Source organism: Methylobacterium sp. WL12 (genome assembly GCF_008039475.1).
In the GTDB taxonomy this organism is placed as follows: domain Bacteria; phylum Pseudomonadota; class Alphaproteobacteria; order Rhizobiales; family Beijerinckiaceae; genus Methylobacterium; species Methylobacterium cerastii.
Genome location: NZ_VRUW01000023.1, coordinates 1 through 57,163, shown reverse-complemented (window position 1 = coordinate 57,163; position 57,163 = coordinate 1). Strand labels below are relative to the sequence as shown.

The window sequence follows — 57,163 nt, the reverse complement described above, 5'->3', positions numbered from 1 at the left end:
ACTTGCGGCATGCGGAGGGCCCTTTGGACAAGGAACTTGGGGTATCCGAACCCAGCTCACGTGGGCGCGTCATTAAACCGATATCGGTTGCGGGGTCGGTCCGGGGCTAGCTCGGTTCCGGAGATCCCTCCGCCGTACCGGGCCCAATCCTCAATGGAGCGTACTGTCACGCCCGCATTGCCGTGGACGGGACCTCCCGGTGGCGGGACGATGCCAGGCCGTCGCCGTAGCGAGCGGACCAGGCGCGCCGTTCGATACATCGTTTCCCTCATCGCACGCCCTGCTGTTTGCCCGAGGAGGCATCGGCTCGCGCCATCGCGGAATGACGGCCCAGGCGCCCGGCCCACACCCTCGACCTCGGATGCCTCCGCGTCGAACGCAAGCCACGCTTGGAGGCGGCCCAGGCGGGCGTCAGGTTTATCCCGACGGGGCTGCGGGCTTCTCTGACTGAAAGGTGGCGCTCGGCGACCCAGATGACGTTCCGAGCCGGTGAGGTGGCACCAGATCCGTCCAGGCGCGCTCGCCCTGGCCGGATGTCGGTCGAACCTTTCCTCATGTCGCGCGGCCATCAATGGTCATCTGGGAGCAGCTCCATGAAACGCATTACCCTCGCCCTCGCGGCGGTATCGAGCCTCGTCATGTTCGCCCCGTCGAGCGAGGCGCGGCCCTTCGGCCGGGGACACGGGTTTCACGGTCATCACGGCGCCTTCGGTGGCTTCCGGGGACATCACGGCCACCGCGGCTTCGGCTTCCGCTCTCATCGCTACGAGTTCGGTGGCTACCGTGGCTTCGGCCATCCCCGTCATGGGTTCGGACGTCACTACGGACGGTACGGCTACCGTCGCGGCTACAACGGGATCGGCATCGCTGCCGGACTCGGTCCCGGGCTGGCCGCCGCGGCCATCAGGCCGGCTTACTACGGCGGCTACGGTCGACCCTACGGATACGGCTATGCCCCGGTACGCTACGGCTATGCCCCGGCCGGATACGGATACGGTCAACCGTACTGCGGCTACTGAGTCGCGTGGGCGAGAGGTTCTGACGAATCGAGGGCCCGTCAGTGGACGCGGCCCTCGGCTCGTGGCTCGTGTTTCTCCCTTCCGGGGGAGCGGTGCCGCCCCTTCGCCACGGTCAAGCGCATTCCGCTGCCCGGCCTGTCGGGATTGCCCCGACACGCGTCGGTGAGACCGGTAGGAGCGGCTGGAAAAGCTTGTCGGTCGAAGCGATCCGGGCGCAACTCGACGGCGTCGAATACGCTTCGGAACAGCGAAAGGTCAGGCGCCGATGATCATGGAAGTCATTCGACAGGGATCTAGGGCCCGAACCACCGGCCGACCGAGGGATGCCTGTCCCTATCCCGCGGATTCGCGCGAGCGGCGGGCGTGGTTCGAGGGTTTCGACGGATCGGCGTGGAACCCCGGCACGAGGGTTCCCCATCCGGCCGTGGCGATCCGAAGCGTCGCCATGGCACGGGACGCCGCTGGGGCCCCGAGCCATGCATCGGCTTTCGCCTGAGTACCCAGGCACCGAACCATGGGGGTAAACGTGCGCCATCGCTCCGGAGCCGAAGCCTCGGACGCTTGGAACGGGTGGTGACGGCCTTGGTCGAGGCAGGGCTCGCCGAGGGGGACGCCGTCCCGCCGAACCTTGTCGGACGCCTTCGGGACCTGGAGCGGTTCGTGATCGAGGCCGGGGGCGACCGTCAGAGCCTGCAGGTCATCGCATCCGGGCGCCGCCTGCTGGAGATCCGTTCCATGTCGAACCCTCCACCTTCGTCCACCATTACCCCTCCGACCGACAGGTCTTCTTGAGACCCGCGTCCGCGAAAGCCCGCATCTCGGCGACGGGGACGGAAAGCGCTAACGACATGGAGAGCCTTCCGTCCGAGAGCTTTAAATACGACGGACCGGTCGAAGTGCCTGCCGCATGACCACCCGGGAAGAAGCCGCCGAACGCACCCGCCGGCCTCGACGGAGCCGCGGGAACGGTCGCACATTCGTCGCGCTCGCCCTTGCGGCGGCCATCCCCGTGCTGCTTCTTAGCGGCTGGGTCGCCACCCTCATGGCCCAGCAGCAGCGCGACCTGACCCGCGGCGCGGCCGTGGCCAGCGCGACCCGCGTCGCCGAACGGGTCGCCTCCGACATCGCGGCACAGATCGCCGTCCTCGAAGCCGAGGCCGCATCCGCCACCCTCGACAAGCCGGACCTCGCGGCCTTCTACGCCGAGGCCGTGCGGCTAAAGCGGGCGCGCCCCCTATGGGAGACCGTCGAGCTCGCGAGGCCCGATGGCGTCCAGATCGTCAACCTGCTCCGCACTCTCGACGACGAGCTCGGACCGACCGCGGACCGACGCAGCTTCGACGCCGTCGTCAGGACGCGCCGGCCCGTGGTCGGCGGCATCGGCCCGGTCGGACCGATCTCCGGCAAGCGCCTAGTCGCCCTCCGGGTACCGGTCATTCGGGACGGCGAGCTCCACTATGTCCTCTCCGTCGGTCTCGCCAACGACGCGGTCAGCTCGATCCTAAGGGACGCGGGCGCTCCGGAAGGCTGGGTCGGTACCATCGTCGACGCCGACGGAAACACCATCGCCCGCACCCAAGCCGAGGCCGAGGAACTGGGGCAGCCGGCCGACGCCGCCCTCCGAGCGGCGATCCGGCACGCCCCGAACGGGTTCTACACGGGTTCCACCCTGGAGGGCTCGAACGTCGAAGTCGTCTATCGCACGCTGAAGGAAACCGGCGGCTGGTCGGTGCACTTCGGGATGCCGGCTGCGACGTTGAACGCTCCCGTCCTTCGCTCGTACCTCGTCCTGGGCGGCGGCAGCGTGTTGAGCATCGGCCTCGCCCTGGCGCTTGTCGGGCTGGTGGGGCGCGACATGGCGCAACGACGTGCCGGCGAAAGGGCCCGGTTCGCCTTGGCGCTGAGGTCGAGCGAGGAGCAGGGCGCCGTCGCCACCGAGGCCGCGGAGCTCGGCACGCTGCGATGGGACACGGTCCGATACAAGGTGACCGGGTCGCCGCGCGCCGCCCATCTCCTGGGTTGGGGCACCGTCGTCCCAACGGACGGCGAGATGGAGACCGATGCCGGCACGGTGATCGGGAAGGTGCACCCGGACGACCGAGCCCGGCTCATCGACGACCTGCGCTGGAGCCTCGCGGACGGCGGGGCGCTCGACGTGGAGTTCCGCGTCGATGGCTCGGCCCCAGAGCCGCGCTGGGTCCGCCTGACCGGCCGTGCGCCCCGCCTGCAGGACCCAGCCTCGGCCGGTCTGGTCTACGGCGTGGTGTCCGACATCGAGCCGCGCAAGCGGGCCGAGGCGGAACGCCTCGAACTCCTGCGCCGGCTCGGCGAGGCGCAGGAGAACGAGCAGCGCCGGATCGCGCGCGAACTCCACGATCAGGTCGGACAGACCGTGACGGGTCTCTCGCTCGGCCTGAAAGGGCTGGAGCGGCTTCTCGAAGCCGACGATACCTCGACGGAAGCGGGCCGCCAGATACGCTGGTTGCAAACCCTCGCCGGCGAGATTGGGCGCGACATCCACCGCGCCGCCGTCGACCTCCGCCCGACAGCCCTCGACGACCTGGGCCTCCACGAGGCCTTGGCCACCCTGCTGCGCGAATGGGGTCAGCGTCACGGCGTCCGCGCGGACCTGGAGTTCCTCGGCGAGCCCGTGCGCCTGCCCGCCGCCGCCGAGAGCGCGGTCTATCGGATCGTCCAGGAGGCGCTCACCAACGTCCTGAAGCACGCCCGGGCCGATACCGTGAGCGTTTCGGTCGAGCACCGCCCGGAAGAGGTGCGCGTCATCATCGAGGACGACGGCGTCGGCTTCGATCCGGAGGCGGTTCCCCCGCCCCCTGCGGACGGGTCGCCGCCCAAGCCGCGCCTCGGTCTGTCCGGCATCCGCGAGCGCCTGTCCCTCCTCGATGGCGCCCTCACGTTGGAAGCCTCCCCGAGCGTCGGCACGACGTTGTTCATCCGCATTCCCGTTCCGCAGGCCGCCTGCGCATGAAGGACCTGACCATGGGCCGCATCCGCGTCGTGCTCGCCGACGACCATCCCATCGTCCTTGCCGGCATCCGGTCGCTCCTCAACGCCGACCCCGGAGTGGACGTGGTCGGCGAGGCCACGAACGGCGGCGAGGCGCTGCCGCTGATCCGCTCCGTCGGGCCCGACGTCGCCGTCCTCGACGTCTCGATGCCCGGCCTCAACGGGCTCGATCTGACAGAGCGCGTGACCGTCGAGTGCCCAGGCACCAAGGTCCTGGTACTCACGGTCCACGAGGACGCCGCCTACGTCCAGCCGCTGCTGAAGGCCGGCGCCAGGGGCTACCTCCTGAAACGCTCGGCGGCCGAGGACCTCCTACGGGCGGTCCATGCCGTCGCGACGGGCGGCGTCTACCTCGACCCATCCGTCGCCGGACACGCCCTTGGGGACGGTTCCGCGACGGCGGCAGGCTCCAAGCCGGCCGAGACCGGCGAGGCGCTCAGCCCACGGGAGACGGAGACGCTGCGGCTCATCGCCCAGGGCCTCAGCAACAAGGAGATCGCGCGGCGCATCGACGTCAGCGTGAAGTCGGTTGAGACCTACAAGGCCCGGGCCGCCGAGAAGCTCGGATTGAGGTCGCGCGCCGAGATCATCCGCTACGCTGCCTCCCACGGATGGCTGGACGCGCTCACCCTTCGATAGTGCGGCCTGCATCCGCGGCGTCGCTGGGTCGGTACGGTTGCCGCGTTTGCCTGGTGGGAGCCGCACCTCGTTCAGGAACCTGACGCCGCCCGCAGTCTTGTTTGCAAGAATCAAAAAACTTGAGGAAACGCTTATGAGATCGTTCGCCATCGCCGCCGCGGCCACCTTCGCCCTGGCGGTGCCGGCCTTTGCCGCCCCCTGCAACACCGGCACGACCAAGGCCAAGGACCCCACTCCCGGGCAGGTCATGCCGAAGAGCTCGGACGTCGACAAGTCGAGCCAGAACCTGGCCGGTGGCCAGCAGCCCGCCTCGCCCGGCACCATCGGCGCGATGAACAACGCCGGCGCCAACCAGATGGTCGGGCAGAAGCCCGGTTCCGAGGCGAAGAACGACCAGGGCGCCGGGGTGGGCACCTCTAGCAAGAACCTCGCGGGCGGCCAGCAGCCGGCCTCGCCGGGCACGGTCGGCGCCATGAACAACGCTGGCGCCAACCAAAAGCTCGGCGATCAGGCTACCAAGGACGATGGCTGCTGAGGTTAGCCGGACTTGTAAGCAAGGCGTCACAGGGCTCGCTTCGGATCACCGTAGCGGGCCCTTCCCATTTTCGGTCCGTCCCTCGTTGGACGCATGATGCGGTGCGAGGACCGAACTCAAGTCATGAGTATCCGCATTCTCGTCGCTCCCTCCGGCTTCAAGGGATGCCTCGACCCCGAGCATGTTGCGAGTTCGATAGCGACTGGCCTTCGTCGAGCATCGAACGGTGTCGATATCCGCGAACTGGCCCTTGCGGACGGTGGCGAGGGCACTGCCGTGACGCTTGCCCGGATGACGGGCGGTTTACTCCGGCCGACACGTGTCACGGGGCCGCTCGGCGAAACGATGGACGCGTCGTTCGCCGTGCTCGGAGGTCTCCACCGCGGAACCGCCGTCGTCGAACTCGCCGCCGCGGCAGGTTTGAGCCATGTGCCCCGTGACCGCCGCGACCCGATGCGGACGACTACCCGCGGCGTCGGAGAACTCATCCTGGCAGCAATCGACGCCGGGGCAATGAGGGTCATTGTCGGGTGTGGGGATTCCGGGGTTAACGACGGCGGCGCCGGTCTAGCGCGCGCGCTTGGCGTGCGTCTTCTTGACCGAACCGGGCGGGACATCCCAGAGGGCGGCCTTGGTCTCGCCGAGCTCGACCGCATCGACCTCGGCGGCCGGGACCTGCGTCTCGCCCAAGTCAGGGTCGATGTTGCCTGCAATATCGAGAACGTTCTGACCGGCCCCCATGGCGTCGCCCGCGTCTACGGCCCGCAGAAGGGGGCGAGCAATGAGGACGTCGAGGCCATGAGCGCGGCGCTCGACCGCCTAGCCGAGGTCGTCGAGCGCGACTGCGGCGTCGATGTCCGCCTCATGCCCGGGGGCGGCGCGTCCGGGGGCGCGGGAGCCGGGCTCCACGCCCTGCTCGGCGCCCGGCTGACATCGCGCTTCGAGATCCTGTTCCCGTTCGTCGACGCGGCGGTCGGTTGGGCGGACCTTATCGTCACCGCTGAGGGTGGCCTCGACTACAAGAGCGCCCGCGGCAAGATCCCGGCGGAGATGGGCCGGCGCGGCGCGGCCGCAGGCAAGGCGGTGATCGTGTTGGCCGGCACCCTGGGCGAGCGGTCCGGCGAGGTCTTGGAGGAAGGCGTATGCGCCTACTTCTCCGCCATCGGACGTCCGCAGTCGCTCCAGGAAGCGATGCGAGATGTCGAAAGCCAGCTTGAGCGAACCGCCGAGCAGATGATGCGGACTTTCCTGGCCGGCGCCGCTCTTGGACGTCTCCAGATCGATGCCGGTCGGGAATGATCAGGATGTCCTCCAAGCGGACCTTGCTGGTCGCCTGCGCGCTCGCAGCGCTATGCGTCGCCGTGTCCCTTCCGGAAAGTCTCGATTGGCCGGCCAGGGCCGCGCTGTTGGCCTTCGGCGGGGCCGCCATCTTCTGGACCCTGACCGAACTGAACGGCGCCTACGTCGCCGTGGCCGCCGCCCTGTCGCTCGTCGCGACGCGCGCCGTCGAGCAACAGGCGCTGATCGATGGGCTGGGTTCGAAGGTCGTGTGGCTCGTGATTGGCACCTTCGTCCTGGGCGCTGCGGTGGCGAAGAGCGGGCTCGCCGGTCGGCTAACGGCGCTGATCACTGGAGGCGGCACGACAGTCGGCGGCCTGATGTGGCGCATGACCTTCGGCATCGTCCCGCTCGCGTTCCTGATCCCGTCGACTTCCGGACGCGCCGCGATCCTCCTGCCGCTGTATCGCAGCCTGATCGAGGCCGACGACGACGAGCGCCTTGCGCGCGCCGTCGGCCTGCTGATCCCCTCCGTCATCGTCATCTCGACGATCTGCAGCCTGACCGGCGCCGGGTCGCACCTCGTTGCGGTCGATTTGCTGGAGCGTCTGTCCGACAAGACCATCGGCTTCGGGCAATGGATGCTCTGGGGACTGCCGTTCGGCCTACTCGCTTGCCTGGTTACGGCCTTCGTGATCGGTCGCCTGTTCCTCGATCGCGAGACGCGGGAGCGGCGGGTGGCTAGAGTCGAGGCCGAGGCCGGTCCCTTATCCGCCGCCGAGTGGAGAACGGGGGTGGTCGTGGCGGCCATGCTGGGCCTCTGGTTGACCGAGGGATACCACCCGTTCGGCATCGCTACCGTGGCGGTCGCTGGCGCAGTGCTGCTCACGATGCCGGTGGTCGGCGTGCTCGACTGGGACGAAGGCGTCGAGGCGGTGAACTGGTCTCTGATCCTGTTCATCGCAGCTTCGCTTGTGCTTGGGCGCGCCCTGATCTCGACCGGCGCCGCCAAGTGGCTGATAGGCTCGGCTTTGACGACGAGTGGGATCACCGATGACAGCCCGACCCTTGTGGTGCTGCTGGCCCTATCGGCGCTGGGTATGTCGGCCCACCTTTACATGGTGTCTCACACCGCGCGGGTGGCTGCGCTCCTGCCTCCCCTACTTCTCTTAGCGCAGGCGCTCCACCTCAACCCGGTCGCGGTCGCGTTCCTGGCCAATGCCGGCATGGATTACTGCCTGACGCTGCCAATCAGCTCGAAGGCGCTTCTGGTCTTCCAGGGCGGGGAGCGACAAGCTTGGACCTCGACCGACCTGCTGAAGCTTAGCGCTCTTCTGGCGCCCGCCTACGCGGCGCTGATAGTAGCCGCCTACTACCTATTATGGTCGCGAACTGGCTTGGCCCTGTGACGTCGAGAGACCGGTCCCATCGCTTTTGCGCCAAAGAAACTTGGATTTTGACCGGGCCACCGGATCGAGCAGTGGCCTGACTGATCGAGGAACGATGGTCACCGACCGTATTCCCGTTCGCGGAACGCCAACCGTTCGGCCTCCGGCCGCTGGAGCTAATTCATGTCCAAGTATCGGATCTACGAACCCGGTGAACGCCAGGCTGCTTTGGAGCGCCGGCGACTGCGCAAGATGGCGCGCACCGCCCACGGCTACGTTCGTGGCAACACGCGGCATTTCTACGAATGGCTCGGACAGATGCCCGACCTCGCCCTGCCTGAGACGCCCCCGATCTGGATCTGCGGCGACTGCCACATCGAGAACCTGGGCGCGCTCGCCGGATCGGATGGGAGCATCGCGGTCCAGATCCGGGATTTTGACCAATCCGTGATCGGCCATCCGGGACACGACCTGATCCGGCTGTGCCTATCCCTTGCGTCGGCCGCGCGCTCGTCGGACCTGTCCGGAACCGTGACCGCGCGCATGGTCGAGGAGGTCGTTCGGAACTATGCCCTGGCACTCGCTCGGGGACGCCGCGATGAGGTCCCGAAGGCGCCGGAACTCGTCGAAGCGACGCAGCGCTGCGCGTTCGACCGAAGCTGGAAGCACCTCGCCAAGGACCGCTTGAAGCACAAGACGCCTTCCATCGAGCCCGGCAAGAAGTTCTGGCCGATGGCGGCGGAGGAGCGCACGGCGGTCGTCGCGCTGTTCGCCCAGCCGGCGATCCGCGACCTAGTGCTCAAGCTCCACCGTCGCGAAGCCGAGACGCGGATCGAGGTTGTCGACGCAGCCTACTGGGTGAAGGGCTGCAGCTCGCTCGAACTGCTGCGCTATGCCGCCATCATCGAGATCCGGGACGGCGGCAAAGCCCCGAGCTACGCGCTGTTCGACATCAAGGAGGCCGAGGCTCCCATTGCACCGGCAGCCCGGCCCGAGGCGATGCCCAACGATCCGGCCAAGCGCGTGGTCGCGGGTGCGCGGGCCCTCTCGCCGATCCTCGGCGAACGCATGGCTACCGGCCGGGTCATGGATCGGCCCATGTTCGTCCGCGAGTTGCTGCCCCAGGACCTGAAGATCGAGGTCGATCAGTTCGCCTCGAAGTCCGCGCTCGGCGTGGCGGGCTATCTCGCCTACGTGGTCGGCGACAGCCACGGCCGGCTGATGGACGCGGAGGCGCGCAAGGATTGGCGGCGCACGGTGCGCCAACGCGGCACCGCGGAAATCGACGCACCGGATTGGCTCTGGAAGTCCGTTGTGGCGATGTCGGGGCGTCACGAGGCGGCCTACCTCGACCATTGCTGCGCGCACGACCTAATCTACCGGCACTGAGCTCATCGGTGCTGTCGCGGCTATGAACGCGACCAAGGGAAGGGACACGGCGCCCGCCCGGCGCATGTTCAGGCAGGGCGATGGACCGCGTCGGGATAGCTCGGTCGACCGAAGGGACGGCCGCCGTGGCGACCATCGGGTCACGCGAGTGGAACGCGATCTGTCCGTACGTGCCGGCGACCTACGGGATCGGCATGGCCCGGCCGGTTGGCCGATCACGTTAGGGCCGAGGCGTCGGCGAAGTTCGATTACCCCTGTCGATCCGGATCGTTCGCGGACCGGTCATCGACTGACCCGCCTCCGTAGAGGCTGGTCTCGCTGCCGATGGCCGCGTCGAGTTCCGCCCCGCACAGCACGATGACGAATGACAGCCACAGCCAGAGCAGGAAGGCCACGACCGTGCTGAGGGAGCCGTAGGTCACGGCGAAGCTGGCGAACCGGCCCGTGAACCAAGAGAACAGGCCGCAGGTCAGCAGCAGCAGGAGCGCGGCGACGGCGCCCCCGACGGTGACGAACGGCCACCCCTCGCGCCCGTTCGAGGGGGCGAGCCGGTACAGCGTCGCCAGCGCCAGCGCGAGCACCGCGAAGAGGACCGGCCAACGCAGGGGAGAGAACGCGGCGTAGAGGCCCTCCTGCGGCAGCACGTGGGGCACGAGGACCGCCAGCGTCATCGCGCAGACCAGAACGACCAGGGTCCCCAACGTGCACAGCAGGGTGACGATGGTGAAGCGCAGCCAGCCGCGGCCTTCCTCCTCGTCGAAGATCAGGTTGAGGGCCTTGAACAGCGCACGCATGCCGCTGTTGGCGCTCCACAGGGTGAAGGCCAGGCCGAGAAGCGGTGCGGCCGGGCCGAGGAGGTCGCTTCCGCGATCCGCCGGATTCTTCGCCATCGAGGCGCCCACGGCTTGCTGCACGATCTCGCGCGTGCTGTCCGGCACGGCCTGCATCGCGCCCTGAAGGAAGTTGCGGACCTCGTCCGCGCCGAGCAACCGGCTTCCTAGCCAGACCACCAGTGCCACTGCAGGGAATACCGCCAACGCGACCCGGAAGGCGACCCCCGAGGCCACGAAGCTGACCTGGTCCGCCGAAGCCTCGCGTGCGGCATGCCGGGCAATCCGGACCGCGGTTCCGCTCATGATTCCTCGCACGCCGACATGAAGGGTAGAAGACGACGGATGTCCGTGGCCGGCGACGATGCGACTGCACGCGGGCCAACGGCCGCAGCCGATCAGCGTGGCTTGGCGGCTCCCTCGCCGGTCGATCCGACCGCCCCGGCCTTGGCGCCAGGCTTCCCTTCCCCGGCGCCCGACCCTGCGGTCGTCATGTCCGTGCCCGGTCGCGTGACCTCACCGGTGGGGCGGGTCCCGACGCCCATCCCACCGGTCCGGACGCCGTCATCCTTGGGTGGCTCGGCGACGGGTGCGGCAATCGCCAGCGTGGGAAATGCCGCGACGAGGAGTGAGAGGGCGAAGCGGGTCATTCGGTCGTCCTTCGATGGATTGGAAACCAAGATGTGGCACCGGAGAATGTCGTGCGCCCTCACGCGGGCTGGTGGCCTTCGCGCATCTTCACGAAGCGGACATGCCGTGCCTCCAGATCGGAAAGGTCGTGCGGATCGGCGACGTCACGTCTGGCCGCGGCGATGACGAGATCCGCATGGCGGGCGAGCTCTGCGGTCCGGTTCGTCAGCCGCTCAACCTCGGCGATGCGGGTGAGCACGTCGAGCATCCGGGCGAGCACATGCACCGAGCCGGCGGCGTTCTGGCGGATCATGTGGAACATCGAATCGCACAGGCCGTCGTAGTCGGTCACCGGCACGACGACCACGACCTCGCCTTCGCGCGCGACCGCTCCGGTCGGCAGATGCCGCGACGCCACGCGGCTCAGGGCGTCGCCGAGGTGGTCGACGACGCTGCCGGCGGTAAACGGGTCATTGATGCCCGGCGAGAGCGCCCGGACCGCGATCTCGACGAGCTGCCGGATCGAGTATTCCAGGTCCTGAAGGGCGGCGGGGCGTCGCCCGAACGTCAGTGCCCGGCGAATGGCCGGCTCCGCGCCCTCGACCCCGGCGGAGAGGAACGCGACCGGAAACCCGCTCGGCACGTAATCGCCCGGTCGCACCCGCAGGGCGACGGTGACGCGGTGCTCGTGAGCCCAGCCAGCCAACCCATCCTCGTCGACGGCTTGAAGGTAACCGCTGCCATCGGTGGAGACCCCACCACCGGTCGGTAGCACGGCCGGGAGCGTCATGCCTGCGCCGTCGCGGGTGCGCGCCTCGACGGCGGAGAGGAGGTCGCGATGGACCGCGTCGACCACCGTCTCGACGTTGATGCTGGCGGCGATGTGGTGGACGAACCAGACCAGGGTGGCGAGCGAGAGCAGCGCCAGCACCATCGCCCCGGTGATCGCCAGATGTGGGACGAACGGGCTCTCCTGCACGGTACGCACGGTGCGCAGGACCATCAGCGCGTAGGCGAATGTGCCGAGGAAGATGCCCAGGACAATCTGGTTGCGGGCGTCGCGGGTGAAGTTGCGAAGGAGCCTCGGGCCCATCTGGCCTGAAGCCAGCGTCAGGGCCGCGATGGTGATGGAGAAGGTCGTTCCGGCGACCCCGATGGTCGAAGACGCCACCGCGCTGAGTAGGGCCCGGGCCCCCTCGGCCCCACCGGAATAGCCCCAGTTCTGGTTCGGCGAGGAGGCGTCGTAACCGGCGATGTGGGCCGTCTCCAGCCAAATCCCGAGTTGCGCCAGCGCGATGCAGCCGAGAACGATCAGGGCCGGCCGGAGCCAGAATAGGTCCCCTAGCCACTCTATCCAGGCCTGGATGCGCGCCTTCATGCCGGGTCTCCCTTCCCTTCGGAGTCCCTGCCCTCGCGCTTTCCGCGTTCGAAGTCGGCACGAGCCTCACGGAGCACTTCCCAGCGGGCGCGGGGTGGGCTCTTGCCGGCGGGCCAGCCTTCGCGCTGCCGGGTGCGGTCGCCATCCGACGCCTCGGTCTGGTCGTGCAGCAGCACCTGGCTCGTGGGATACGGAAGGTCGATGCCGGCGGCGGTGAGCGCGTCCTTCACGTTCGAGATGGCATGATCGAACGCATCCACCGCGTCGCGGCGCCGTGGCGGGTCGATCCAGAACCGCGCCGACATGTCGACGCCGGCCGCCCCGAGGCCGGTCACGAGCGCCTCCGGTGGCGGGTCGGCGAGCACGCCTTCGGTCCCGCGCAGGGCTTCGACGATGACGCGGCGGGCCTCCCTCATGTCGTCGTCGTTGCCGATGGTGAGCGGGAAGGCGAGCCGGCGCGTATCGTGCGCAGTCATGATCGTGATCTTGTCGACGAACAGCGTCGCATTCGGGATCAGGATGCGCTGGTTGTCGTAGGTCCGCAGCACCGTCGCCCGAACCCAGACGTCCTCGACCGTGCCCTCGTGCGAACCAGCGCGGATCTGGTCGCCGATGACGAAAGGGCGGGTCAGCAGGATGAGGATGCCCGCCAGCAGGTTCTGCAACACGTCCCGGAAGGCGAAGCCGATGGCGACGCCGCCAATGCCGAGGAGGTTGAACAGGTCCGCGGCCGAGACGGAGGGGAAAGCCACCGAGGCCGCGACCAGGAACGACACCAGGATGGTCATGCCGCCGGCGATGCGCCCGAGCACCGCGGCCGAGCCGGGCGAGGCCTCCCGAAGTTCCGCCGCCCTGCGAACGGCGGCCCGGACGCCGCGTGCGACCAGCAATCCGACGCCGAACAGGACGAGCGCGATGACGAGCCCCGGCACGAGGGCGGCGGCCGAGCGGCCAAGCCCTTCCAGACGTCCCAGCGCTTCCGAGAAGATCATGCGGAGTCCCGTTTCATGCGAAAGCCGCCGGTGGCGGATGAGCCAGCCGGCGGCGCTTCATCGTTTGCCCGCGAGGACACTTGATCCACGCGGGCGATGTCGGACCGTCTCAGCGACGCGGGCCGCCCGTGGTCTGGCCGTACTGCTTCGCACCGGGTCGGCGCGACGGCATGTTGGCGTTGCCGCCGCTGCTGCGGTGGCGCCGCATCTGCCGGCGGGACATGCGCACCTGAACAAGGTCGGAGCCGGTCGAGGTGCCGATGCCGGCCGCGTTCACGGGCAGCGCCGAGGACGGCAGGGTCGAGGCGCCAAGGCCGAGGCCGGCCAGAAGCGCCGAGGCGAGGAGGGTGTGCTTCATAGTCGTCGCTCCTTTCGTGTGGCGGATCACTTCTTCATCTTCGAGTAGGTGAACTTCGGCGCGTTCTTCAGGGTGTCCTTGTCGGTGTCGGCGTGGACCATCCACTTGCCGTCCTTATCGCTGATGGCGAGCGTCGACGGGTCAAGCACGACGTAGCTCTCGCCCATGCCGAGGAACCCGCCGACGCTGACCACGACGCCGGTCAGGGTCTTGCCGTTCTCGATCACCAGGTCCTCGACCTCGCCGACGGTCTCGTTCTTGTTGTTGTAGACGGTCGTGCCGACGAGCTTGGACGACATCACGTCGGCCGGCTTCACGGTGACGTACTTGAGCTTCACCGTCGCGGTGTCGGCCATCTTCATCCCCATGTCGGAGGACGAGCTCATGCCCGTGGTCGGGGTTGCGGGCGCCGTCTGTGCGAGCGCCGGGACTGAGAGGCAAGCGAGCGCGATGGCGGCGGTGATGGTGCGATAGGACAAGACGTTCTCCGGGTGAGGGCTTCGAAGGTGCAGATCGGGATGCCGGACCACGGGGCCAGGCATGTGCCCTTCAAGGCTGCACGGTTCGGGGCCACAACGTCCTCGTTCAGGAAACGTTCAGAAAAATCGTCGCCCGCCCCATGAACATTTCGTAAGTTACCGCCACGAAACGGATCGACAAACGGACTTGGCAACGTCTCTCATAACAAGCGACTCGCAGTACACCGGCGCGATGCGTGGCATGAACGAAAATTAATCCTTGGTCATAGTCAGCTTGAGGATGACTTTCTTGTGATGATTGCGGCGAAACCGGAAGCCACATCGATCCGTAACGTCGTCATGAGCCTCGATGATCGAGCCTCGATGACATCAACAGGATTTTCGATGATGCGTACGACCCTGACCGCCGCCTTCCTCGCCTCCGGCCTGGCCTTCGCGGCGCCGGCCTTCGCCGAGACCGCCCCCATGGTTGGCGGGGCGCCGATGATGGCCGACAAGACCATCGTCGAGAACGCCTCCAAGGCCAGCAACCTCACGACCCTGGTCGCCGCCGTGAAGGCCGCCGGGCTCGCCGACACCCTGAGTGGCAAGGGTCCGTTCACGGTGTTCGCCCCGACCAACGCGGCCTTCGCGAAGCTGCCGGCCGGCACCGTCGACACCCTGCTGAAGCCCGACATGAAGAAGACGCTGACGGGCGTGCTCACCTACCATGTCGTCCCGGGCAAGCTTGACGCGAAGGAACTCATGGCCAAGGCGAAGATGGGCGGTACTGAGGCCAACCTGAAGACGGTCGAGGGCCAGGTGCTGACCGTGAAGATGGACGGCGACCGGCTGGCGCTGATCGACCAGAAGGGCGGCGGCGCCTTCGTCGAGCAGGCCGACGTGTTCCAGTCGAACGGCGTCGTGCACGTCATCGACAGCGTCCTGATGCCGAAGTAACCCGACACCACGGCCGGCCTACCCCTTTCATGGGTGGGCCGGCCCGCCGTGGCATCGTCGCTCCATGCCTCGCCGGCCGCGGCGATGACATGGAAGGTCGGACGGACCACCTGCAAGCGGATCGTCCCGCATCATGGGTTTCGCGTCAGGAACAGGAACCAACGGGTTCGGCGGGGTTTCAGATCGGGACCCCCGATGACCGCCGAACCGACAGGACGTTTCGCATGAGCTCGCCCAACTTCACCCTGCTGGCGTCCGGTCCCGTTGTCAGGCGCATCGTCGGAACCGTCATGCTCGCCTCCGGCGTGGCGCTTGCAGGCCCCGCGGTCGCCCAGTCGGCAGCCAGCTCCATCGACCAGCCGACCCCCGGGACGCTGCCCTCCGGAACCTCGACGACGAAGGGCGCCGGAAACGCGCGCCACGAGGGCAACGGTCAGGTCGCGCCGCCGAGCGCGATCCAATCCTCGACCGACGTCATGCAGTCCGAGGGTTCGGTCCAGGGCAAGAGCCAGGGCGGCAGGACGGACCCGATCAAGCACCTGCCGAAGGACATGCGATGACCGGCGATTGATCGGAACGTCCGCGGACCTCCCCGACGGGAAGCCCGCATGTCGATGCCCATCCCTCCGGGGAACACACCCGGAGGCCGCCTTCCATGTTCTTCGACACTTGGTCCGGCCTGCTCAGGGTCATCGTGGTCGGGCCCTTGGCCTACGTCGCGCTGATCCTGTTCCTCAGGATCTCGGGCAAGCGCACCCTGACCAAGCTGAACGCCTTCGACCTCGTTGTGACCGTGGCGCTCGGCTCGACGCTGTCGTCCATCGTCCTGACGAAGTCGGTCGCGCTGCTGGAAGGGGTGCTCGCCCTGGCGACCCTCATCGGCCTGCAGTACCTGATCACCTGGTCGAGCGTCCGCTCGGCGTGGGTCCGGTCGCTGGTCAAGGCCGAGCCGACGTTGCTCGCCCACAAGGGACAGCTGGTCGAGGGTGCGATGCGCCGCCAGCGGCTGACACGGGACGACGTGCTCTCCGCCCTGCGCACGGAAGGGCTCGACGACCTATCGCAGGCCTCCGCGGTCGTGCTTGAGACAGACGGCTCGATCAGCGTGCTCAAGACGCTGTCCGACCGCGGGGACGGCCTGACCGGCGTAGCCCGCCCGGAGACGGGCCAACCTGCCGAGCGCCGTTCGTGAAGGCCCTCGTCCGCAATACGCTCATCCTGCTCGCAACCGTCCTGGCCGCCGCGAGCCTGATCCCGCTGATCCCGACCGAATGGTGGGCGGTCCGGCTGCTCGACTTCCCGCGCCTGCCCTTCGCTGTCGGCTCGTTGGTCGTCGGTCTGGCCTTGTTCCCCTTCCTCAAGGGATCTCCGAGGTCGACCCTTCCGGCTCTTGCGCTCGCAACCCTCGCACTGGCGGTCAACGCCTGGATCCTGTGGCCTTATCGGCCCACGGGTGGGATGCGGGTCGACGCATGCCCGGCCGAGCGCCGTCTCTCGGTGCTGATCGCGAACGTGCAGTTCGGGAACCGGAACGCCGCGCCGCTGGTTGAGGCCGTCGCGCGGGAGGAGCCCGACCTGTTCCTCGCGATGGAGACCGACGCGTGGTGGGACGAGGCCCTGAAGCCCGTGCTCGCGTCGATGCCCCATGCCCTGCAGCGGATCACGGGGTCGTACTACGGCATCCACTTCTTCTCGCGGCTGCCCCTGGTAAACGGCGGCATCCGGCATCTCGGAGGGCAGGACACTCCGGCTGTCGTGACCGGCGTCACCCTGCGCAGCGGCGAGGTCATCGACTTCATCGGTCTTCACCCGAAGCCGCCGCAGCCCTGGCAATCCGCTCGCGGACGGGACGCCCAGCTCTACGCAGCGGCGTCTGTGCTGCGCGAACGGGTCGAGCCCGGCATCCTCGCCGGCGACCTCAACGCGACGCCCTGGGAGATCGCGGTGGAGCGCATGGCTAGGCTGTCCGGGCTGATCGACCCACGCCGCGGGTATGGCTACGTCGCGACCTGGAACGCGCACTCGTCCTGGCTGCGCTGGCCGCTCGACCAAGTCTTCCACGAGGGCGGCTTCGCGACGGTTTCCATCGAGCGCCTCGACGCCTTCGGCTCGGATCACTTCCCTTATCTTGTCCGCCTATGCCGTCGGGCCGGCGAAACCCCGACGACACCTGTTCAGCGAAGCGCCGAGGACGTCGCCACGGCCAACGCGGTTCTTGCCGCGGCGGGGATGACCGAACGACTGCAGCCGCGATGAGCGCACGGACCGAAAACTGCCCCATAGCCCGCCTTGATGCGGGTCGGAGATTCCCATGATCTCGATCTTCGACCTCGCTGCCCTGCTGCTGACCCTCTCGGCCCTGTTCGGCTGGCTGAACCGTCGCTTTCTGCGGATGCCGCACACCATCGGCCTGCTCGTGATGGGGCTGCTCGCCTCGCTCTCGCTCGTCGGCCTCGACCTCGCCTTCCCGGCCCAGCACCTCTACGCGGACCTCACCCAGGTGCTCGGCCAGGTCGACTTCACCGACGTGGTGATGAACGGCATGCTGGCGTTCCTGCTGTTTGCCGGCGCCATGAGCCTCGACCTGCGCATGCTCCGCGACCGAGCCTGGGCCGTCGCGACGCTGGCGCTGGTCGGCACCCTGATATCCACGGCCCTCGTCGGCGGCGCGTTCTGGCTGGCGGCCGACGCCATCGGCAGGCCGGTCCCGCTCGCCTGGGCCTTTGTATTCGGCTCGCTGATCAGCCCGACCGATCCGGTAGCGGTTTTGGCGACCCTCAAGAACGTGAAGGTTCCCGAGGCGTTGGAGGTCGAGATGCAAGGCGAGGCCCTGTTCAACGACGGCATCGGCATCGTGCTGTTCACGGTTCTGGTGGCCTTCGCCGCGGGCTCGGGCGGGGAGACCACGAGCGCCGGTGGCGTGGCCAAGCTGCTCGTGCAGGAGGCCGGCGGCGGCCTCGTCCTCGGGGTAGTCACCGGCTACGTCGCCTATCGGGCGATGCGCGCCATCGACGACTTCCCCGTCGAGGTGCTGATAACCCTGGCGCTGGTCGCCGGGACCTACGCGCTCGCCCAGAAGCTCCACTTCAGCGGCCCCCTCGCGGTGGTCGCCGCAGGGCTCCTTGTCGGCGACCGGGCCCCGCGCGACGCGATGAGCGAGCGGACGCAGGGCTACGTCTCCGCCCTCTGGACCTTGATCGACGAGGTGCTGAACTCGGTCCTGTTCCTGCTGATCGGGCTAGAAGTGCTGGTGCTGCGCTTCGAGGTGAGCGGCTTGGTCCTCGCCGCTTGCGCCGTCCCCATCGTCCTCATCGCCCGTCTGGTGGCCGTCTCGACGCCGCTGCTCATGTTCCGCTGGGGTGGCAACCTCTCGCCGCGCAACGTGCCGTTCCTGACCTGGGCGGGGGTGCGCGGCGGCATCTCGGTGGCGCTGGCCCTGTCCATTCCGGAAAGCGACGCCAAGCCCGCGATCCTGGCTGCGACCTACGCGGTGGTGCTCTTCACCATCATCGTCCAGGGCTCGACGCTGGGCATGGTCGCGCGGCGCACGCTGCGCGCCGGCTGAGAGACGACGCCTACGGCACCGGCCCGCGTCGGCCGGTACACCTCCATCGGATATCGTAACCCCACATGGTCTTCACCCTCCTCCTCGTCCTCATCCCGATCTCGGCGGCGCTGAAGTACCTCGTCGGGGCCTCGCCGCTCCTGGTGTTCGCCTCCAGCGCCCTCGCCATCGCCGTTCTGGCGGAGTGGGTCCGACGCGCCACCGACCAGCTTGCCGACCGGGTGGGGCCTGCCATCGGCGGTCTGCTCACCGTCAGCTTCGGTAGCATCGCCGAGCTCGTCCTGGCGCTGTTCGTCCTGCTGCGCGGCGAGGCCGCGGTGGTGCAGGCGCAGATCGCCGGGTCTATCATGGGGACCAGCCTGTTCGGGCTCGGCCTCGCCATCATCGTCGGCGGGGCGACACGGGAGCGGCAGAAGTTCAACGCCGAGCGCGCCGGCCTGCTGTCGACCCTGCTGATCCTCGTCGTCATCGCCCTGCTGCTGCCGGCGGTGTTCGACCTAAGCGGACGCATGTCCGGCCAGGGCAAAACGCTGGGCATCACCGACGAGGAGGTCAGCCTCGGCGTCTCCGTCGTTCTCCTGCTGCTCTACCTCGCTAACCTCGCCTTCACGCTGGTCACCCACCGCGACGTGTTCTCGAACGACAAGGGCAGCGGCGAGGCCGACTGGAGCCTGCCGTTCGCCATCGGGGTCCTGATCGCCGCGACGGTCGCCATCGCCTTCGAGTCCGAGATGCTCTCGGGGACGATCACTGAGGCCGCCGGGAGCCTGCACCTCTCGCCTATGTTTCTCGGCGTGATCGTGCTGGCCCTGGTCGGCACGGCCGGCGACCTGTTCGCGGCGGCGTGGTTCGCCCATGAGGACCGCATGGGGCTCGTCTTAAATATCTGCATCGGCTCGGCCATCCAGGTCGCGCTGGTGCTGGCACCGCTCTTGGCCATCATCTCCTGGGCGCTTGGCCACCCGATGTCGCTGGTGTTCTCGAACCCGCTGCACCTGTTCGGCATCGCGAGCACCGCCTTCATCGTCAACGCCATCGCCCGCGACGGCGAAACCACGTGGTTCGAAGGCCTCCTGCTGCTCGGGGTCTACGTCCTGTTCGGCCTGGCCTTCTTCTTCGCGAGCCCGGCCTGACCCCAGTATGGCACCGCGCCATCCAAGGTAGCGAGGGGGGCGCAAGGTCGACCGGCGTCACCATTCCCATGACGGCGCTGGTGGCCTTGCCGGCGAATGGAGTGCTGCCTACGCGGCGTCGGGATGCCGGCGACAGCGTGCGCCCGTGATCCTGGCCATCGCCGATGCGCTCCGCCACCGTAGTTGATGCCGCCCTGTCAAGCCGTCTCCACGGTCGTTAGGCCGCGTATCCGCATCACGACCCGCCGTCTGAATGCGTAATGCGTTCACCTCAAGCATCGTGCTTCGCGTAGTCATTCTATACCGGTACAAACCGAGGGCAGTGACTGCATGGTCTGTTACGTAGTGTTTTAGCCTGACGAATATGGAACTGTCGTGGTTCCGACACCGTTCTTAAATTATGCAAAACATCTCCGGAAATTCTTTGCGCATGAATAAGATTGCTCTTGTTGCGACGGCAGCCTTGGGCCTTGGCGTATTAGCATCGCCATCCGCTGAGGCTCGTGGCTTCGGTCATGGTGGTGGCTTCGGTCATGGCGGCGGCTTTGGCCGTGGTGGGTTCGGTCACGGCGGGTTCGGTCGTGGCTTCGGCGGCGGGTACAGGGGAGTCGGTTTCGGTCGCGGCGGGTTCGGTCGCGGTTTCGGCGGGTATAGGGGCGTCGGCTTCGGCGGCGGTTATGGTCGTGGCTACGGCGGGTACCGCGGTGGGTATGGCCGCGGATATTACGGTGGCGGCTACGGGCGCCGGGGGATCGGACCGGGTGCCGCCATCGGGCTTGGCATCGCCGGCCTCGCGGCGGGCGCCATCGCATCGAACGCCTACGGTGGTTATGGTTACGGCGGATACGGCTACGCTCGTCCGGTCGGTTACGGCTACGGCGGTGGTTATGGTGGCGGCTATGGCTACGGCCAGCCGGTCGGCTACGGCTATGGCGGTGGCTACGGGTATTCGCCCTACGGCTGCGGGTACTGACATTCCGGCACGGTTTGATCTCGGGGCCGCCTTTGGGCGGCCCTTTCTTTTTTGGGAACGCCTGCTTGCAGTTGGCTTGGCAAGACAGAGAACCACGGCAAATACGGGTGGTTTTCAGCCAGTCGGCTTCCGGACGAGCGTATACAGAAGCTGTTGACGACATAGTGGCATGCCCCTCAGGGACACCTTCCCGTGACAAGTGCTATCGTCGTATTGCTGCTCGCGATACCAAGAGTTAGGCCAAGCCCGCTACGCCGGGTTTCGGAAGGATGATTTTGAAGACCCCACTCGCCCTTCGGATCGAGCCTGCCCTTCTCATCGCAGCGCGGGAGTGTGCACGGCGTGACAACCGCAGCTTGACGAATTTCATCGAGACGGCGTTACGAGACCGGATCGCGCAAGTGACCCCAGGCGCCCTTTTGCAGGGGCAGCCGGGAGCAAAGGATATGAAACGTGACGCCTGACGTTTCCATGGGGCGCTTCTTACCAAAAGCGCGAACCGGCATTTCTGGCTTCGACGACGTCACCTTCGGAGGCCTACCTGCGGGACGTCCCTCGCTCGTGTGTGGCGCAGCTGGCTGCGGCAAGACCCTGTTCGCCGTGACCTTCCTGGTGAACGGCGCGACGTTGTTCGACGAACCGGGCGTGTTCATGAGCTTTGAGGAGCGCGCCGAGGATCTCGCTGCCAATGTCGCCTCTCTTGGCTACGACCTCGATGCACTGGTGGCTGACGGCAAGCTCGCCATCGACCACGTTCGCGTCGAGCGCAGCGAAATTGAGGAAACCGGTGAGTACGACCTCGAAGGCTTGTTCATCCGCCTCGGCTATGCCGTCGACACCATCGGCGCCAAGCGCGTCGTGCTCGATACCATCGAGACCCTGTTTGCCGGACTGTCTGACGCGAGCATCCTGCGCGCCGAGCTTCGGCGCTTGTTTGGATGGCTTCGGGACCGCGGCCTGACTGCCGTCATCACTGGCGAGCGCGGTGACGGCCAGCTCACGCGTCAGGGCCTGGAAGAGTACGTTTCCGACTGCGTGATCCTGCTCGATAACCGTGTCGAGGATCAGGTTACGACGCGCCGCCTGCGAGTGGTGAAGTACCGTGGTTCGGCGCATGGCACCAACGAGTACCCCTTCCTGATCGATCAGGATGGCATCAGCGTCCTGCCCGTGACGTCCGCCGAACTCGACTACGAGGTTTCGAACGATATCGTATCGAGCGGCATCGATGGGCTTGACGCGATGCTCGCGCCGGGTGGGTTCTACCGCGGCTCCAGCATCCTCGTCTCGGGGGTGGCCGGAACAGGGAAGACCACGATCAGTTCGCACCTCGTCGACGCGGCCTGCCGGCGCGGCGAGCGCTGCATGTCGTTCGTCTTCGAGGAGAGTGGTGCGCAGATCTGCCGCAACGCCCTCTCCGTCGGCGTGGACCTCAAGCCGCATGTCGACGGTGGCCTACTGCGCTTCGAAGCCGCTCGCCCGACCTTATTCGGCCTGGAAACGCATCTGGCGCGGATGCATCGCGATATTGAGCGCTTCCGGCCGACTATCGTCGTCATCGATCCAATCTCGGCCTTGCGTGGGCCGGCGGTCGAGTTGCAGGCGACGCTTCTTCGCATGGTCGACATGCTGAAGAGCCGCGGGATCACGGCGGTGTTCACCAGCCTTCGTACGGATGGCACCTTCGATCAGGTCGGGGACCTCGGCTTGTCCTCACTGATGGACGCGTGGATCAAGCTCATCGATGTCGAGGCCAACGGCGAGCGCACACGCACTCTCTACGTAATCAAGGCCCGTGGCATGAGCCACTCCAACCAGGTTCGTGAGTTCCAGATGTCGGCGGCCGGGATCAAGCTCGTCGATGCGTATGTCGGACCGGCCGGCGTGCTGACGGGGACGGCACGCGTCGTCCAGGAAGCAGAGGAACAGGCGATTGCCCTGCGGCGGACCCAAGAGGCCGAACGGCGTAAGCGCGAGGTCATCCGACAACGTCAGGCTATCGAGCGGCAAATCGCGGAACTGCGCGCCAGCCTAGCGGTGGCCGAGGAGGAAGAGGGCGTCCTGCGGGATGAGGATGACACCCGTGAGACGCTGCTGGGGGTGGAGCGCCGGGCGATTACGGTACGACGGAGCGCAGCCGAATGAGCGAGGACCCGATCACCGGCGACGAGATTGATCCCGGTCCCTATCACATGCGCCTCTACGTGGCGGGTCAGACAGCGAAGTCGATGGCTGCGTTGTCCAACCTGAAACGCATCTGCGAAGAGCATCTACCCGGCCGGTACGACATCGAGGTCATAGACCTGATGAAGAACCCCAAGCTTGCGGCGGGCGACCAGATTCTTGCTATCCCGACCCTGGTGCGTCGTTTGCCTGAGCCGCTCAAGCGGATCATTGGCGACCTCTCGAACACTGAGAAGGTTTTGGTTGGGCTCGATCTTCGTCCGAAAGCCAGGACCACTTGAGCGAGGAGGTAAAGGGTTTCGATCCACCACCACGGTATGTGCTGCGGCTGTTCGTGGCCGGCATGACCCCGCGCTCGCAGCGCGCCATCGCGAACCTGCGCCGCATCTGCGACGAGCAACTTGCCGGGCGGGTCGACCTCTCCACCATCGATATCTTCCAGCAACCCCATCTCGCCGAGAAGCACCAAGTCGTCGCCGCCCCGACGCTGCTCAGGCTGGAACCTTTGCCGGTTAAGCGCCTGATTGGGGACCTCTCCGACGAGGCTAGGGTTCTCTCCGGTCTCGACCTGCCAATGTCGCTTCGGAAGGCCGCCGATGGACGCTGATCCGTTCGGATTGACGGCTGCGGAACTGCGCGTCCGATTGAAGGTCGTCGAGGCGCGTCTGGAGGAGGCGGAGGAGACCGTGGCCGCGATCCAACGCGGTGACTTCGATGCCGTCGTCGTCGAGGACGCCACTGGCGAGCGTCTCATCTACACCTTGGAGAACGCAGACCGTCCCTATCGCGTCCTCATCGAGCAGATCCAGGAAGGTGCCTTAACCCTCGGCGCCGATGGAACGATCCTGTACTGCAACCTGCGTCTGGCCGAGATGCTCGGCGTCTCGCAGGAGCATGTCATCGGGCAGGCGCTGCATGCGTTCGTTCTGAGCGCGGATCTGCCGACGTTCCAGCGCCTGCTCGAAGGCGCGATGGATGGCGCTGTTCGCGGCGAACTGGCCTTGATTGTCCCTGGCGCTATCAGCCTACCGGTCAACCTCTCCCTCAGCCGCCTGCAACGCGATGACGTCACGCCCTTGCTCTGCGGTGTCCTGACCGACTTGAGCGAGCAGCGAGCGCATCTACGCGATCTCGCCGAGGCGAACGACCGGCTACGAGCCGAGAGCGCTGAGCGGGAGAGGATCGAGGAGGCCCTGCGCCAGTCGCAAAAGATGGAGGCGGTGGGGCAGCTAACGGGTGGATTGGCACACGACTTCAACAACCTGTTGGCAGGCATCTCCGGGTCTCTGGAGCTGATGCAAAGCCGCATGCTGCAGGGTCGGTTCAATGACGTCGAGCGCTACATGGCGGCCGCCCAGGGGGCCGCTAAACGCGCCGCAGCTCTGACGCACCGCCTCCTGGCTTTTTCCCGTCGTCAGACCCTCGATCCCAAACCCACCAACGTGAACCGACTGGTGTCGGGCATGCAGGAGCTGATCCAGCGCACGGTCGGTCCGGCGATCCCATTCGAGTTCATCGGCGTCTCTGGCCTTTGGCCGACCTTGGTCGATCCTTCCCAACTTGAGAACGCGCTTCTCAACCTTTGCATCAATGCTCGGGATGCGATGCCGGATGGTGGCCGCATCACGGTCGAGACCGCCAACAGGTGGATGGATGGGCCGGCATCGCGCCAGCAGGTTGTCCCGGAAGGGCAATACCTTTCGCTCTGCGTCACCGACACCGGCACGGGTATGACGCCCCAGGTCATCGAGCGCGCCTTCGACCCGTTCTTCACGACGAAACCGTTGGGCGAGGGCACGGGCCTGGGCTTGTCGATGATCTACGGATTCGCCCATCAATCGGGCGGACAGGTACGGATCTACTCCGAGGTCGGGCAGGGCACGACCGTATGCCTCTACCTGCCGCGCCACTTCGGCGAGGTTGGGGAGGAAACCAGCCACGCCATGCCGGAGATGCTAGCGCGCTCCGAGCAGGGCGAGACCGTCCTCGTCGTCGACGACGAGCCGACCGTGCGCATGCTGGTCACGGATATCCTGGAGGAACTTGGTTACACGGCCATTGAAGCCGGCGACAGCGCGGCCGGGCTGAAGGTTTTGCAATCGGACGTGCGCATCGACCTGCTCGTGACAGATGTCGGCCTGCCCGGGGGCATGAACGGGCGGCAGATGGCCGATGCAGCGCGGGTGTCGCGTCCCGATCTCCAGGTGCTGTTCATCACCGGCTATGCGGAAAACTCCGTCCTCGGCAACGGGCATCTCGCCCCCGGCATGGCGGTGCTGACCAAGCCCTTCGCCATCGACACGATGGCTGCGCGCATCCGTTCCCTGATCGAGGCGGGTAAGGATCAGGCTCAGCACACGTAACTCCACCTCCGTTCGAAGCGCGTTGCTGCCGGTTTATCGTCGAACGAGCGCCCGCTTCCGGGAACCCAGCAGCGGGGCTCTATGATGAAGTTGGGTTGCAACTCGCCCATCCGCGCCACGACCGGATCGGGTGGTTTCGAGACGTTATGCTTTCGACAAATCGAGGTATGAAAGGCGACACCAGTTCCGGCAGGAAAGATCGTCGGTTTCGGCACATTCCCGTCGATTGCGCCGCGCCTCTTCTACGTTTTACGCGACTACGAGGCGCTGGATAAGCGCTTCGGTCTGGGAGTAAGCGCCTTCACCAATATGAGAATAAACAATTATACCCTGTTTATCTACAATATATTCTGTCGGCCAATAATTATTACCCCACGCATTCCATGTACTCGAATCATTGTCAACCGCAATTGGGTAGTTTAGACCGAAACGTCGTACTGCAGCTTCCAAAGCCGGTCGGGATTTTTCCGCCGGCAATTCTGGCGTGTGGATACCGACGACGGTAAATCCTTGTTGTTGATACCGCGAGTGCCATGCTCGAATATAGGGCATGGCTGCAATGCAGTTGGAACAAGCACGGGCAAAAAAATTGATCAGCACGACCTGGCCGCGTAGTCCTTGCATGCTGAGGGGACGGCTGTTGAGCCAGCCCTCGATACCGACAAATTCCGGAGCGACAGGGGCAGCTTGAGCCGAGGGTACGAAAACATTGGACGCAAAGACGGCGGCACCTGTGCTTAAGAGGGCACGACGGTTTATCACGGTGCGAGGATCATCCATCTTGTCACCCAAAGATTGACCGCTGGCGTAGACTCGCTAACTGCCGGTCGACGCTCTGAGACCTTCGCTCCGCGTACGCCGAAGGTTACACGGCTCCGCAGATCCGAGCCGCCACTGCGCTGGTTGCAGCGGACAACGTTCGCGATCCCGGTCATGCCGGTGCAATGCCGATCTACAGTTCAAGATCGATCTTTGGTTTGGTCGACTGGTACGGAGCGCATAACTTTCGCACTCGAAATCGAACGGCAGCGCAGATTAGTGTCTGCTTGTAGGAATCACGGGGGCTACTCGCTACGACCAAGTCGGGTCGGCAGCAGACGGTACCAAGCATCAGATTTCGAGCACTAGGTGCTGAGGCTTCGGAAGGTCGAATCGCTTGTTTGAGGTTGGCGCTCGGACGAAGAGATAACCAGCACGGCGAGGCCGACGGCGATCGCATCCTCGACGAGGCCCTTGGTGCGGCCGCGCCCCGTGCGCGAGTTCGGGCCCCGTGCGGCCCGTCCGAGGAGCGTGCCGGCGACCGCACCTCCGACACCCGCGAGCGCCCCGATTTCAGGGGACGAACGGTGCACGGCCAACGCCCACCCACCGAACGCGCCGACGGCGATCCGGAACGCGAAGGACGGCGGGACGCGCCGATCCGGAGCGAACGGCATCTTGTCCCCGGCCATCTCGGCGATTGCCGCCCCCGTGGCGAGCATGCGGACGCCGGGGCCGGCCGGGATAAGGTTTCCCCGTGTGCGGCCCTCCGAGGCGGCCCAGGCCAGGGCGGCGCACGCCGTCATGTTGCGCATCCCTGCCACGAAGCCGAGACCGAAAGAGGTTGCGTAGCCCTGCATTCTAAATGCCTTCCCGCATGAGACGTGCCCCACCGGGGCAAGGTTGCGGTGCCTTCCCGTGTTCCAACCCGACCCGGCCGGACGTCTCGAAGGTGGCTGCGACAACCCGGGGACGATCAAGCGGAACGCCGACCGCTGAGCGTACGGTCCATGCCGAGCCGGTTCGGGCTAATAAAGGCGAGAGCTAAACCGTCGAACGCTTGGTGAGGCCGGCGATCACATCACGTTCCCGAAAGCAATCAATCGTCCGATTGTGGACAATCGATGCGCATGGCATACGCCGTTCCCCGGACGCGCATGGGCCGGCTGCGAACACCGAGCCCGACCTTGAGGCACCCGCCCCATCCCTTCGAGGGAAACCTGCTCCTGTCCGCGCTCGCCGCGCCCGACGCGGCACTGCTTGAACCGCATGTCATACGACGCGACCATCTTCGTGGAGACACGCTGTTCGAGGTGGACGAGGATGTCTCGCACGTCACGTTCCCCCTTGACCGGACCGTGGCGACCCTCGTCGTTCGCCTGGGCGGAGACCGCACCGTCGAGACCGCTACGGTCGGGCACGAGGGCGCCATCGGCGGAGTGGTGAGCCAAGGGTATCTGCCGGCCTTTACCCGTTGCGTCGTCCTCGTCGAGGGTTCGGCCCTCCGCATGGATGCCGACCGCCTCCGCGAGGCCAAGCAGGCATCGCCCACGCTGAACGACCTGTTCGTGCGCTACGCCGACTGCATGCTCGCCCAGGTCCTGCAGTCGGTGGCCTGCAACGCCGGCCACCCCATCGAGCAGCGCGTGCTGCGCTGGCTCCTTGGCCTTCAGGACCGGCTCGGGACCGATGCCTTGCCGGTTACGCAGGTCGTGGTGGGCAGCATGCTCGGGGTCGGCCGCTCGCGCATCGCCGCGGTACTCGCCGAGCTCCAGCGCGAGGGCCTGATCCATCTCGGCCATGGACGCATCCATATGCTCGACAGGGCACGAACGGAGGCCGCCGCCTGCGATTGCCACGCCCGGGTGAGAAAGCACTTCCGGACCGTCCTCGGGGCGACCTACGCGAGGGACGGCAGGATCGTTGCCGTTGAGGCGACGGAGCCCGGCGCGCCCCCGAAGGCACGACCGGATGCCATCCTGCCCGAAGCCCGGGGAACCGACCGATGATGTCCTTCCTCTCCGGCCCGGGTGAGATGGCGACGCGGATGCGCGCCTTCGATTGGGGCTCGACCTCGCTCGGCCCGCCGGAGCGTTGGCCGTCGGGCCTGCGCACGGCCATCCGACTGCTGCTCAACAGCCACCACCCCATGCAGATCTTCTGGGGACCGGAGGGGATCTTTTTCTACAACGACGGATTCGTGCCATCGGCCGGCCCGGAACGTCACCCCTCCGCCCTCGGACGGCCGGCCGCCGAGAGCTGGGGCGAGATCTGGCCCGTCATCGGATCGGAGGTGGCCAAGGTCCGCGAGGGCGGCGGCCACACCTGGTACGAGGACCAACACGTGCCGATCCTGCGCAACGGTCGGCTTGAGGACGCCTACTGGACCTATGGGTTCAGCCCCATCGACGACGAGACCGCACCGAACGGGGTCGGCGGGGTCATCTCGATCCTGACCGAGACCACCCGACGCAAGGGGCTGGAGGGCACCCTGCGAGGGATCAACGTATCCCTGAGGGCAGAGGGAGACCGTCTGCGCGAGATGTTCGAGCAGGCCCCGAGCTTCATGGCGGTGGTGCGCGAGCCGAGCCATCGCTTCGAGTTGACCAACGACGCCTACCGGCGCCTGATCGGCGACCGCGACGTGATCGGCCTCACCGTTCGGGAAGCCCTCAAGGACATCGACGGGCAGCCGTTCTTCGACCTGCTCGACCGGGTCTACACGACCGGTGAGCCGTTCATCGGACGGGGGGTCGAGATCTGGCTGGAGCGTACGCCCGGCGCGCCGAGCGAGCGCCGGATCATCGACTTCATCTACCAGCCCATCCGCGACCAGGCGGGATCCGTCACCGGCATCTTCGTCGAGGGCAACGACGTCACCGAGATGCATGCGGCGACCGAGGAACTGCGCGAGCGCGAGCAGCGACTGAGCCTCATCGTCGAGGCGGCCACCGACTATGCCATCCTGACCTTCGACGGCCAGCGGACTATTACGAGCTGGTCGGCCGGGGCGGCAGAGATCTTTGGCTACGACGCCGGGGAGATCATCGGGCGGAGCGCCGACGTGCTGTTCACGCCGGAGGATGTCCAGGCGGGCCAGCCGGCCAAGGAAGCGGCCTGCGCGCGCCTGGACGGCCAGTCGCCGGACGTCCGCTGGCATGCGCGCAAGGACGGCGGCAGGGCTTTCCTCAACGGGTCGTTGCGGGTGTTGCGCGACGCGGCCGGTAGGGAGCTCGGCTTCCTCAAGATCGCACGGGACGAAACCGAGCGGCGGAAGGTCGAGGAGGCGCTGCGGAAGGGCGAGGAACGCTTCCGCACGATCCTCGATACCGTCCAGGCCGCCTTCGCCATCGTGCAGGTCAAGTTCGATGCAGACGACGTGCCGGTCGACTACCTGTTCATCGAAGCCAATCCAGCCTTCGAGCGCGAGGCCGGGGTCAACCTGCGCGGCAAGTGGGTCACCGAGTTCGCCCCCGACCTGGAGCGCTTCTGGTTCGAGGCCTACGGACGCGTCGCGAGAACCCGGGAGCCGGAGAACTTCGAGAGCTACGCCAAGGCGTTCGGTCGTTGGTTCGACGTCCGGGCAGTCCCGGTCGGGGACGCGGCCGACCGGCAGATCGCGCTCATCTTCAACGACGTCACCGAACGCCGTACGGCCGAGGAACGACTGCGCGCCAGCGAGGCCTTCGCCCGGAGAAACGTGGAGCGGGTGCAACTGGCGCTCGCGGCGGGCGCCATCATCGGAACCTGGAACTGGGACCTCACGACGGACCGCTTCACGGTCGACGATGCGTTCGCCGACGCCTTCGGGCTCGACCCGACGCTCGGCAGGGATGGCATCCCGCTGGCGCAGATCGTGGCAACGGTCCACCCCGACGACCAGGCGGGCCTTGCCGAGGCCATCGACGAGGTCATCGCCCGGGGCGGAGCCTATGCCCATCAGTACCGGGTCCGGCGCACGGACGGGAAATACTACTGGCTGGAGGCGAACGGGCGCGTCGACCACGCACCGGACGGCACGCCCCAGAGCTTCCCGGGCGTCCTCCTCGACGTCGAGACGCGCCGCAGCGTCGAGGCGGAGCGCGACCGGGCCATCGCCGCGTTGCGGAGCCTGAACGATACGCTCGAACAGCGTGTCGCCGAGCGGTCGGCCGTCCTGGTCGAGACCGAGGAGAGGCTGCGGCAGTCTCAGAAGATGGAGGCGGTCGGCCAGTTGACTGGCGGACTGGCGCACGACTTCAACAACCTCCTTGCGGGCATTTCAGGCTCCCTGGAGATGATGCAGAACCGCATGCAGCAAGGGCGTTTCACGGACCTCGAACGCTACATGGCGGCCGCCCAGGGCGCCTCGAAGCGCGCCGCGGCCCTGACCCACCGCCTGCTCGCCTTCTCGCGGCGTCAGACCCTCGACCCCAAGCCCACCGACGTGAACAGGCTCGTCGCCGGCATGCAGGAGATGATCCAGCGCACCGTCGGGCCCGGCATCCCGGTCGAGGTGGTAGGCGCGTCCGGCCTATGGCCGACCTTGGTGGACCCGTCCCAGCTTGAGAACGCCCTGCTCAACCTGTGCATCAACGCTCGCGACGCGATGCCGGACGGCGGGCACATCACGGTCGAGACGGCCAACAAGTGGCTCGACGATCAGGCCGCCAGGAAGCAGGGCATCCCGGAGGGGCAGTACCTGTCGCTCAGCGTCACCGACACCGGGACCGGCATGCCGCCGGAGGTGATCGCGCGGGTGTTCGAACCCTTCTTCACGACGAAGCCCATCGGCGAGGGCACGGGGCTCGGCCTGTCGATGATCTACGGTTTCGCCCAGCAGTCCGGCGGGCAGGTCCGCATCTACTCCGAGGTCGGGCAGGGCACGACGGTGTGCATTTACCTGCCCCGGCACTACGGCGAGGCCGAGGAGGAGGAACGGTCGGCCCCGCTCGACCCCATGCCCCGGTCTGAGCAGGGTGAGACGGTGCTGGTGGTCGACGACGAACCGACCGTGCGGATGCTGGTCACCGACATCCTGGAGGAACTCGGCTACACGGCCATCGAGGCCGCCGACAGTGCGGCCGGCCTGAAGGTGCTGCAGTCGAACGTGCGCATCGACCTGCTGGTCACCGACGTCGGGCTGCCCGGGGGGATGAACGGCCGGCAGATGGCCGATGCCGCCCGGGTATCGCGGCCGGACCTGAAGGTGCTGTTCATCACCGGCTACGCCGAGAACGCGATCCTCGGCAACGGTCAGCTCGCCCCCGGCATGGCGGTGCTCACCAAGCCGTTCCCGATAGAGTCCATGGCGACGCGCATCCGCTCCATGATCGAGGGGCGCAAGGATCAGGTGCGGAGCACGTGACCTCGCGTCCCTTACGGATCGCCATGGCCATCCCGGAAACCGAGCCTACTTGGGTGGGCAGGTCCCGAGACGCGCGACGGGGGTACCAAGGCCCAGGACGAAGTCCTCGATGTCACTGACGAAGCGGATCGTGGGCCTGGTCGTCCTGGCGCTCATCCCGGCATTGGCCGTCCAGGGCTACAACGAGTACGCGCTCCGCGCCGCCAGTGCCCGGGCCGTCCGGAAAGAGGCGATGCGCGCGGCCCGGAGCGTTGCCGCCGACTTGGGGCAGTTCGGCCGCGGTGCGCGGCAGGTCCTCGGTATCCTGGCCGGCTTGCCCGAGATCCGCGGCAAGGATGCAAGGGCCTGCACGGCGTTCCTCGCCACGGTCGTCGGGCAGGTACCCGGCTCCTTCTTCTTCGGCGTCGTCGATGCGGACGGACGCATCCGGTGCAACACGATCTCGTCGCCGGCGGGGTCCTACTCGGTCGCCGACCGTGCGTACTTCCAGGATGCGATGCGCTCCGGCGGGTTCGCCGTCGGAGAGGTCGTGACCGGCCGGGTCACAAACCGTCCAACCATCCAGTTCGCACAGGCCATCGTCGATGGTGACGGCGACGGTCGCCCGGACGGCATCGTCATCACCAGCATAGACCTGTCCTATCTCGCGGCGCGACAGGCGACCGCCGGGTTGCCGCCGGATGCCACGCTCACGGTCGCGGACCGTAAAGGCACGATCCTGGCCCGCCTGCCGGATCACGAGGTCTGGGCGGGCAAGCCGCTTCCTCCGAGTTTATGGAAGGCCCTCTCGGAACACCGCGGTGGCGTGGCCGACCTGCCCGGCCTGATTGGCGATACCCGCATCACCGCGGTGGCCGCAGCCTCGCCCGAGGATCTCGACTCCCTCACGGTGGCGGTCGGCCTATCGCCGGCAACGGCCTTCGCCGATATCGACGCCGCGACCCGGCGCGGGTTGGTGCTGATCGGCCTCGGGGCGGCCATGGCGATTGCGGCCGCGCTCCTGGCCGGCCGTGCCTTTATTCGCTGGCCCGTCCGGCGCCTGCTCGCGGCCGCTAGCGCCTGGCGGGCCGGCGAGTTGGGAGCCCGGACCGGCATCTCCGGGAGCGGCGAATTCGGGCAGCTCGGGGAGGCATTCGACGCCATGGCATCCTCGTTGGAGAGGCACCAGGGCGAGATGCGCGACGAGGTCGCCCGAAGCCTTGTCCTGCAGGAACGTCAGACGATGATGCTGCACGAGTTGAACCACCGCGTCCGCAACACCCTCACGACGGTGCAATCGCTTGCGCGGCAGACCCGCCGCGACGACGACAAGGGCGAACGGCTGGAGGGACGCATCCTCTCGCTGTCCAAGACCCACGACCTGCTGTCGCGCGACGACTGGGGCGGCGCCTCCCTGCGCACCGTGCTGGAGAACGAGCTTTCCCCCTTCCGGGACGATCAGGACCATCGCTTCGGCCTCGTGGGGACCGACCTCGACCTGCCCCCGCGCTACGTCCTGGCGATCGGCATGACGGTGCACGAGCTGACGACCAACGCGGCCAAGTACGGTGCGCTCTCGACCGAGGCGGGGCGCGTCGACGTCGCCTGGACCGTCGTCGTCGCCGAGAGCGGGGCCAGGCGGCTCGTGCTGGATTGGCAGGAGAGCGGAGGTCCGCCGGTGCGGGAGCCGGGCAAGCGTGGGTTCGGCACGCGCCTGATCACGGGCGGGGTCAGCCGGGAGCTCGACGGCAAGGTTCGGCTCGACTTCGCCGCGGATGGGTTGCGCTGCAGCCTCGACGTTCCCCTCGACGGGTACGACCGCTTCACCTCGTTCAGCGAGGTCGCCGGCATTCGACCGGTCGGAACGGCCTGAGCGCCTGAGGGCCTGTATCAACGAGGCACGAAGCCCCCTCTGGATGTCACGGGGGATCCGGTAGGATTGCGTGACGAGATACCATTGAAGGCTCAGGCAATTACGGGCAAACCTCGCCGAGGCCGGCTCCGTATCCGGGATGGTATCGAAGGAAAAATAGGCAGGTCGATGTTCGTTGAGGGGGAGCGGGTCGAAAATCGCAGGCAGGCAGAGTTGGCCAGCTACGCCGTTCTCGATACGTCCGCCGAAGCCGAGTTCGACGACATCGTGAAGGTGGCGTCAGACGCCTGCGGCATGCCGGTGTCGCTGATCTCGCTCCTCGATGGCGACCGCCAATGGTTCAAGGCCGAGACCGGCTTCGGCCAGACCGAGACGCCCCTCTCGCAGTCGATCTGCGCCTACACCGTGCAACAGGACGACGTCTTCGAGATCGAGGACCTGACCCGGGATGCCCGCACCTCGAACAACGCCCTCGTGACCGGGGGCCCCCAGGTCCGCTTCTACGCAGGCGCCCCGTTGCGGACGCCAGATGGCGTTGCCCTCGGGGCGCTTTGCGTCCTGGATACGAAGCCCAACAAGCTCACGCCCTCGCAGGCGTTCGTGTTACGCACCCTGGCGCACCAAGTCGTGACGACCCTGGAGCTGCGCCGCTCTCTCCGGCTGCGCAAGGAGAGCGACCGGCGCAACAAGGCCATCTTGGAGAGCGCGGTCGACTACGCCATCGTCTCGATGGACCTCGACGGCATGGTGACGAGCTGGTCACCGGGGGCGGAACGCATCCTCGGCTGGTCCGAGTTTGAGATGTGCGGCAAGCCCGCCCACGTGTTCTTCACCGACGAAGACATCGCGTCGGGCATTCCCCAGCGGGAAATGGCCTCCACCCTGTTGCAAGGACGCGAGACCGACGAACGTTGGCACCGTCGCAAGGACGGAAGCCTGTTTTGGGCCAACGGAGAGATGGTGCCACTCCGGGACGAGGATGGCCGGCACGAGGGCTTCCTCAAGATCCTGCGCGACCGCACGGAGCAGAGGAATGCCGCGGCCAAGGAGCAGGCCGACGCCGCGTTCATGCGCGAGGTGCTGTCCTCCTCGGCGGACTGCATCAAGGTGCTCGATCCCGACGCCAGGCTGACCTTCATGAACGAAGGTGGCTTGGCCGTGATGGAGGCCGAGGATTTCAACCAGGTGCAGGGCTCCGACTGGACCGGGTTATGGCAGGGACAAGCCCGCGTGGACGCCAGGGAGGCTTTCTGGGCGGCGATGGCCGGCGGCACCGGCCATTTCCAGGGACCGGCCGAGACGCTCAAGGGCACCCTGAAGTGGTGGGACGTGCAGGTCACGCCGATCCGCGGGATGGACGGCCGCCCCGACCGACTGCTCGTTGTCTCGCGCGATGTGACCGCCCAGCGGGTATCCGAACAGCGCATCGCCGAGAGCGAGAAGCGCTGGCGCGGCCTTTTCGAGGGCATGCAGGAAGGGTTCTTCAGCGGCGAGATCATCCGCGACGTGAAAGGCAGTGCCATCGATTGCCGGCTCGTCGAGATCAACCCGGCATTCGCGGCACAATCCGGCTTACCCGCCGACACCGTGGGCCGCACCATCCGTGAGGCGATCCCGGACATTCCCGACTGGTTGATCGAGACCTACGCTCGGGTCGTCGACACCGGCATACCGGAGGTGTTCGACATCGTGGTGCCGGAACTGCGACGGGCCTTCGAGGTGCGCGCCTATCGCGAGGCGGGTCAACGTTTCGCGGCGATGTTCATCGACGTCTCCGAGCGCAAGCAGGCCGAGGCGCGGCGGGCGGCGCTGGCAGAACTCGGCGACCGCCTGCGCAACACGAGCGACCGGGCGGAGATCGCCCGCGTCGCCGCCGAGATCCTGGGACGCACGCTCGGGCTGTCCCATGCCGGATACGGTGACGTGGACCAGGACAACGAAACCATCGTCATAGGCGAAGGTTGGACGGCGCCGGGTATACCGAGCATCGGCGGCGTGCACGGCTTCCGGGACTACGGCACGTACATCGAGAGCCTGAAGAACGGTCACGCCGTGATCATCGACGATGTGACCGACGACCCCCGCACCGCCTCGGATGCCGACGCGCTTGCGGCTCTCCACGTGCGTTCACTCCTCAACCTGCCGCTGATGGAGCACGGGCGGTTCGTGGCACTCCTGTATGCCCTGAAGGATGTCCCGTACGCTTGGAAGCCCGAGGAGATCAGCTTCGCCAACAACTTTGCCGACCGGACCCGCGCCGCACTGGCCCGGATCGATGCGGAGGAGCGACAGAGAACGCTGAACCTCGAACTCAGCCACCGCATGAAGAACATGCTGGCGATGGTCCAATCCATCGCCACCCAGACCATGCGCACGGCAACCGACCTGGATGCGGCCAAGGAGGTCCTGGCCGGTCGCCTGATCGCGCTCAGCAAATCGCACGACCTGCTCCTCGGCGGCGAGATGGGTGCGGCACCCATCAAGACCTTGATTGAAGGCGCCCTGCAGACCCACGCGGACAACCAGAACCGTTTCGTGTTGGACGGCCCGACATTCACCGTCGGGGCCAAGGCGGCGATGTCTCTGTCGCTCATGCTCCACGAGCTCGCGACCAACGCGGCCAAGTACGGGGCGCTCTCGACGGCGAACGGCCAGGTCTCGATCAACTGGCGACTTCGTGATGTGGACGGCGAGCCCCATTGCGCCTTGCGCTGGTCCGAGGCGGGTGGACCCGCCGTTGCGCCACCCACCCGCACCGGGTTCGGATCGCGGTTGATCGGGCGGGGCCTGGCGGGCAACTTCGGAGGCGAGGTCGACCTTTCCTACCCGCGCGACGGTGTGGTCTGCACGATTGATGCTCCACTCGCCGGTCTTCAAGCCGAGGATGCGCCGCGGACCGCCCACTGAAACGACGGCGACCGCTTGGGTTGGCCAACGCGGACGCCGACGAGCGTTCCAGTAGTTCGCCCATGAACCACTTCGGGACGTCGGAGGGCGACGTCCGTGGCGCGAAGCGACCTCACACGATGTCACTCGGGGTGTCCGAACTCGCCCCGATGCCGTTTCATCCACGCGACGCAGGAACCTGGACGTGTGGGGGGATCCGGGCTTTGGGCAGGCCGTAATCGTATGGCCAAGGTGAAACGAAGGGCGGCCGAGGCGCTTGTCTCTATCACGGGTTAGTTTCGATCCGTGACACGGACACGTATTCAGCCCATGCCGGATCAGGATTTAGCCCTTTCGCCCCCCCACATCCTTGTCGTCGAGGACGAGGGCCTGATCCGCATGATGGTGGTCGACATGCTGGAGGAGGCCGGCTTCGTGGTGACCGAGGCTCCCCACGCCGATGCAGCCTGGGCCATCCTCCAGCGACGCCAGGAGGACATCCGGGTACTGTTCACGGACATCGACATGCCGGGTTCGATGAACGGGTTCGTCCTCGCGGAACGTGTCTCGGATGCCTGGCCCCATATCGGGTTGGTCGTGACGTCCGGCGGAAGGAAGCTAGCCGACCGCGAGGTCCCGGATCACGGTCACTTCCTCGGTAAGCCCTATCGTCCGAAGGACCTTGTGCTCGCCATCCCAGAGGCGATCTGATGTCTCCGTACAAGGACGGCGAGAGCGCATGACCCAAGCCGTCTCGGATCTGGCGAACGCGTTGGCACGCGGCATCGTCACCGACGAGGGGGCGGCGCGTGATTTCGCGGCGGTCGCCGACACCTTCCGCGACGACGGGCACCAGGCCTCCGTCGATGCCATGCTGCGCCTGAGCCGCCATCACCGCATCAGGGCTCTGGAAGGGCGTGGCAACCTCGCGGCGCTCCGATGCGTCGAGGAAGCGTCGGACAAGGACCGATCCTGACCGATCCTCCTGCAGCCGGGCTTCCTGCAACCGACATCCCGTTGATGCCGTCGCGGCGATAGGTTGGACACGGCTCAACCTTCTCGCGTCCAACACAATTGAACCCTAACCCGCCTTGCATGCAGGCCGCCGATCCGTCCGACCCCTCGATGCTGACCCGCGAGCAACTGGAAGCCGAGGTGCGCCGTCTCCGCGCCCAGTCGGCGTCGCTCGCGCAGATGTTCGAGCAGGCGCCTAGCTTCATCGCCCTGCTGACCGGCCCCGAGCATCGCTTCGCCCTCACGAACGTTGCCTACCAGCGCGCCATCGACCATCGTGACGTGGTCGGCAGTACCGTGGCCGAGGCGTTGCCGGACGCAGCCGCCCAGGGCTACGTCGACCTGCTCGACACGGTCTTCCGGTCGGGGCAGGCCCACAGGGCGACGGGTGCCCGATTCGACGTCCAGGCCGTGCCCGGCGGAACGGTCAACGAGCGCTATCTCGACTTCGTCTACCAGCCCATCACTGACGCCCGTGGGGCCGTCAGCGGCATCTTCGTCGAGGGGCACGACGTCACCGAACGCACGCTCGGCGAGGCCGCCTTACGGGTGAACGAGGCGCGCTACCGTACCCTGTTCGAAAGCATCGAGGTCGGCTTCTGCATCATCGAGATGCGGTTCGAGGGCGAGCGTGCCATCGACTACCGGATCGTCGAGGCCAATCCCGCATTCGTACGGCAGACCGGTGCCGACGTGGCCGGCCGATGGGTGAGCGAGTTTGCTCCCAACCTCGAACGGTATTGGTTCGATACCTACGGACGCGTTGCGCTCACCGGGGAGCCTGCTCACTTCGAGCACTACGCGGATGTGTTCGGACGCTGGTTCGACGTACGGGCCCTGCGGACCGGAGACCCGGATGCGCACCGTGTGGCCGTCTTCTTCTCGGACATCACCGAGCGGAGGACCATCGAGAAGCGGGTCGAGGCAAGCGAGCGCGAGCTCCGTCTTATCACGGACGCGCTGCCTGTCCTCATCTCCTTCATCGGCGCCGACCATGTCTATCGGTTCGCCAACAAGGCCTACGACGACTGGTTCTCCGTGCCGGCCGAGGAGATCGTCGGCCGTGACGTCAGGGACCTCCTTGGTACGGCCGCCTACGCCGCCCGGAAGCCGCACATGGACCGGGCACTGTCGGGCGAGGCGGTGACCTTCGAACTCGACTGGCCCCGCCGTGACGGACAGCCCCGCGTCGCCGAGATCAGGTATCTCCCACGTCGCACATCCGACGGGACCGTCGACGGCTTCCACGTCTTCGTGCACGACGTGACTGCACGGAAGCGGACGGAGGCCGACCTCGCCGGGCAGGTCGCGGCCCGAACGGCCGAGCGGGACCAGGTCTGGCAGGCATCCTCGGACCTTCTGTGCGTCGCCAACTTCGAAGGCTACTTCGTCAGCCTCAACCCGGCCTGGCCGCGGACGCTGGGATGGACCGAGGACAAGATGAAGGCCCGGCCCTTCCTCGACTTCGTGCATCCCGACGACATCGCGGCCACTTTGGCGGCGGCGGCCGGCCTGGCGCGAGGCGAGCCACAGATCACCTTCGAGAACCGCTACCGGCACAAGGACGGCAGTCATGTCTGGCTGTCCTGGAATGCCGTGCCGCGAGACGGCCTGATCTACGCCTCCGTTCGGAACGTGACGGAGGCCAAGCGGCAGGCCGAGACCCTCGCCAGGACCGAGGAAGCCCTGCGCCAAAGCCAGAAAATGGAGGCGGTCGGCCAGCTCACCGGCGGCCTGGCGCATGACTTCAACAACCTGCTGGCGGGCATCTCCGGCTCGCTGGAGTTGATGCAGACCCGCATGTCGCAGGGACGCCTGGGCGATCTCGACCGCTACATGACGGTGGCACAGGGCGCGGCCAAGCGTGCGGCCGCCCTGACGCACCGTCTCCTGGCCTTTTCGCGCCGCCAGACCCTCGATCCCAAGCCGACCAACGTGAACCGTCTCGTCACGGACATGGAGGAGCTGATCCGCCGCACCGTCGGTCCGGCGATCCACCTGGAGGTCGTCGGCCTGTCGGGGATCTGGCCTTCGCTCATCGATCCGGGCCAACTTGAGAACGCGCTCCTGAACCTGTGCATCAACGCCCGCGACGCGATGCCGGACGGCGGCCGCATCACCATCGAGACCGCCAACAAGTGGATGGACGAGGCCGGTGCCCGACAGCACGACATGCCGGCCGGCCAGTATCTCAGCCTGTGCGTCAGCGACACCGGCACGGGCATGTCGGCCGACCTGATGGCCAAGGTGTTCGAGCCGTTCTTCACGACGAAGCCCCTAGGCGAGGGCACCGGCCTCGGCCTATCGATGGTCTACGGGTTCGCGCGCCAGTCAGGCGGACAGGTCCGCATCTATTCCGAGGTCGGCGAGGGCACGACGGTCTGCCTCTACCTGCCGCGCCACTACGGCGAGGCCGACGAGGCCGACGTCGCCCGAAAACTTGCCGAGGTCGGACGGGCCGGTCAGGGCGAAACGGTGCTCATCGTCGACGACGAGCCTTCGGTCCGCATGCTGGTCACCGAGGTGCTGGAAGACCTCGGCTACACGGCCATCGAGGCCGCAGACAGCGTTTCCGGCCTGAAGGTTCTGCAGTCGGACGTCCGCATCGACCTGCTGATAACGGACGTCGGCCTCCCGGGCGGCATGAACGGGCGCCAGATGGCCGACGCCGCCCGCGAGCGACGCGCCGACTTGAAGGTCCTCTTCATCACCGGCTACGCCGAGAACGCCGTCCTCGGGAACGGGCACCTCCGGCCGGGGATGCAGGTGCTGACCAAGCCGTTCGTGCTGGAGACGCTTGCGACCCGCATCAAGGATCTCATAGCCGCCTCGCTGTGAGGGCGACATCGTCACGATGGAGAGAGCCGCATCACCGGGGAGCGGTGCGCGTCGCGGCGGAGCGTGCGTGATCTACGATCCGGCATTCCAGGCCAGGGACCTGTTAGGAAACCCTCCGTAGGATCGACCCGACACGACAGACCTCGAATCCGAAGGTCTGAAAACGTTCGGCTCGATGACACGCTCCATCCATCTCCAGAACCCCATCGACCGGTTGGAAGGACTGTCGCGCAGGACGACCTGGATCGTGATTGCGGTCTCGTTCATGGCGTTCCTCGCGTTCGACCGTGCCATGCCGGAGGTGGGTACGGGTCCCCTGTACATCCCTCTGATTGCCCTGGCGGGCTGGAGGCTCGGTCGGCGTGAGGCCGGTGGCGTCGCGATTGCCGCGGCCTTCCTCAACATCCTTCCCATCCATGGCTTCGACACGGGCATATCGCCCGTCGCTGCGGCAGCCCGCGGCTTGGTACGGTTCGGGGCGTACGCTTTCGTCGTCGCCACCGTCTGCGCCCTGCGTCGCGTCCATGACCGTGAGCGCCATGCCGCCCGCTACGACGCGCTGACCGGCGCCCTGAACCGGGCATCGTTCGAGGCGCATGCCCGCGCGGCCTTGGGAGCTCAGTCAGCGGACTATCCGGTCACGGTCCTGGCGCTCGCCGACCTCGATGGCTTCAAGGCCGTCAACGACACCTTCGGACATGGCGAGGGTGACGAGGTGCTCCGACGGTTCGCCGCGGCCGGTAGGTTGGTGACCGGTGAGGGAGAATGGTTCGGCCGGCTCGGCGGCGACGAGTTCGTCCTGTTGTTACACGCGGGAACTGCCGCGGCGGCGGCCACGCGGGTCGGGGTGGTACATGCCGAACTGTCTAACCGGCTCAGGGCATCCGGCCATTCCATAGACGTCAGCATCGGGGCCCTGGTCGTACGCCCGAGCACGGTTTTAGATTGGGAGGTGGCCCTGCGCGAAGCGGACCGCCTTATGTACGTCGCCAAGCGCGCCGTTAAGGGTAGCTGCCGCGTTGGAGCGGCCTTTATGCCCGCCCCCTCCGGGGCGGGTGCGGGCAGCGTCCAAGTCGCGTCCCTCGCCACAGTCTGATGCCCCAGCAACGCATGTCGCCGGCTCCCGGGCCCTACGGCAGCGTAAAAGAACTTAGCCCATCATGGTCCTGGAACGGACCGGCTTGTGCCGACGATGGACCACGCCGGAGTTGAGCGAACTGCGCGGCAAACGTCTGCTTTCAGGCGAAGGCCAGTTCCCTCACTATGGCGTGGTTGGGTCGAGACCCGTCCTTCCGTTCTACGACCGGGTCGGGTGGGTTCCTGCTAGTCCGCTTCCGGTTAGTGCACCGCAGTTGCAGACATTCATTCGACAGAAATAGCTTGAGGGCTCAGAGCCTCGTTGTCAGGTCCGTCAGCCAAGCCGGCGAAGCGTTTACTAGACCTGCCTCCAGCACCTTGTCGTAGCCGAGCACGATGGTCACGCCGGTGACGACCAGGATCAATCCAAGCGCCGCCTTCAACCCCTTGCCCAGACCCATCATCCGGTCTCGCCAGCGCATCAGCACCTCGCGCGACAAGGTACCGAGCAGGAGGAGCGGCAGGGCCGCACCGAGGCCGAACAGGAGCATGGTCAGGGCGACGACGCCGAGATCGCGCCCCTGGGAAGCGAGCAACGAGGCCGCCCCGAGGGTCGGCCCGACGCAGGGGCTCCACACCGCGCCGAGCAGCATCCCGACGCCGAACTGGCCGAGAAGGCCGGCGGTCGAGAAGCCGCCGAACCGGCTCTCGGTCCAGTTGCTTACCGGACCTGCGGCAACGGCGAGCCGCGTCTGGGCCGCCGGGACCATCAGGACCAACCCGATCAGGATCAGCATTATGGCCGCGCCGGTCCGGAAGATGCCGGCATCGAGGCCGATGGCGAAGCCGACGGTCGCCACGAACAGGCCGATGACCACGAACGACAGCGCCAGGCCGGCGGCGAGGGCAGCCGGTCCGAGCCTATGCTCCGACGCCGCCGCGCCGAGCACCAGCGGCAGCAACGGCAGCACGCACGGGGACAGCACCGAGAGGATGCCGGCGAGGAAGGCGAGGCCCAGGCTCGTGACCATGACGGCTCAGATCGCCTTGTCGAGGAGCGACGAGATCGCCTCGGGCTTGGTCTCGCCGGCCGAGCGCCCGGTCTCCTTCTCGCCCTTGTAGGTGATGAGCGTGCTCTGCATCGTCGCGCCGAACTTCTTGACCACGTCCTTGCGGCTGTCGAAGTCGACGTCGAACACCTGGAGGTCCTTGAACTTCGGGTCGGCCTCAAGCTTCGACAGGATCGGCTTCTGGGCGGCGCAGGTGGTGCACCACGGGGCGGTAATGTGCACCAGGATCGGCTTTCCGGCCTTCTGGGCCGCCTCGAACGCGGCGGGGGTGTAGGTCATCTCGGCGGCGCCGGCGGCGGTGCCGAACAGCATGGGGGCGACGGTGAAGGCGGCGAGCAGGATGCGACGGGTGGTCATGGATGGTGTTCCTTCGTGGATTGGTCGAGGTGGAAGAGGGCTCAGTTCGAGACCTGCGTGATGGCGCGGTCGACGTTCACGCGGGCCGACCAGTCCTTGGCGCTGTCCTGACCCTTGAGATCGATCAGACGGGCGGCGGTGACGTCGACGTTCTTGAAGTCGGCCCCGGCGATGGTCGCGCCGGTGAGGTTGGCCCCCGACAGGTCTGAGCCCATCAGAACCACGTCGGTCAGGTCGGCGTCGGTGAGATCGGCGTATTCGAGGCGCGAGCGACCGAGGTTCGCCCCCTTCAGGTTGGCCCCCTTGAGGTTCACCGAGACGAACACGGCCCGCATCAGGCCCATGGACTGGTTCTTGATGTCGGCGCCGCCCTTGAGGTCGACCAGCGTCGCCCCGGCCATGTTGGCGCCCTTGAAGTCGCCGATGGGCATCGACCGGCTCAAGTCGGCCCCGCTGAGGTTGGCGTCGCGGGCGGTGATGCCGAACATCTTGGCGCCGACGAGCTTGGCGCCGGAGAGGTCGGCCTTGATGAACCAGGCCTGTTCCAGGTTCGCGCCTGACAGGTCGGCGCCGCGCAGGTTGGCCTTGTTGAGGCGGGCGGTGCGCAGGTTCGCGCCCTTCAGGTCGAGGCCCGACAGGTCGAGGCCGGCGAGCGCCTTGTCGGACAGGTCGATGGGCTTGCCGTCGGCCTTGGCGATCAGCGCCTCGACGTCGGCGCGGGTCATCTCGGCCTTGGTCATCGCGGCCGAGCCCATGTCGGCACCGAGGAGCAGATCCTGCTCGGCATGGGCGGGGACGGCCAGGAGCACAGAGGCGAGCAGAAGGGGGACGAGGCGGCGCATGGTTTCTCCCGGTCTTTCGCCACGGCCCATAGAAAGCCTGCGCTTCCTCACGGTCTTGCCGGACGGTTTTTTGTTCAGTGATCACAGTGGTATGGAATGGCGACGCAAACGTCTGTGACCCAAGTCACCGAAGGCTACGGATTCCGAGACTATAACGCCTGAGTCATGGGCATGGCGGCATCCAACGACCGCCGGCCCCGGGGAGGACGACCATGCAGACCGCCCATCAGATCGAACGCTGGATCGAGCGCTTTCCAATGGTCCGGAACTTCAGCGCGAGCCATCTCCAGCTTGCGCGGGGCACGGTCGTTTTCCCCATGCTGGAAGCCGGCGCGATTGCCTACGAGCTTAAGGACGCCTGCCCGAATTACCTGATGTGCATCGTCGGGCGGACCCGGGTGTTCCGGATGTCCGATGGCGGGCGGGAGATGCTGATCTACAAGGTCAGTGCCGGCGGCACCTGCGTGCTCACCACCCAATGCCTGCTCTCGGGCGGGGGCTTCCCGGCGCAAAGTATCGCGGAAGCCAGGACCGAACTCGCTGCGTTGCCGGCGGATACCTTTCGTCAGTTGATGCGGGAGAGCGACACGTTCCGAGAGTTCGTCCTCGACGACTACACGAGGCTCCTGTCCGGCATGTTCGATTTGGTCGAGGAGATCGCCTTCGCGCCCCTGGAGCAGCGACTCGCCAGGCGGCTGCTGATTGAGGCCGACGCCGATGGCATCGTCTGGAAAACGCACCAGCAACTCGCATCGGACGTCGGCAGCGTGCGAGAGGTCATCAGCCGCCTTCTTGGAGAATGGGCGGATATCGGGCTTGTCGAGATCCGCCGAGGCCAGGTGCAGGTCATCGACCGGGCGAGCTTGGCAGCGAGAGGACCGAGCTGACACTACGTCCGCTTAAGAGCAACCGGTGGAACAGACGGAACGACCAAATCGGGTCGGATGCGGCAGGTCCGCTTCCAGAGAAGGGTCAGGGTCCGCAAACGCTTATAACAGCTCTCGGACTATCACGGTGTTTCGATGCAAGCGGACACATCGGACGCTTCACCCGCCGCTGCAAACGCCCGACGGGCGCGCTCGATCTCTGCGTGGTGGGTCTCAGCCCAGATCCACACACCACAGAACGCCGCTCCCAAGCTCTCGCCGAGTGGCGTCAGCTTATAATCCACGTGCGGCGGGATCACCGGATGCACGGTACGTCGCACAAGACCATCCCGCTCCATCTGCCGAACCGTCTGCGTCAGCATCTTTTGGCTGATTCGACCCACCGCCTTGCCGAGTTGCGTGAACCGTAGGGTGCCATGCTCGTCCAGAGCCTCAAGGATCAGCATGGTCCACTTGTCGGCCACCTTGGCGATGATGTCATTCACCAGCACCTCGATCGTCGGATCGACGTCCTTCGGGATCGGCCCCCTCCGTCGTGCCTCGATCATGGGGTCCGGGGTAGCCCTACGCATCTGACGCTCTCCTTTTGGTAAGTACAAATCTTTTCGGTGCCTACTTCAGTCTGGAGAGCGTGATCGATAATTTCTTCGGCGACAACAACGAAGGTCGCCGTCATGAACATCTCAGGCAACACGATCCTGATCACCGGAGGGGGCTCCGGGATCGGGGAGGCTCTTGCACATCGCTTTCACGATCTAGGCAACACCGTCATCATCGCCGGGCGTCGGGTGGAGGCACTGGAACAGGTCGCCAGCAGCCGCCCAGGCATCCACGCCTTGCCGCTCGATATCTCGGACGCCGCGGACATCGCCGCATTCGCGCAGCGGGTAGTGGCCGAGCATCCAGCCCTGAACGTGGTGATCAACAACGCCGGGATCATGCGCTTCGAGACGCTGGATCAGACCCGAGACCTCTCAGACGCGGAGGCGACGATCACCACCAACCTGCTCGGCCCGATCCGGATTGCGGACGCCTTGATCGAGCATCTGCTCGCGCGCCCTGACGCCGTGCTGATCAACGTGTCCTCCGGACTAGCGTTCGTTCCCCTGGCGGCGACACCGACCTACTCGGCATCGAAGGCCGCCATTCACAGCTACACGGTTTCGTTGCGCGAAGTCCTGAAGGGCAGGGTTGAGGTGATCGAACTGGTGCCTCCGGCGGTTCAGACCGATCTGACGCCCGGCCAAGCCAACCGCGAAGGCTACCTGCCGTTGGCCGACTTCATCGATGAGGTCATGGCTCTTTTCCAGCAGCAGCCGACGCCGCCTGAGATCCTCGTGCAGCGCGTCGCCTTTCAACGCAACGCCGAAGAGGAGCACCGCTTCGACGAGGCTGTCACGACCTTGAACGATGCCGTCCGCAAGGCCCGCGAGAAGCAGCGCTGAGGCCAATGGGCCGGCCCGCCTACCACGCCACCGTTCAGTTCACCCACCGCGGAGAAGTCTGATGCCGTTCGCTAACATCAAGGTCCCGGAGGCTGCGCTCAGCCGGGCGCAGAAGGAAGAGATCGTCCACAAGGTGACCAACTTGTTCGTTGATTACTTCAGCGAAGCCGTTCGAACACATACCATGGTCTTGATCGAAGAGGTCAAGGATGGCGGCTACGCCCGAGCTGATGAAGTGTTCGTCATACCGGATGCATATCGCGCGAAGGACTGATCGCAGGTGGGCCGCCGACAGGATTGGCGGCCCCCTAAAACCGAAATTAGTGAAACTATCACAAAACCACTTTATGTATAAGATCAATATAACTCTTCGGCCAGCCTCCCGGCTTATACGACACAGGTTCTACGGCTGCTTCCGAGGATGCACAAACCCTCTTACGATATGATTGGGTGGATTTGCGACGGTCTGCTTTCGACGAGCAAAGTCGAGAAACCGGACGTTCGCATGGATAGTGATCCATATCGGCTTCGCGCTCAGCTAAGTCATCCAGCGTGGCGCTGAACATGATCGAAGCGTTCACTCCATTTTTGGTCGGCCAAGTTCGATTTTGGGCCCGACGGCCTTTCTGGAGGCTTCCGTTCAAGCGATAAATGCACGGCGCCATTATAATATATCGATAAATAACTTTATCTCTTTGTCGCCCTAGATTGTCACCTAACCGTCATCAACCGAATTTAATCCCGGAGATACAAAATAAATTAAAGGTGTCTATGTCTGACGCGATTATGGCACCGGCCGCTACAGCCGGACACGTGGCGACAGGCAAGCCCAGCCTGGACCATGGCATCCATCCAGGTGGCGTCATCGCCTTCCTGCTCGTGCTCGTCGCCGGCCTCGGCTACGCCGTGTTCAGCCTGATCGCTGACATGAACGCGGTCCACCAGGAGCCCCTGGCGGTCGGCGCCTTCGTCCTCCTCGGCCTCGCACTGCTGATCGCCCTTGCCTTCGAGTTCGTGAACGGCTTCCACGACACCGCCAATGCGGTGGCGACCGTGATCTACACACACTCGATGCCGCCCCTGGTGGCGGTGATCTGGTCTGGCACCTTCAACTTCCTTGGTGTGCTGCTGTCTTCGGGCGCCGTCGCCTACGCCATCGTCACCCTGCTGCCGGTGGAGCTGATCCTCCAGGTCGGCTCCGGCGCCGGCTACGCGATGATCTTCTCCCTGCTCATCGCCGCCATCATCTGGAACCTCGGCACCTGGGCGATGGGCCTGCCGAACTCCTCCTCGCACGCCCTGATCGGGTCCGTGCTCGGCGTCGGCCTCGCCAACCAGCTCATGGGCGGCCAGGACGGCACCTCCGGCGTCGACTGGAACCAAGCGCTCGGCGTGTTCAAGGCGTTGGCCTTCAGCCCGATCTGCGGCTTCGTTGCGGCTGCCCTCCTGCTTCTGGTCCTCAAGTTCACGGTCCGTCGCAAGGACCTGTACGAGGCCCCCAAGGGCGACGCGCCGCCCCCGCTGTGGATCCGCGGCGTCCTGATCCTGACTTGCACCCTGGTGTCGTTCTTTCACGGCGGCAACGACGGCCAGAAGGGCATGGGCCTGATCATGTTGATCCTGATCGGCGCCGCGCCCACCGCCTACGCCCTGAACCGGACCATGAACGCCGACGCGACCCCGGCCTTCGTCCAAACCTCGGATGCCGCAAGCAAGGTGTTCTCGACTTATTCCGGTGGCGGGGCACGGCCCGACGCGGCCCAGGCCCGCAAGACGGTGGCTGACGCGCTGAAGGCGAAGGAACTCAACAAGCCGGAGGTCTTCGGTGCGCTTTCGGCTCTCTCGACCGACATCGCTACGTCGGTGAAGGGCTACGGCTCGCTCCAGCAGGTCCCAGCGGGGGCGACCTCGAACGTCCGTAACGATATGTACCTCGCCTCCGACGCGATCCGCCTGCTGCCGAAGTCGGGCGCGACCCTGTCCGAGGCCGACGCCAAGACCCTTAAGGGCTACACTGAGCTCCTCAACGAGGGCACCCGCTACATCCCGGGCTGGGTGAAGGTCTGCGTCGCCCTGGCGCTCGGCCTCGGCACGATGGTCGGTTGGAAGCGCATCGTCGTCACCGTCGGCGAGAAGATCGGCAAGACCCACCTGACCTACGCCCAGGGCGCCTCGGCCGAGATCGTCGCGGCGGGCACCATCGGCCTCGCAGAGCTCTATGGCCTGCCGGTCTCGACAACCCACATCCTGTCCTCGGGCGTCGCCGGCACTATGGCCGCCAACGGCTCCGGCTTGCAGATGTCGACCGTGCGCAACATGGCGCTGGCCTGGATTATGACGCTGCCGGCCGCGATCCTGATCGCCGGCACGCTGTTCTTCATCCTGCGCCACCTGTCCTAAGCCGTATGGAGGTCACGACCGAGACACCCGCTCGCCGCCTGTGCGACGAGCCGGCGCTTCCGGGGCTGCTCTGGGCGATGCGTTTCGACGAGACTGGATGCGGTCACCTCGTCGACCACGGGGAGGCGCTGTCCGTCCCGGGGAGCTTCGGCGAGGCGTTCACCTGGCTGCACTTCAACCTGAACGACGCGCGCCTACCAGCCGTCATCGACGAAGGACGATTAGGTCCGCCTCGCCTCGCCACCGCGGCTTTCGCCAGCGATCCGCACCAGCGCCTCATCGTCGAGGCGGGCCATATCGGCGGCGTCGTGGCCGATCTCGTCCGGGAGACCGGTGAAAGCCCCAGGATTGACGCCGGCGGTCGCCTGCATTTCGTCATGGGACCGCGCCTACTCGCGAGCGGTCGACGGCATCCCGTCCTCGGACCGGACCTCGCCCGTGACGCCGCCGTGGACGGTCGCGGCATCCTCGCCCCGATCCAGTTGCTCGACGTCATCGTCGAGCGGGTCGTGACCTCGATGGCCGCGACCGGCGCCCGCCTGGCCGATGAACTCGACGAGATCGAGGATCACATCCTCGACGAGCGTGTCCGCGGCGAGCGTCGTCGGCTCGGGCCGATCCGCCGGGACGCGGTCCGGCTGCACCGCCAGCTCCTAGGCCTGCGTGCGGTCTTCCACCGGTTGGAGACCTCCGGAGCCGACGAGGAGGTCCCGGATGCGGCCATCACCGCGGCCACCCGGATCGCGCAGAGGCTCGATGCTCTCGACCGCGACATGGTCCTGCTCGCGGACCGAAGCCGGCTGATGCAGGAGGAGCTGTCTTCCTATCTCGCGCAGGCCTCGAACCGGCAGCTCTACATGCTGTCGGTGCTCACCGCTTTGTTCCTGCCGCCGACGCTCGTGACCGGGCTGTTCGGTATGAACACCAAGGGCCTGCCACTCACCGAGAACGAGGCCGGCTCCACCGTGGCCATCGCCATCGCCTGCCTCTCGGCGGTCGTCGCCTACGCGCTGATCCGTGTCCTGGGCATCCGGCCGCCGCGGGATTGAGCAAGGAAGCGCGTGCGGCTCAGTAGCGGGTGATGGCGCGAAGGCCGAACACCAAGGCATTGCGCACCCGTGTGCCGTCGGGATCGCGGGGGTTGGCGATCCCGCCCCCCGGGTGGACGACGTACTGCACAGTCGGCTGCAGCGCGATGCCGGGAGCGAGCACGGCCTGATAGGTCGCCTCCAGCAGGAGCTCGGCGCTGCGGCGGGGGGCGGGTGCCGAGCTCTGGAGGGCGGCCATCGCATCGAGCCGCCGCGCCACGGGCGAGATGTGCGTGACGCCGACGCCGAACCCGAGGGTGTCGTCCGAGCGCCCGGGGAAAAGGCCGCGATAGGCGATCCCGCCGTCGAGGTAGAAATCCACGAGGTTGCGGTCGCCGGGGGAAGCCGAAGCCCTCAGGAACACGCTGGCGCCGTCGTTGGGATCGTTCGACTCTTGATAGACCGTCTGGTCGATTACCCCGTAGATTCCAGAATCTCCCGAAACCCTTCGACCGAGTCCGCTCACGGGGTCGGGCATGAGGGCATCGACGCGGCCGAACCGGTGCCAGCCCCCGAACGTCACGGTGCCGGGCAAGCCGGTGTCGCCGGGGCGGGCATTGTAGGCGTACGAAACTTCGGCGATGGCGAGCGGCGGATCGGAGAGCGGGAAGCGGGTGCCGTTTGGGTTGCGCCGCTGCGGGTCGACCCCCAAGCGCGGGTTGCCGCCGCCGGGCGTGCCGTCGATCAGGCTCGCCTGGAATGAGAGCTCCCGGGTCGGTACGTACTTCAGGCGGATGGTCGGCGCCGAAAGCGGGTAGGCCGGTCCCCCGTCGGTCATGTTCGCGGCGAAGATCGCCGGCCAGCCGAAGGTGCCGTTGGTGAACAGGATGCTGGTCTGGCTCACCATGTACTCGGTGTCGGCGGAGAGCTGGCCGACGCGGAGGAACAGCCGGTCGTCGAACAGGCTCTGCTCCAGCCACAGTTCGGAGAGGCGCGAGGCGGGCAGGGCCTCGATCTCGCTGATGGTCATGAGGTTGCCGACGCGGGAGCGGGACGTGCCGCTGCCCTGGATCTGGTAGACCGTGGCGTGGGCCGTGGCCCCCTTCCACCCGGCCAGGGTGCCGAGATCCACGTCGACGTCGAGGTCGAGCAGTGTCAGGCCGGTGGAGCCGCGCCGCAGGCCGCCGCGAAGATTGCGGTAGGTCTCGGCCACCGTGATCAGGCCGAAGGTGATCCCGTGTCGCTCCAGAAAGGCGCGGTATCCGCCGGGGTCGCCCAAGGGTCCGAGCAGGGGTTGGAACGAGGTCGTCACCTCCGCGGCCCGTCCCGCCGAGAAGACGGGCTGGGCCACCGAGGTCTGCGGATCGCCACCCGCGCCGGACGGTGAGCCGATGGCCATGCCTTCGGCCGCGACCCGTTCGGCCGTGGCTTGCGCCTCGCGTCCCTCGGCCTGGGCCGCGACCGGGCTTGGCTGCGGCCATAGGGCGAGCGCGACGAGCGCGACAAGGATGGTGCGGGATGGGGAACGCACCTCGGCCTCCGATCCGGATGGAAGACCGAAGGTCAGGTCAGGACACCATCGCGCACCACGACCTCGGCACCCAGCCGGGCCCCCACCCCGCCAGCGGCCCTCAGGCCGGCTTCCAGCGCTTCAGCCCGATCCCGGTACTCGGGACGGGAGCGAACGACGAGGCATCGGGTGGCCCCACGATGGATGGTCCAAGCCCAGGGCTTCGCCCCACCCCCGGCGGCTTCGGCCCGCACCTCCAATGGCGCGGCTTGATCGAATGGCATGATGCGTTCGGCTCCTACGGGTCCATCGCCCCGGTGTTCAGGCCGGGGCCCGGCCGGCAGGGAAACCGACTTACCAGCGTCGTCGAGCCGTCCTAAGGCGATGCAATGCCCGGACCGATGACGCTGGACCTGCTGGACACACTAAGGATCGTTGATGACGATGTGACGGCCGTCGTGGACGCCTACCTCGCCGATCCGTCCTGTGGCCCCGTCGGTTTCGGCGAGGGGTATCGGATCGATCCGGCATTGGCCGTCGCCGAGCACCCTTTCGCCGACACCCTGATGCGCCGGTCCTGGGCTGGGGATGAACTCCGGCGGGCTGCCGTACGAGCGGCGGTCATGCTGGCCGTACCCGAACGAGACTGACCGCCACTCCCGTCTCCGCCCGTCCGTCGCAAACCGTGAGGTGCGCATTTCTGGCCCCGTCATGGCCAGGAAACGTTGCCGGCCTTACCCCGACGCGTCTCGCCGGCCACGTTTCCTGGCCTCGCAACGGCATCGGATGGCGTTCATGCCACCGTCACGGTCCGGGCCTAGGAGGCCCGCATCGCCGCCCCGTCGGCGCGAGTCAGCCTAGACCATGCCGAAGCACCTCTGCATCGACCCCCACGACCCCTATGCCCAGCATGAGGTCCTGGTCGAGTTCGAGCGGGACGGTTCAGGTCTCCGCCTAGTCGCCGTAATCGATGGCTACGACGATGACATCCTTGGGGATCTGGTCGAGGCGCAACGCGAAGACCTGCGGCGAGAGATCGCCGATGCCGATTGCCCCCTGGCCGATCCCATCCCGATGCCACCGAACCACGGCACCACCTCGTCGCTGGCGCCACGCTGATGTTCCGCGATTACCACGATGACGAGGGGATGAACCGGATCCTTGCGCGGATGGACGACCGCCGGAGCCGGATGCCACTCTATCTCACCGGCTTCCTCGTAGCCGTGGCAGTCATCGAGCTAGTCGGGCAGCATCTCCTAACCTGAGGGCTGCCCCCGAACCACTTTTCCTCAGCGCCAGAACGGGCGCACGTCGACCAGCGTCTCGTGAGCCTCCGTGGCCGAGGCCACGAGCTTGCGCGTCCGTGCCTCGATGTCGACGGTGGTCATGCCCGCCGCGAACAGCGCCGATCCGGCTCCGGCCTCGGTCCCGGAAAGCTCACCGAGGATCTCGTGGCCGGTGGCAATGTCGTTGAGGTCGCCCAGGCCGTCCTGCAGGTCTTCGAGCGCCGACAGGAACGCCTTGTGGCGCTTGGCGGCCTTTTTGCCGGTGTAGAGCCCGGCGAAGAACTCGGCGCCGTAGCGAAGCTTTTTCGCCGCGATGCGGACCTCGTGCCGCTCCTCGGTGCTCAGGCTCGCAAGGTCGCGCCCGCGCTTCTTCACTTGGCGCCTGCGCTTTTCCAACACCTTGAACGCGAATGCGCTTGCCGGCTGATCCCGGCGACGGGCTTCCTTCTCGCCGCCGTTCGTAAGCCAGGGACCGGTATTGATCCAGGCGACCAAGTCGAGGACGAACCGCCGCCACTCGTCCGAGCCCAGCGCGGTCCGGACGGTCTCGTAGGCTTCGGTTCGCTGCGCTTCGAGGTGGCTTTCCAAGTTGAGCAGGCCGCCCTCGTCCGGGTGGCGTTCCCGCTCGGCGGGCAGGGTCCGCGTCAGGAAGACGTCGAGGTTGCGCGCCCGTCCGAGCGGCGCCGACAGGCGCTTGAGGTTCGAGCGCATGGCCTCGGTCCGCTCGTCCGAGACGAGGTCGCCGAACAGCGAGAAGGCCGACCGAAGCCTACGGATCGCGACGCGCGTTTGATGCAGGGCGGCGGGGTCGCGATGGTCGAGGATAATATCCTCGTTGATCCGCATGTGACGTAGGCAGGCATGGGCGACGGCACGGAAGGCGTCGGCCGCGTTCATGTCCTCCGACAGCGGTACGGGCTCGGCCTTGCGGACGCGGTCCGGCTCACCGTCGATCAGCGCGAAGCCACGCTCCGGCTTGGTCCGGACGCCCAGACGGAACGGGGCGTCCGCGCCGATCTCGTGCGCGAGGGCGAACAGGTCGGCGACCGAGCCTTCCTTCAGTTCGAGCTCGACCTCGCCGACGGACACGACGTCCGAGGCGCGCTTGCCGCCGGGGCGGGTGATCCGGCCCTCGTCCAGTGCGACCTCGATCCGGGAGGAGCCCTGCTCGACCTGGTACGAACGGCGCTCGACGGCGACGGTGAACAACGGCGACAGCTTCGACATCCTACCGAGGACCTGGGCTAAGGGCGTCTCCTTCAGGGCACGCAAGTCGGGCTCGGGACCTTCTACCGAGCGCTCCCATTCTGGGCGTTCGAGCAGGCCGTCGCCCGATGCCTTTGCGGTCTGCACGTACCCGTCTTTCGTATCTCGTACCCGCAGAACGTACCCGGCCTTCCGCAATTGTCCGTCGGACGTATCGTAATAGACGGAGACTAGACTGTCCTTGGTGCGGGAGGAGCCTTTCAGGCGTGGATGCTTCCTCAAAGCCATCAGGTCAGGCCCGTCGACGGTGAGTTTCAGTTCGATCTCTTTGGGTACGGTCATCCTCGCGTTCTATCGTCCGAAGCGCGAGCGGGGAACCCGGCGGGGGCGCAATATGGGGTTGCCACATCCGGCGCAGGTGGAGGTGGCCCATCCGGACCTGCGGTGCCAGGTGGGATCCTTATCATTCGATGGTCGCCCAACCAGGGCCATAAGGATCCAGCCTTATGCCGTCCTCCCCGGCCCGTGAGACGCCATGACCATCATCGTCGATGCCCCATCCAACCTGGTAGCGACGCGAGGAAAGGCCACGAACGGACCCGACCGTCGCCGCTTCGGCGCGATGGTCATGGCCGCGGGTGCAGCGGGCTGGCTTAAGTCCCTGCCGGCGTCCGCCGAGGCACGGTTCATCGACTTCGAGTGGGTCGACCCGTCTCGTGACCGCGCGGTGCCGGCGCGGCTCTACTGGCCGGCCGCCTCGGACCGGAAGGGACCGGTCCCGCTGATCGTCTTCTCCCACGGGCTCGGCGGCTCGCGGAAGGGCTACAGCTACCTCGGCGAGGGATGGTCGGAACGCGGAACAGCCAGCCTGCACATCCAGCACGTCGGCAGCGACCAGACGCTGTGGGAGGGCAACCCGCTTCTGCTCCTCGACCGCCTCGACGGGGCAGCGGACGAACGCGAGGCCATCGAGCGGACGCGGGACGTGAGCTTCGGCCTCGACCGCCTGCTCGAACGCGAAAACCCCTTCCATGCCGCCATCGACCGGAAACGCATCGTCGCGGCCGGTCACTCCTACGGGGCGAACACCACCCTGATCCTCACCGGCGCCCAGGTGATCCGCGACGGGAAGCCCATCGGATACCGGGACCCGCGCTTCACGGCGAGCATCGTCATCTCGGCGCCGCCCTTCTACGGCGAGACCGACCTCGCGGCGGTTCTGGCGATGGTCGACGTCCCCACACTCCACGTGACCACGACGGAGGACACGATCCGCATTCCCGGCCGCTTCTCGCCGGTCCAGGACCGCATCGACGTCTACAGTGCGATTCCGACACCGCAGAAGGCGCTCGTCGTGTTCCAAGGTGGTTCGCACAGCGTCTTCACCGACCGCTCCCTCAGGAACGGCGGGCCGCTGAACCCCCTGGTCAAGCGTGCGACGATGGAAGCCGGCTTGGCGTTCCTCGACCTGGCTCACCGCTCCAATCCCGCCCCGATGGAGGAATGGGGTGCGACCTGGAAGCCGATCCTGGCCGCGGCACCGGTGCCGTTCCCGGTACCGTCGAGGCAAGCGGACCGTAAACGTCGCGCCTGATACCCGCTCCGCATCTCCGCTCGACTTCGTGGCCTGGGCACATCTCCCGCGGCCGGCGAACGCCACGGCCATTGAATATCCCGACCCGGGCGAATGGGAGGTGGCGGCAATCCTTAAATGGATATGTGGAGCAGCGCGGACCGTGCCGCCTCCGGGACCCGTCAGAACCGTGCCGCAAGGACGTCAGCGAGGGTGATGTTGCGTCCCGCCTCCCGGGACAGGCGCAGCATCGTGGACTGACGGAAGCGAGGATCGTGGGTTACCTCGGTCCCGAGCCAGTCGGGTCGTTCCACCGCCTGCCCCTCGTCCCGCAACTCGATCTCCGCCAGAACCATGCCCGAGAGGGCGCCGCCATAGACGTCCACCTCCCAGTTCACTCCGGCATGGGGGACGCAGTGGCGCGTCTTCTCGATAAGGCACGGCTCGCAGACCTCGGTCAGCATGGCTTCGGCATCGGCCCCCGGGATCTCGTATTCGAATTCCGCCCGAGCGAGACCCTTGCGCTCGCCCTTGACCGTCAGCCAGCCGCGTCCCTCGGCGATCCGCACCCGGACCTTCCCACCGCCAAAGTGCCCGACAAGGCCGTCCCTCAAAAGTCGCTGGCCGACGACGTTTGCGCGCCAGCCCTCATGGGCGACCAGGAACTTCCGCTCGATCTCGAAACGCATCTCACCCCGCCGGCCTACCCCGGGAAGCCGATGCCCCGGACCTTCGGCGCGGCCGGACCTATCCCTAAACCCGCCCGTGCGCCATCGTACCCCAGGTCCCGCTGCCGACGGATGTCGGCCGCATCCTGTCACACGGTCGTCAGCAGCCTTATCCATGCCACCGCAAGGATGGAGCCCGGCATGAACGATGGTATCGACGACATGGCGTCCCCCATGACCCGACGTGCGGCCGTGTCAGGTCTCGGGGCGATGGCCGCGACGCTCGCCGCACCGGCGTTCGCACGGGGCACGGCGCCCGACCGGCCGGAAGGCTCCGTGACCGCCACCGGCGTCGTTTTCGAGGACCGCTCCGAGGCGGGACGCAGGCAGATCGGCGATCCGGGCCTGCCGGGCGTCGCCGTCTCGAACGGACGGGACGTCGTGCGCACGGACGAAAGCGGGCGCTACCGCCTCGCCGTCACGGACGGCGATGCCGTGTTCGTCGTCAAGCCATCCGGCTACCGCGTTCCGCTCGACGCGAACAACCTGCCGCGCGTCTCCTACATCCATCGGCCCGATGGCACTCCTACCGAACTCGGCTTTCGCTACCCTGGCCTCGCTCCGACGGGAGCGCTCCCGGAGTCGCTCGACTTCCCGTTACGGCGTGTCGACGAGCCCTCAGCGTTCGACGTTCTGTTGTTTACGGACCCGCAACCGGCGACCGAGGCCGAACTCGCCTTCGTGCGCGATACCACCCTGACCAGCGTCCTCGGCACGTCCGCTGCCTTCGGCATGACGATGGGCGACATCGTCTCGGACGATCTCTCGCTCTACCCGCGCTACAATCGCATGATCGGCCGGGTCGGTATCCCGTGGTGGCACGTCGGCGGCAACCACGACCTGAACTTCGAGGCGCCCGACGCGGATCTCAGCCGCGAGACGTTCAAGCGGGTCTACGGTGCGCCGTACTATGCCTTCGAGCACGGCCAGGCACTGTTCCTGATGCTCGACAACGTGCGTTACCTCGGTATCGGCACGGCTGCCCCCGGTGCCCGCGGCGGCCGTTACGAGGGCCGCTTCGGCGACCGTCAGCTTACCTTCGTCGAGAACATCCTGCGCGACTGGCCGAAGGACCGCCTCGTCGTCGTCGGCATGCACATCCCGCTCATCACGGATTGGGCCCCGGCGGACCCGGCCAACACCACCGTCGACCGCGACGCCCTCCTCGCCCTGCTGGCCGGACGGCCGAGCCTCAGCGTGGCCGGCCACACCCACACGACAGAGCACCATTACCTCGGTGGCGACGGCACGCATCACCACCACGTCCTGACGGCCGTGTCGGGATCGTGGTGGAGCGGCCCCTACGACCGTCGGGGCATCGCCTGCGCCGATAGCCGGGATGGCACGCCCAACGGCTACCACGTCCTTTCCATCGATGCCGCCCGCTACACCACGCGTTTCGTCGCCGCCTCCGAACCGGACCGGGCGATGCGGATCACCCTCGACAGCCAGTACAACGCCCGCACTCCGGAGCTCGCCCGAGCCTATACGGTCGAGCGCCTGCTCGGCTCCCCGATCCCGGTCGAGGCCGTCGGATCGACCGACCTCGTGGTCAACGTGTTCGATGGCGGACCCCGGACGCGGGTCACCCTGCGGCTCGGCGGCGGACGCGCGGCCATCCCAATGGGGAAGGTGCGTCAGCCCGATCCGTTCGTGACGCAGGTCTTCGCGCGCAATGCGGACACGAAGAAGCCGTGGGTGTCGGCGATCCCCTCATCGCACGTCTGGGTCGCCCGGCTGCCTTCGGATCTCGGGACGGGGACGCACCGCGCGGACGTCAAGGTCGTGGACGAGTACGGACGGGCACGGCACGAGGCGATGATCGTCGAGGTCACCGGTGCATGACCCCCGGACTCGTTGGCCCCTACCTCTGTGCCCAGACGACCGAGGATCGTGCCCGTCATCAGCGTGTCCCACGGTCGGTCGTAGCGGCCGTGCAACGGCTCCCCCCTGAGACCC

General features: G+C 66.8%; 52 protein-coding genes and 1 pseudogene (1 of these 53 cut by a window edge). 37 read left to right on the top strand and 16 right to left on the bottom strand.

Translation table 11 applies throughout. From position 1 onward, the window contains the following. Window positions 1-31: the 5' end (the start) of a hypothetical protein gene (locus tag FV226_RS11430; protein ID WP_246691565.1), read on the bottom strand. Its footprint begins 137 nt before the window's first position; 31 of the gene's 168 nt are visible here — the first part of the coding sequence; it begins with the start codon at window positions 29-31; its stop codon lies beyond the left edge, outside the window. A 562-nt stretch (window positions 32-593) separates the two neighbouring features. Here FV226_RS11430 and FV226_RS11425 point away from each other — a divergent pair. From FV226_RS11425 to FV226_RS11385, 9 genes are all read left to right on the top strand, one after another. After that, a complete protein-coding gene (locus FV226_RS11425; RefSeq protein ID WP_147762992.1) occupies window positions 594-1,019 on the top strand; it encodes a hypothetical protein in 426 nt (141 codons plus the stop codon). 265 nt (window positions 1,020-1,284) lie between these two features. Then, complete coding sequence (locus FV226_RS29080) at window positions 1,285-1,515, top strand: Rmf/CrpP family protein (protein ID WP_147762991.1); 231 nt, start codon at window positions 1,285-1,287, stop codon at window positions 1,513-1,515. Window positions 1,516-1,589: 74 nt separating this feature from the next. Beyond that, the gene (locus FV226_RS11415) at window positions 1,590-1,811 is read left to right on the top strand and encodes a hypothetical protein (protein WP_246691566.1); all 222 of its coding nucleotides are present in this window, start codon (window positions 1,590-1,592) and stop codon (window positions 1,809-1,811) included. Between the two features lie 115 nt (window positions 1,812-1,926). After that, window positions 1,927-4,008: an ATP-binding protein gene (locus FV226_RS11410; protein WP_147762989.1), complete on the top strand. Its 2,082-nt coding sequence runs from the start codon at window positions 1,927-1,929 to the stop codon at window positions 4,006-4,008. An 11-nt stretch (window positions 4,009-4,019) separates the two neighbouring features. Next, a complete protein-coding gene (locus FV226_RS11405; protein WP_147763010.1) occupies window positions 4,020-4,685 on the top strand; it encodes a response regulator transcription factor in 666 nt (221 codons plus the stop codon). A gap of 133 nt (window positions 4,686-4,818) precedes the next feature. After that, entirely contained in the window at window positions 4,819-5,220 is a 402-nt protein-coding gene (locus FV226_RS11400; RefSeq protein ID WP_147762988.1) for an exopolysaccharide production protein YjbE, read from the top strand. 123 nt (window positions 5,221-5,343) lie between these two features. Beyond that, window positions 5,344-6,519: a glycerate kinase gene (locus FV226_RS11395; RefSeq protein WP_147762987.1), complete on the top strand. Its 1,176-nt coding sequence runs from the start codon at window positions 5,344-5,346 to the stop codon at window positions 6,517-6,519. Between the two features lie 5 nt (window positions 6,520-6,524). Then, on the top strand, window positions 6,525-7,907 hold the full coding sequence (locus FV226_RS11390) for an SLC13 family permease (protein ID WP_187278735.1): 1,383 nt from the start codon (window positions 6,525-6,527) through the stop codon (window positions 7,905-7,907). A gap of 162 nt (window positions 7,908-8,069) precedes the next feature. Then, a complete protein-coding gene (locus FV226_RS11385) occupies window positions 8,070-9,275 on the top strand; it encodes a DUF2252 family protein (RefSeq protein WP_147762985.1) in 1,206 nt (401 codons plus the stop codon). A gap of 248 nt (window positions 9,276-9,523) precedes the next feature. Here FV226_RS11385 and FV226_RS11380 read toward each other — a convergent pair whose 3' ends face one another. The 6 genes from FV226_RS11380 to FV226_RS11355 form a co-directional block, all read right to left on the bottom strand. Then, complete coding sequence (locus FV226_RS11380; RefSeq protein ID WP_147762984.1) at window positions 9,524-10,411, bottom strand: YihY/virulence factor BrkB family protein; 888 nt, start codon at window positions 10,409-10,411, stop codon at window positions 9,524-9,526. A 92-nt stretch (window positions 10,412-10,503) separates the two neighbouring features. Beyond that, window positions 10,504-10,755 (bottom strand): hypothetical protein, encoded by a 252-nt coding sequence (locus FV226_RS11375; protein WP_147762983.1) that lies wholly within the window; start codon window positions 10,753-10,755, stop codon window positions 10,504-10,506. A 59-nt stretch (window positions 10,756-10,814) separates the two neighbouring features. Beyond that, window positions 10,815-12,113 (bottom strand): DUF2254 domain-containing protein, encoded by a 1,299-nt coding sequence (locus FV226_RS11370; protein ID WP_147762982.1) that lies wholly within the window; start codon window positions 12,111-12,113, stop codon window positions 10,815-10,817. Then, a complete protein-coding gene (locus tag FV226_RS11365) occupies window positions 12,110-13,105 on the bottom strand; it encodes a mechanosensitive ion channel family protein (RefSeq protein ID WP_147762981.1) in 996 nt (331 codons plus the stop codon). The genes FV226_RS11370 and FV226_RS11365 overlap by 4 nt, the downstream gene beginning before the upstream one ends. 109 nt (window positions 13,106-13,214) lie before the next feature. Next, on the bottom strand, window positions 13,215-13,463 hold the full coding sequence (locus tag FV226_RS11360; RefSeq protein WP_147762980.1) for a hypothetical protein: 249 nt from the start codon (window positions 13,461-13,463) through the stop codon (window positions 13,215-13,217). 26 nt (window positions 13,464-13,489) lie between these two features. Then, window positions 13,490-13,942 (bottom strand): PRC-barrel domain-containing protein, encoded by a 453-nt coding sequence (locus tag FV226_RS11355; RefSeq protein ID WP_246686197.1) that lies wholly within the window; start codon window positions 13,940-13,942, stop codon window positions 13,490-13,492. Window positions 13,943-14,326: 384 nt separating this feature from the next. Between FV226_RS11355 and FV226_RS11350 the strand changes: the two genes are divergently transcribed. From FV226_RS11350 to FV226_RS11300, 11 genes and pseudogenes are all read left to right on the top strand, one after another. Then, on the top strand, window positions 14,327-14,881 hold the full coding sequence (locus FV226_RS11350; RefSeq protein WP_210246508.1) for a fasciclin domain-containing protein: 555 nt from the start codon (window positions 14,327-14,329) through the stop codon (window positions 14,879-14,881). Between the two features lie 224 nt (window positions 14,882-15,105). Further along, a complete protein-coding gene (locus FV226_RS11345; RefSeq protein WP_246691564.1) occupies window positions 15,106-15,441 on the top strand; it encodes a hypothetical protein in 336 nt (111 codons plus the stop codon). A 95-nt stretch (window positions 15,442-15,536) separates the two neighbouring features. After that, complete coding sequence (locus FV226_RS11340) at window positions 15,537-16,073, top strand: YetF domain-containing protein (RefSeq protein ID WP_147762978.1); 537 nt, start codon at window positions 15,537-15,539, stop codon at window positions 16,071-16,073. Further along, a complete protein-coding gene (locus tag FV226_RS11335) occupies window positions 16,070-17,137 on the top strand; it encodes an endonuclease/exonuclease/phosphatase family protein (protein ID WP_147762977.1) in 1,068 nt (355 codons plus the stop codon). The genes FV226_RS11340 and FV226_RS11335 overlap by 4 nt, the downstream gene beginning before the upstream one ends. A 55-nt stretch (window positions 17,138-17,192) precedes the next feature. Then, window positions 17,193-18,446 carry a sodium:proton antiporter gene (locus FV226_RS11330; RefSeq protein ID WP_147762976.1) on the top strand — a complete coding sequence of 418 codons (1,254 nt, stop codon included), beginning with the start codon at window positions 17,193-17,195 and terminating at the stop codon, window positions 18,444-18,446. Window positions 18,447-18,511: 65 nt separating this feature from the next. Beyond that, on the top strand, window positions 18,512-19,579 hold the full coding sequence (gene cax / locus FV226_RS11325) for a calcium/proton exchanger (protein WP_147762975.1): 1,068 nt from the start codon (window positions 18,512-18,514) through the stop codon (window positions 19,577-19,579). A 430-nt stretch (window positions 19,580-20,009) separates the two neighbouring features. Then, window positions 20,010-20,552: a hypothetical protein gene (locus tag FV226_RS11320; RefSeq protein ID WP_147762974.1), complete on the top strand. Its 543-nt coding sequence runs from the start codon at window positions 20,010-20,012 to the stop codon at window positions 20,550-20,552. A 471-nt stretch (window positions 20,553-21,023) separates the two neighbouring features. Next, window positions 21,024-22,697 carry a circadian clock protein KaiC gene (kaiC, locus tag FV226_RS11315; RefSeq protein ID WP_147763007.1) on the top strand — a complete coding sequence of 558 codons (1,674 nt, stop codon included), beginning with the start codon at window positions 21,024-21,026 and terminating at the stop codon, window positions 22,695-22,697. Continuing rightward, a complete protein-coding gene (locus FV226_RS11310) occupies window positions 22,694-23,017 on the top strand; it encodes a circadian clock KaiB family protein (RefSeq protein WP_147762973.1) in 324 nt (107 codons plus the stop codon). The genes kaiC and FV226_RS11310 overlap by 4 nt, the downstream gene beginning before the upstream one ends. Next, window positions 23,014-23,343, top strand: a complete 330-nt coding sequence (locus FV226_RS11305; protein ID WP_246691563.1) for a circadian clock KaiB family protein — start codon at window positions 23,014-23,016, stop codon at window positions 23,341-23,343. Before FV226_RS11310 ends, FV226_RS11305 begins: the two co-directional genes overlap by 4 nt. Before the next feature lie 16 nt (window positions 23,344-23,359). After that, window positions 23,360-25,099, top strand: a pseudogene (locus FV226_RS11300) (ATP-binding protein); the annotation flags it as partial. 249 nt (window positions 25,100-25,348) lie between these two features. On the opposite strand, the gene FV226_RS11295 reads toward FV226_RS11300, so the two are convergent. Then, window positions 25,349-25,879 (bottom strand): redoxin domain-containing protein, encoded by a 531-nt coding sequence (locus tag FV226_RS11295; RefSeq protein WP_147762971.1) that lies wholly within the window; start codon window positions 25,877-25,879, stop codon window positions 25,349-25,351. A gap of 344 nt (window positions 25,880-26,223) precedes the next feature. Further along, window positions 26,224-26,718 (bottom strand): hypothetical protein, encoded by a 495-nt coding sequence (locus FV226_RS11290; protein WP_147762970.1) that lies wholly within the window; start codon window positions 26,716-26,718, stop codon window positions 26,224-26,226. Window positions 26,719-27,045: 327 nt separating this feature from the next. On the opposite strand from FV226_RS11290, the gene FV226_RS11285 reads away from it, so the two are divergent. The 8 genes from FV226_RS11285 (at window position 27,046) to FV226_RS11250 (ending at window position 40,891) form a co-directional block, all read left to right on the top strand. Continuing rightward, window positions 27,046-27,867, top strand: a complete 822-nt coding sequence (locus FV226_RS11285) for a Crp/Fnr family transcriptional regulator (protein ID WP_246691562.1) — start codon at window positions 27,046-27,048, stop codon at window positions 27,865-27,867. Continuing rightward, entirely contained in the window at window positions 27,867-31,205 is a 3,339-nt protein-coding gene (locus FV226_RS11280; RefSeq protein ID WP_210246509.1) for a PAS domain S-box protein, read from the top strand. Before FV226_RS11285 ends, FV226_RS11280 begins: the two co-directional genes overlap by 1 nt. 109 nt (window positions 31,206-31,314) lie before the next feature. Beyond that, a complete protein-coding gene (locus FV226_RS11275; protein ID WP_147762969.1) occupies window positions 31,315-33,057 on the top strand; it encodes an HWE histidine kinase domain-containing protein in 1,743 nt (580 codons plus the stop codon). Between the two features lie 168 nt (window positions 33,058-33,225). Next, entirely contained in the window at window positions 33,226-35,964 is a 2,739-nt protein-coding gene (locus tag FV226_RS11270) for a PAS domain-containing protein (protein WP_147762968.1), read from the top strand. A gap of 309 nt (window positions 35,965-36,273) precedes the next feature. Further along, window positions 36,274-36,654, top strand: coding sequence for a response regulator (locus FV226_RS11265; RefSeq protein ID WP_147762967.1), 381 nt, complete (start codon window positions 36,274-36,276; stop codon window positions 36,652-36,654). Between the two features lie 28 nt (window positions 36,655-36,682). Next, entirely contained in the window at window positions 36,683-36,919 is a 237-nt protein-coding gene (locus FV226_RS11260) for a hypothetical protein (RefSeq protein ID WP_147762966.1), read from the top strand. Between the two features lie 119 nt (window positions 36,920-37,038). Then, window positions 37,039-39,795: a PAS domain-containing protein gene (locus tag FV226_RS11255; RefSeq protein WP_246691561.1), complete on the top strand. Its 2,757-nt coding sequence runs from the start codon at window positions 37,039-37,041 to the stop codon at window positions 39,793-39,795. 175 nt (window positions 39,796-39,970) lie between these two features. Continuing rightward, window positions 39,971-40,891 carry a GGDEF domain-containing protein gene (locus tag FV226_RS11250; protein ID WP_147762964.1) on the top strand — a complete coding sequence of 307 codons (921 nt, stop codon included), beginning with the start codon at window positions 39,971-39,973 and terminating at the stop codon, window positions 40,889-40,891. Between the two features lie 292 nt (window positions 40,892-41,183). On the opposite strand, the gene FV226_RS11245 is transcribed toward FV226_RS11250, so the two are convergent. Genes FV226_RS11245 through FV226_RS11235 form a run of 3 tightly spaced genes read right to left on the bottom strand, consistent with a single transcriptional unit; the run spans window position 41,184 to window position 43,141 of the window. Next, window positions 41,184-41,903, bottom strand: a complete 720-nt coding sequence (locus FV226_RS11245; RefSeq protein ID WP_147762963.1) for a cytochrome c biogenesis protein CcdA — start codon at window positions 41,901-41,903, stop codon at window positions 41,184-41,186. A 6-nt stretch (window positions 41,904-41,909) separates the two neighbouring features. After that, window positions 41,910-42,299, bottom strand: a complete 390-nt coding sequence (locus tag FV226_RS11240) for a thioredoxin family protein (RefSeq protein ID WP_147762962.1) — start codon at window positions 42,297-42,299, stop codon at window positions 41,910-41,912. Window positions 42,300-42,340: 41 nt separating this feature from the next. Then, window positions 42,341-43,141, bottom strand: coding sequence for a pentapeptide repeat-containing protein (locus tag FV226_RS11235; protein WP_147762961.1), 801 nt, complete (start codon window positions 43,139-43,141; stop codon window positions 42,341-42,343). A gap of 212 nt (window positions 43,142-43,353) precedes the next feature. Here FV226_RS11235 and FV226_RS11230 point away from each other — a divergent pair, with 212 nt between their 5' ends. Continuing rightward, window positions 43,354-44,028 carry a Crp/Fnr family transcriptional regulator gene (locus tag FV226_RS11230; protein ID WP_147762960.1) on the top strand — a complete coding sequence of 225 codons (675 nt, stop codon included), beginning with the start codon at window positions 43,354-43,356 and terminating at the stop codon, window positions 44,026-44,028. Between the two features lie 122 nt (window positions 44,029-44,150). Here the strand turns inward: FV226_RS11230 and FV226_RS11225 are convergent, their stop codons facing one another. Continuing rightward, window positions 44,151-44,600 carry a helix-turn-helix domain-containing protein gene (locus FV226_RS11225; RefSeq protein ID WP_147762959.1) on the bottom strand — a complete coding sequence of 150 codons (450 nt, stop codon included), beginning with the start codon at window positions 44,598-44,600 and terminating at the stop codon, window positions 44,151-44,153. A 102-nt stretch (window positions 44,601-44,702) separates the two neighbouring features. Here FV226_RS11225 and FV226_RS11220 point away from each other — a divergent pair, with 102 nt between their 5' ends. The 4 genes from FV226_RS11220 to FV226_RS11205 all read left to right on the top strand — a co-directional run bounded on the left by FV226_RS11220 (window position 44,703) and on the right by FV226_RS11205 (window position 48,922). Next, window positions 44,703-45,473, top strand: coding sequence for an SDR family oxidoreductase (locus FV226_RS11220; RefSeq protein WP_147762958.1), 771 nt, complete (start codon window positions 44,703-44,705; stop codon window positions 45,471-45,473). 61 nt (window positions 45,474-45,534) lie between these two features. Next, complete coding sequence (locus FV226_RS11215) at window positions 45,535-45,747, top strand: 4-oxalocrotonate tautomerase family protein (RefSeq protein WP_147762957.1); 213 nt, start codon at window positions 45,535-45,537, stop codon at window positions 45,745-45,747. A 497-nt stretch (window positions 45,748-46,244) separates the two neighbouring features. Continuing rightward, on the top strand, window positions 46,245-47,873 hold the full coding sequence (locus FV226_RS11210; protein WP_147762956.1) for an inorganic phosphate transporter: 1,629 nt from the start codon (window positions 46,245-46,247) through the stop codon (window positions 47,871-47,873). A 5-nt stretch (window positions 47,874-47,878) separates the two neighbouring features. Further along, entirely contained in the window at window positions 47,879-48,922 is a 1,044-nt protein-coding gene (locus FV226_RS11205) for a transporter (RefSeq protein WP_246691560.1), read from the top strand. Between the two features lie 19 nt (window positions 48,923-48,941). Here FV226_RS11205 and FV226_RS11200 read toward each other — a convergent pair whose 3' ends face one another. Then, the gene (locus tag FV226_RS11200; RefSeq protein WP_246691559.1) at window positions 48,942-50,432 is read right to left on the bottom strand and encodes a carbohydrate porin; all 1,491 of its coding nucleotides are present in this window, start codon (window positions 50,430-50,432) and stop codon (window positions 48,942-48,944) included. A gap of 380 nt (window positions 50,433-50,812) precedes the next feature. Here FV226_RS11200 and FV226_RS11195 point away from each other — a divergent pair, with 380 nt between their 5' ends. Both FV226_RS11195 and FV226_RS11190 read left to right on the top strand, forming a co-directional pair. After that, window positions 50,813-51,061, top strand: a complete 249-nt coding sequence (locus FV226_RS11195; protein ID WP_147762955.1) for a hypothetical protein — start codon at window positions 50,813-50,815, stop codon at window positions 51,059-51,061. A 214-nt stretch (window positions 51,062-51,275) separates the two neighbouring features. After that, window positions 51,276-51,530, top strand: coding sequence for a hypothetical protein (locus FV226_RS11190; protein WP_147762954.1), 255 nt, complete (start codon window positions 51,276-51,278; stop codon window positions 51,528-51,530). 170 nt (window positions 51,531-51,700) lie between these two features. On the opposite strand, the gene FV226_RS11185 is transcribed toward FV226_RS11190, so the two are convergent. Next, a complete protein-coding gene (locus tag FV226_RS11185; protein ID WP_147762953.1) occupies window positions 51,701-53,245 on the bottom strand; it encodes a CHAD domain-containing protein in 1,545 nt (514 codons plus the stop codon). 193 nt (window positions 53,246-53,438) lie between these two features. On the opposite strand from FV226_RS11185, the gene FV226_RS11180 reads away from it, so the two are divergent. Then, the gene (locus FV226_RS11180; protein WP_246691558.1) at window positions 53,439-54,497 is read left to right on the top strand and encodes an acetylhydrolase; all 1,059 of its coding nucleotides are present in this window, start codon (window positions 53,439-53,441) and stop codon (window positions 54,495-54,497) included. Window positions 54,498-54,658: 161 nt separating this feature from the next. On the opposite strand, the gene FV226_RS11175 is transcribed toward FV226_RS11180, so the two are convergent. Beyond that, window positions 54,659-55,165: a CYTH domain-containing protein gene (locus tag FV226_RS11175; protein WP_147762952.1), complete on the bottom strand. Its 507-nt coding sequence runs from the start codon at window positions 55,163-55,165 to the stop codon at window positions 54,659-54,661. Here FV226_RS11175 and FV226_RS11170 point away from each other — a divergent pair. Then, window positions 55,067-57,049, top strand: coding sequence for a calcineurin-like phosphoesterase family protein (locus FV226_RS11170; protein ID WP_246691557.1), 1,983 nt, complete (start codon window positions 55,067-55,069; stop codon window positions 57,047-57,049). The genes FV226_RS11175 and FV226_RS11170 overlap by 99 nt on opposite strands. The last annotated feature ends 114 nt before the right edge of the window (window positions 57,050-57,163 follow it).

Bases quoted from the DNA above. Each gene is read 5' to 3' on its own strand.
- FV226_RS11180 (WP_246691558.1), top strand. From the start codon at position 53,439: ATGACCATCATCGTCGATGCCCCATCCAACCTGGTAGCGACGCGAGGA.
- FV226_RS11275 (WP_147762969.1), top strand. From the start codon at position 31,315: ATGTCACTGACGAAGCGGATCGTGGGCCTGGTCGTCCTGGCGCTCATC.
- FV226_RS11265 (WP_147762967.1), top strand. From the start codon at position 36,274: ATGCCGGATCAGGATTTAGCCCTTTCGCCCCCCCACATCCTTGTCGTC.
- FV226_RS11270 (WP_147762968.1), top strand. From the start codon at position 33,226: ATGTTCGTTGAGGGGGAGCGGGTCGAAAATCGCAGGCAGGCAGAGTTG.
- FV226_RS11175 (WP_147762952.1), bottom strand. From the start codon at position 55,165: ATGCGTTTCGAGATCGAGCGGAAGTTCCTGGTCGCCCATGAGGGCTGG.
- FV226_RS11225 (WP_147762959.1), bottom strand. From the start codon at position 44,600: ATGCGTAGGGCTACCCCGGACCCCATGATCGAGGCACGACGGAGGGGG.
- FV226_RS11385 (WP_147762985.1), top strand. From the start codon at position 8,070: ATGTCCAAGTATCGGATCTACGAACCCGGTGAACGCCAGGCTGCTTTG.
- FV226_RS11220 (WP_147762958.1), top strand. From the start codon at position 44,703: ATGAACATCTCAGGCAACACGATCCTGATCACCGGAGGGGGCTCCGGG.
- FV226_RS11250 (WP_147762964.1), top strand. From the start codon at position 39,971: ATGACACGCTCCATCCATCTCCAGAACCCCATCGACCGGTTGGAAGGA.
- FV226_RS11230 (WP_147762960.1), top strand. From the start codon at position 43,354: ATGCAGACCGCCCATCAGATCGAACGCTGGATCGAGCGCTTTCCAATG.
- FV226_RS11375 (WP_147762983.1), bottom strand. From the start codon at position 10,755: ATGACCCGCTTCGCCCTCTCACTCCTCGTCGCGGCATTTCCCACGCTG.
- FV226_RS11350 (WP_210246508.1), top strand. From the start codon at position 14,327: ATGATGCGTACGACCCTGACCGCCGCCTTCCTCGCCTCCGGCCTGGCC.
- FV226_RS11185 (WP_147762953.1), bottom strand. From the start codon at position 53,245: ATGACCGTACCCAAAGAGATCGAACTGAAACTCACCGTCGACGGGCCT.
- FV226_RS11395 (WP_147762987.1), top strand. From the start codon at position 5,344: ATGAGTATCCGCATTCTCGTCGCTCCCTCCGGCTTCAAGGGATGCCTC.
- FV226_RS11345 (WP_246691564.1), top strand. From the start codon at position 15,106: ATGAGCTCGCCCAACTTCACCCTGCTGGCGTCCGGTCCCGTTGTCAGG.
- FV226_RS11280 (WP_210246509.1), top strand. From the start codon at position 27,867: ATGTCCTTCCTCTCCGGCCCGGGTGAGATGGCGACGCGGATGCGCGCC.
- FV226_RS11295 (WP_147762971.1), bottom strand. From the start codon at position 25,879: ATGGATGATCCTCGCACCGTGATAAACCGTCGTGCCCTCTTAAGCACA.
- FV226_RS11215 (WP_147762957.1), top strand. From the start codon at position 45,535: ATGCCGTTCGCTAACATCAAGGTCCCGGAGGCTGCGCTCAGCCGGGCG.
- FV226_RS11390 (WP_187278735.1), top strand. From the start codon at position 6,525: ATGTCCTCCAAGCGGACCTTGCTGGTCGCCTGCGCGCTCGCAGCGCTA.
- FV226_RS11410 (WP_147762989.1), top strand. From the start codon at position 1,927: ATGACCACCCGGGAAGAAGCCGCCGAACGCACCCGCCGGCCTCGACGG.
- kaiC (WP_147763007.1), top strand. From the start codon at position 21,024: ATGGGGCGCTTCTTACCAAAAGCGCGAACCGGCATTTCTGGCTTCGAC.
- FV226_RS11195 (WP_147762955.1), top strand. From the start codon at position 50,813: ATGACGCTGGACCTGCTGGACACACTAAGGATCGTTGATGACGATGTG.
- FV226_RS11320 (WP_147762974.1), top strand. From the start codon at position 20,010: ATGAATAAGATTGCTCTTGTTGCGACGGCAGCCTTGGGCCTTGGCGTA.
- FV226_RS11255 (WP_246691561.1), top strand. From the start codon at position 37,039: ATGCAGGCCGCCGATCCGTCCGACCCCTCGATGCTGACCCGCGAGCAA.
- FV226_RS11380 (WP_147762984.1), bottom strand. From the start codon at position 10,411: ATGAGCGGAACCGCGGTCCGGATTGCCCGGCATGCCGCACGCGAGGCT.
- FV226_RS11330 (WP_147762976.1), top strand. From the start codon at position 17,193: ATGATCTCGATCTTCGACCTCGCTGCCCTGCTGCTGACCCTCTCGGCC.
- FV226_RS11310 (WP_147762973.1), top strand. From the start codon at position 22,694: ATGAGCGAGGACCCGATCACCGGCGACGAGATTGATCCCGGTCCCTAT.
- FV226_RS11360 (WP_147762980.1), bottom strand. From the start codon at position 13,463: ATGAAGCACACCCTCCTCGCCTCGGCGCTTCTGGCCGGCCTCGGCCTT.
- FV226_RS11290 (WP_147762970.1), bottom strand. From the start codon at position 26,718: ATGCAGGGCTACGCAACCTCTTTCGGTCTCGGCTTCGTGGCAGGGATG.
- FV226_RS11235 (WP_147762961.1), bottom strand. From the start codon at position 43,141: ATGCGCCGCCTCGTCCCCCTTCTGCTCGCCTCTGTGCTCCTGGCCGTC.
- FV226_RS11245 (WP_147762963.1), bottom strand. From the start codon at position 41,903: ATGGTCACGAGCCTGGGCCTCGCCTTCCTCGCCGGCATCCTCTCGGTG.
- FV226_RS11340 (WP_147762978.1), top strand. From the start codon at position 15,537: ATGTTCTTCGACACTTGGTCCGGCCTGCTCAGGGTCATCGTGGTCGGG.
- FV226_RS11210 (WP_147762956.1), top strand. From the start codon at position 46,245: ATGTCTGACGCGATTATGGCACCGGCCGCTACAGCCGGACACGTGGCG.
- FV226_RS11205 (WP_246691560.1), top strand. From the start codon at position 47,879: ATGGAGGTCACGACCGAGACACCCGCTCGCCGCCTGTGCGACGAGCCG.
- FV226_RS11190 (WP_147762954.1), top strand. From the start codon at position 51,276: ATGCCGAAGCACCTCTGCATCGACCCCCACGACCCCTATGCCCAGCAT.
- cax (WP_147762975.1), top strand. From the start codon at position 18,512: ATGGTCTTCACCCTCCTCCTCGTCCTCATCCCGATCTCGGCGGCGCTG.
- FV226_RS11400 (WP_147762988.1), top strand. From the start codon at position 4,819: ATGAGATCGTTCGCCATCGCCGCCGCGGCCACCTTCGCCCTGGCGGTG.
- FV226_RS11405 (WP_147763010.1), top strand. From the start codon at position 4,020: ATGGGCCGCATCCGCGTCGTGCTCGCCGACGACCATCCCATCGTCCTT.
- FV226_RS11260 (WP_147762966.1), top strand. From the start codon at position 36,683: ATGACCCAAGCCGTCTCGGATCTGGCGAACGCGTTGGCACGCGGCATC.
- FV226_RS11370 (WP_147762982.1), bottom strand. From the start codon at position 12,113: ATGAAGGCGCGCATCCAGGCCTGGATAGAGTGGCTAGGGGACCTATTC.
- FV226_RS11365 (WP_147762981.1), bottom strand. From the start codon at position 13,105: ATGATCTTCTCGGAAGCGCTGGGACGTCTGGAAGGGCTTGGCCGCTCG.
- FV226_RS29080 (WP_147762991.1), top strand. From the start codon at position 1,285: ATGATCATGGAAGTCATTCGACAGGGATCTAGGGCCCGAACCACCGGC.
- FV226_RS11240 (WP_147762962.1), bottom strand. From the start codon at position 42,299: ATGACCACCCGTCGCATCCTGCTCGCCGCCTTCACCGTCGCCCCCATG.
- FV226_RS11425 (WP_147762992.1), top strand. From the start codon at position 594: ATGAAACGCATTACCCTCGCCCTCGCGGCGGTATCGAGCCTCGTCATG.